Genomic DNA, 57,671 nt, shown 5'->3' on the forward strand with positions numbered 1-57,671 from the left:
ACATTACCGGCCCCTCCCCCGTTAATAGCAGGAGATCCACTTCATCAGCGGAGGCAACCGTCGTGCCCACTGCCTTGGGCGTCGTGAGCATTCTGGCGATATTGTTCAATCTATAACCTGTCAGTTTCTTTAGGTACCTGACAGCTGGCCAGATGTTTAACAGATATGAATCATGCCAATCCAGCTTCAGCCCTGGTGGCCACCATCTGGTGACTGCCTGCGACGACAGAGCAGCGAAATTCATCGGTCAGGCGACCAGTGGCTCATGGTCAGAAAAAGCCAGCATTTCTCATAATGGCTGGATCTACTCAGCCACCTTCAGCGCCGATGGTCGCTATGTGGTAACCGCCTCCGGCGACCAGTCGGTGAAAATCACTGAACTGCGGAGCAATAATTCATTGCATGCTATCACTGAGTGACGCCATCTTGTGTGCGCTGAAAGACAGAAATTCTGCTTGTTGCCCCTAACAACATTTTATGAACTTTCATTCTAAAATTGACTCCAACTTTCCGGTATCAACATTGACTGCCCTTGCTGATCGGAGATAAATACCTACTTTTGGAGGAATCAGAAGTGCATGGAATAGAGAGCAATACCTGCATTGCTGAGTCAAACCCGCCGCGACCCATGAGAGCTCAATTGGAACGTTCGTCATCATGTGTCAGTGCAGGTAGATCGGTTGCTGTAGCTAACATGAAGGAAAAGGATAGACCTTTATTTCAGTATTTTTCTGTTCTATTAAGCCCCATGATTTGCAGCCGTTTGCAACTTCGGGATATTGTCAGTTTAGAAAGGGTGTGTACCCAACTTCGCGATGGTATCAAACAAGATAATACTCTGGCAAAAGCGTGGTATCGCCGGTTTCCTTCATCACACCAGCATCAACTAAGGACAGCTATCAACAGCAAAAATTATGATCAACTCAATGATTGGTTAGAGTCCTTCACAAATGATCAGGCGTTAGTGAAATCACTCACAGACCGCAATCCGGAGAGGGTTAATGTACCTGCCCTGTTTTTTTTCACTACGACAAAACTGATGTCTGAATGTAAAACATTCAAATTAGCTACAACAGCAACGATTCACGAAAAGGACTGCGTAAACTCAGCCAGCGTCAGTATTAATGGCCGCCACCTGGTCACCGCCTGTGACGATGGCACGGCGAAAATCTACGTTCATAAAGCGGATGGATCATGGAAAATAAAAGCTACCATTCCTCATGACTTCTGGGTCAAGTCAGCCACTTTCAGCCCCGATGGCCATCAGGTGGTGACCGCCAGTTTGGATGGGACGGCCAAGATCCTGCGCCAGAAGACCGATGGATCATGGGAATTAACAGCCACCCTTTTCCATAATAATATTGTCGAATCAGCCAATTTCAGTAGCGATGGCCGCCATGTAGTCACCGCCAGTTGCGATGAAACGGCGCAAATCCACAGCCAAAAGACCGATGGATCATGGGAATTAACAGCCACCCTTTTCCATAATCATCACATCCGATCAGCTACCTTCAGCACCGGTGGCCGTTATGTAGTAACCTCCAGTCGCGACAAAACGGCAAAAATCCATAGGCAGGAGGCCGATGGATCCTGGAAAGTAGAAGCTATCATTAACCACAAAAAATGGGTCAACTCAGCCACCTTTAGCCTCGATGGCCAGTATGTGGTGACCGCCAGTGATGATAAAACGGCGAAAATCTATGGCTATAACGATGGTTCATGGGAACCAGAAGACACCATTCACCATAATGACTGTGTCAACTCAGCCACCTTCAGTCCCGATGGCTGCTATCTGATGACTGCCAGTGACGATGACACGGTAAAAATCTATGCTCATAAAGCCGATGGATCATGGCAACCAAAAGCCATCTTTTTCCATCAGTATGGGTTCGGGGTCTTATCAGCCACTTTCAGCCCTGATGGCCGCCATCTGGTGACTACCAGTAGAGACGGAACGGCGAAAATCATTGGCCAGGAGCCCGATGGGTCATGGTTAGAAAAAGCCAGCGTTTCCCATAATGGCAGGATCTACTCTGCCACCTTCAGTGCCGACGGTCGCCAGGTGGTGACCGCCTCCAGCGACCATTCGGTGAAAATCACTGAACTACGAAGCAATAATTCATTGCTTGCTGTCACTGAGTGACGCTATCGATTGCAGAATGCATCATCTTCTTCTCTGCAAAAGCCCTGATCGGTTTTTTTTCCGGTAACTATACCCACTAACTGTGTCAGCTTCTGACTGCAAGTGCATCTGTATTGGATGCCGTAATAAATTCTGTCAGTAAGAGTGTTACGAGCTTATCGATCTCAGAGTCCTCCCCTGATTAAAAGGCAGAGGTACACTGACTCATCTTCTACCCGCCGACTGATGAAACTCAATCACATTTCGATCAGGGTCACGGATAAACAACAATATTGAACCACCCTCTGTTGAAATGGGACCTTCTGTGATGGCAATCCCGAGTGCTTGTAACCGCCCCTGAACCTCGATGATATCATCCACTTCAAGAGCCATATGGGTATAGCCCGGGTGTTTCTGGTCAACGTCCATCAGGATATTCTCCCCAGGCTGAACCGTTGCGTTCAGAATAAAGTTAAGGTTGACGCCGCAAGGGTGCTCCATAATGGCAACCGGCTCTGGCCCCACCGGGCCAGCCAGAAACCGAAAACCGAGCTGTTCATAAAAATCCCTGGTCGTCTGAAGATTGCTTACCCGTATGCCCACATGGTTAATTCTTTTGACTGGTATCACCATCCGCCTCCATCAGACTGGTCATTGAGCCTGACTATTGTTGTTTAACCACTGAAAGTGTTCTATCCCAATTTATCAATACCACCCAGCTATGTAAAAACCAAACACTGCCAGTTTCATCTCATTTACTGTGGCAAAGAGAAAGTGACCCATATAGCAATTCAGAAATTCTTGGCTATCCTGTGTTTCTATTGCGAATAACAAGAATGCCCAATGATGTTCCTTTACTTTTCCAGGGCAGAAAGTCAGCACAGATTGTTCTGGCGCTTTTCTGTTGGACAAATAGCCCCTTGTTAATAATATTGGCAAGAGTGATTTAGCGAGATTTAAATGCATTTTTACCGCTTATTCACAGCATTTGTTGTTTCTCTGCTAGCAACGGCGATTGTGCCACTATGTTACCCCTCAACCTTCATTGAACGGCATAGTCCCGATGGCCAAATGGTTCAGGTTGAAATCAATGATGGCACAGATCCCCGGGGTGTGAGTCAGTGGCAAGTGAGCTTGCTGCTTCCGGAAGGTTTCAATGACCAAAACAACATCCTCTGCTTTAAGGCGCCTTTGGTGTCAGCAGACTCGAACAGTATCGCAATATTAGTCACGAATAACCTGAGCGACTACTGCTATCAACTAGTGATAGTGAACAGAACACAACCCCCCGCTTTCCAAAAAAGCTCTAAAAATGGCACACTTGCTCGCTTGAAATCCATGACGGCGGACAGACCGGAACTGGCTTCCCTAACCACCCATCAACTCCTGAACAGCAAAATTCATACTACTCCACTCACTCTTCTGGCCTACTCCGACAAAATGACGGGCAATCGGCTGGAAACCCGGCAAACCCGGAATAATACACTGACATTGACAGGAGACAAGCTCGCTACCAACGCCGATTTTCCCGGAAGCGGCAACGGCGGCTTCTTCTACTCATCTCACCCTCCCCCCCGGGGAGGAAGAGGTGGCGGGCTATCGGGATTATTCGAAATCGACCTGATTGTTCTGAAACCCGTCGTCTCATGGCTGATGTCCATAGGAAAGGACTCTACCTCGTTTGAGGAACAGCTGTCCCCGGCGCGTTTAAAAATGACACGCGTTAACGCCGATGGCTCATCCGGTGAAGCCGTTATACCCGTTGGTTGGCTTGATTTCCTGAATATTGAGCAACTGACCGATGCTGATTTCTGGAACTCCCTCTTCCAGCGTGCCGCCACTTCTTGCCCAGCCAGCGAAAACCTTCAATGGCAGCTTGGCTGTTTAAAACTGTTTCTTGAACGTACAGCTTTGAAGACACATCATGGGGGTCGATTAAAGACAGGTATCGGGGATGGAGAACCTTCTGGCAGGGTACCAGACAAAGAACCAAAGGACGAAAATAACGATCATCAAAAAGAGCAAAGAGATAAACCTGAAGATCAGGAGAGCAGATCACCGGGAGAACACAACGATGGCACTGGAGATGGGAATAACAGAAAAGACGACAATGGAGATAATGGAGAGGAGAGTGAAAAAAATGCGTCGACTCAAGACCTTCTGGAACTTGCGAACCAGCTTATTGCCACCATTGAAAGCGGTTCATCCAGAGCCGTTTTTAAGCTGAGGCAAATACTGGATGAGCTAGACATGCCTCAGCGTTTGCAGGTTCTGGAAACAGTGGGCACGAACAGCAGGGGTAATCCTGTCACTCCTATTGAGGCGGTGTTGCAACTGCAGCGTTCTTTCAAAGAGAATTCATCACGTAACCGGTTTATCGAGCAGCTGATAGAAGCCACAAGCGATAAAACACGGACTTTGAATGACCTTGACATGCTGTCACTCCAACCGATGCCACCCGATCGGGTACTGCCCCAAGCTGACAACAACCTGAGGATTTTGTATAAAATTCTTCTGGACATAATCCATGGGGCCAATCAATATGACCAACAGCCACCCATAGGACAATTTGAAAAATGTTGCTTTACTGAGTTCTTCGCTCATTTGTTCCTGATCTATTCAAACCCACTTGAACTTATTCGTAATCTTTTGGGGGAAATATCAGATTTAGCGACAAGGCATGATGTTATGATTAATGAACAATCATTGACATTTCCTACCTGTTTCCTGGATACCTTTATACAATTTCACCAACACCCATCTTTTCATGAATTAAAACATTTCGTAAATAAACTGTTAACTCAGGTGCCTGCTCCAGATCATTCACTTCTCGTTGACCAACCTTATTCCCAACCATCTTTGTCTGTTCAAACAAGACAGATCCACGGACTGCCTTCAGATGCCTCAGTGATAACTCCGGGAAGTTCATGTAATGCTGGCAGCAGCCCCGACAACCATGAACCTCAACATTTGAATCACGATTTGGGGAAGTTAGAACGTGCTGTAAATGGGCATCTCAGCCATGAAACAGTAAATGCACTGAAAAGAATCGCTCAGCAAAAAGAAGAGAAAAAAAGACAACAGTTACAAAAAATTGAAAGACAAATGATAGAAAGGCGGCGGACAGGACGTGCTGTAAATGAGCACCTCAGTCTTGAAAAAGTCTATGCGCTAAAAAAAATCTCTGAGAAAAAAAGAGAGAAAAGAAGACAACTGATACAACAAATTGAAAGACAGCAGATTGAAAGACAGCAGACAGAAAAGCAACAGATTGAAGAGTTAACTACAAAGTTTCAAGGGTTAAGATCAGAGAATCATGATTTACGGAGTCGCGTGAACTGTTTGCAAGCTGACAACGAACGCTTGGAAGAACGACTTCAAATAGCGAAGGATGAGCATAGTCAACAATCGGTAATCGATATGCCCCATCCGGCACCTCGACAAATGGCAGCGGCCAGCCTGGCGATGCGGAGCAATCACGCAGAGGATTCTGCTCCTTGCCAGCAATCGAGCACCTGCGATGAGCAGGCAAGCGGGTCGAATGAGCATTTACAAGGACCATCGCGGCAGGAAAGCAAAGCGCCATTCTGCAACCATTACCAACGGTTTTGCTCTGTCGGTTTTGCTTGCTGCGAAGGGTATTTCCCTTGCCATAAATGTCATAACGAAAACAAACAATCTCTATGTAAAGCTGAACTGAAGGCGTGGAATGCAATACGGCTTAAGTGTTCTTTATGTGGATATGAGGGAGATATTACGGAAAACTCTCAGACATGCCCAGCATGCCAGAAGCAAATGTCGCAATATTACTGCGCAAAATGCAAACACTTCGCCTCAACAGCCAACAACCCCTTTCACTGCGACAAATGCGGCATTTGTCGAATATACGCAGATAAAGCCTTTCACTGTGATGGTTGCGGTGCCTGTCTGACTATAAACCTGAAGGGTAATCACAAATGCCTTGAAAACGCTGGCTCCGATGAGTGCTTTATCTGCCTGGAAGACACTTTCTGCGGTTGCAGGATATTGCTCTGCTGCTCCCACGTGATTCATGAGGAATGCGCCGTTGTAATGCTTCAACATGAGATTAGAACCTGCCTTGTTTGCAAGCGCCCTTTATATAGCCAGATAGTTGAAAACCATGAATAACCGTCTGACCTGGTTTAATAGTCGCCGCTGATGAGCCCTTTGGGTATGCTGCGCCGGAGGCATCATTCAAACTTACCTTCTTGAGTGCTGATGAGGTGATTAGCTGAGGGCATGGATCGCAAGTAATCTTCCTGTTCTTTGGTCTCTATGGCTCCGGTTCGGGCTTCTCGCACTTTTGAAATAGCCTCATCAGATGAGGCACCATAGGCCATTAGCAGTCTGGCAACCAGCAGTCCCGTTCGTCCCAACCCTCCACGACAATGAACTAATACTTTCTCGCCCTGATCCAGGTAACGATAGATCGTGTTAACTGACTGTTTCCAATGCTCTTCAAACCGGACATCGGGAATGGAGAAATCTTTTATCGGCAAATGCAGCCACTTTATCCCTGCATTGTTGACTTCATTTTCAAGCTCATTGATACCCAGGATTTGAAATTCATGTTCTTCAATCAGAGAAATCACCAGCACTGCACCCCATTTTTTTATAGCTGCAATGTCTGTGGCCAGATCCCGGCTCTGGTCCTCTCCAAACACTGACTGCCTCTTTATACCGGGTGCAGCGGTCATGCCCAGAATTCCCCCTCCGGGAATAGAGACGGTATCAATGAGTAAAGGATGTGACTGTGATGTTGGCATTCAAGTGATTTCCGGTCTGTCTTCTGAGTTGATGATTGATTTTCCCACATATTCGGGAAGCATACATTGATGACTCAATACCTGATACCGCTTAATCCTGTTCTTTGAGCCAATTAAATTTATAATCGGCTCATGCATATTCTGACAGCGCTTGAACACTCATTCTGTTAACTCTTGAACACTTTTTACTGCTCTCGTCCGCAAACCCTTTGTTGGTATAAATATCGGAACCTGACAAGGTTGAGATGACTCCTGTTGTTCATCTCAACCAAAAAATCATTCAAAAAAGTAATTAGCTGGCAGGCATTGGAATGATCTCAAACATTCCGTCAAAGTCATCCAGAGTTGCTGACAGCTTTTCTATTAGCTCCACGTTGCCTTTGATCTCAGCATCACCGGACTTCAGTAGAGCTTTCAGGGAAGTTTGACCCAGCGCCATTTTTGTCAGGTCAGTTTTTTGAATGACCAGTTCAACATCCGTTTCCGGCAGTGTTTCAACTTCTATATTACTCATATTGGCGTTTGAAACCTCACCAAAGAAACGCTGCTCCAAGTCTGGGTGATAAAGGCCAAAACTAAAGTCTAAACCCGCCTGCTCCGCTTTTTCGGCATTCAGACGAACCGCCAGAAAGTCGAGAAACATGCCTGTTGGCGTATTAGCAATAACGTCTGCAGAGGCTAGCTTAATGGATGGTTTGATCTCTCCGGTTCTTAACTCCACTGCACCTTGCAAGTAGGAATTGCGCCACGCCATGGTTTCTGACTGATAACCCTGTTGCTCAAAGCTGTCAGCCAGTGCATAGCGATAATCCAGGTTATCAGGGTGACACTGCACCAGATCATTGAACAGCTGGGATGCTGCTTGATATTGCCCGTTATTGAAGTGTGAAACTCCCGCACCATAGAGTGTCTCTGAACCCGCAGCCTTGACATAAACACATGACTTGTCTCTGGTTTCCAGCGGGTTGGTGTTTACCGGGTTCATATCGTGATAACCAAGATATAAATTGACTACCGCACGGGCGTTATGACTGTACGAACCGTGGTAGCCATTGGTGTGCCAGGTCTGTTTTTGATCCTCTGGCACCAGCTTCTCAATTTCACGACCTACGTCGTTAATAGTGGTGCCATGGTTAGCCAGACGCATGGCCTGATTGTGAATAAAGCCATAGTTATCCCGTTGCAGAGTCATATACTCGGCAATTTCGTTATTTTCAGTGGCCGGATCATTCCAGACCGGTGCTGAGTGTGCAGCGTGAATACTGTCAACCATTCCGGAATCCACAAAACGCATTTTCAGTTCAGTCAGATACTTGGTCCAGACCAGTGCATCACGAACTTTTGCTCCCCGGAAGGTGTAGATGTTATGCATACCGTCATAAGTAAGCTCAGCGGTATTGAGTGAGCGGTATTGCGGAACATAGAGCACCATTTCCGCAGGTGCTTCAGCGCCCGGCATATTTATGGCGTGAAACTCCAGGCCATCAATATTGATCACTTTTTCACGTGACGTAATTTCTGTCGTAGGCGCCACAAGAGTGACCTCGCCCCTTGACGTACCCAACCCCAGAGCATTGTCAACGATGCCTTTGGTACTATTGGTTAACGTTGTTCCGTACTGATAGTTTGCCCGGCGGCCCATAGCAGTGCCAGCGATGACGTTTTCGTCAGCCAGCTCTTTGATGAAATCTTTTGGCGCGTAGATTTGCGCAGCTTCGTCGAAGTTGCCGGACTCATAAACCCCCCTGGAACCACCAAAGTGATCAGCATGCATATGGGAGTAGATCATCCCGGTAATTTTATGCTCTCCATTGATTTCAGGCAGGTGTTTTTTGGCAAAATCCCAGGCAGCTGCGGCTGTCTCCCGGGACAACAGCGGATCATGAATGACATAGCCGTTTTCAGAACGATAAATGGTCATATTGGATAGATCAGCCCCACGAATCTGATAGATACCATCCGTCACCTGATACAAGCCACCCGCCGTATAATTCAGCATACCCTGACGCCATATAGACGGATTGACCGTGGCAGGTATTTCGTCAATCGACATATCCGTCATGTACTGAAAACGATTTTTCAGCTCTCCCGCAGCATGATTGCCAAATTCTGCGATCAGCCCTTTGCGGGTACGATCAAAAGCGGAGACATCTTTCCATGGCAGGTTTTTTGCCAGGTTCTGGTTTGCTCGTTGAGTATGGGCAGTGGCAGGTTTGCCCTGATAGTCCTCGAGGCTGGTATATTCAGCACTTGCATTAAACGAAGCAAGAATAGCAAGGGTAATGGCTGAGAGAGTCTGTGTCGGTTTCATAGTGGTCCTTATTCACGGTTGAACTGAAGACCCGATCACTTTAATGGCTTAATTCATAATGATATATTTAGTATTTTTTAGTTTAATCATCACTACTGGTTATATGTTGATGAAAGCATCAAAGTTCGATCTTAATCTCCTGCGAGTTTTTCTGGCGGTCTATCGCTATCAATCAATCACAGTGGCGGCTGAGGTTATGGAGTTAACCCAACCCGGCGTGAGTGGCGCAATAAAGAGAATGCAAAACCAATTGGGAGATACTCTGTTTGTCCGTGATGGCCGAGGCATTGCGCCAACGGATTTTGCCCACGAAATAGCCCGCCAGATTGAGCCCGCCCTGGAAACTATAAACAATACTCTCAGTGATATGCAGGGACTCAGCCATCACGGAAAGCGCCGGTTCGTCGTGTATACCCCTGAGCCCGTGATGCTGGTAATGCTCCCCAGGATTGAAGCAGACTTAACATTGGAAAACCGGGAAATAGTGCTTTACCCAACACCGACCAATGAGGAAGAGTTACTTGATAAGCTCAATCTGCGGCAAGCGGATTTAGCAATAGATTTTGCTCATGTCTCTACCTTATCTTATTTTACCCAGCCTTTGTTTACTGACCAGATCTGCCTGATTGCCAGCCGATCCCATCCCAGAATCCAGGGAAGCATTACGGCTGAGCAGTTTTATCAGGAAAAACATATAACTTTGAAACTGAGGCGTGAAAATAAATTTGTCGCAGACTCTTTTACGGAAGAGCCCCTGCAACCAAGAAAGGTTATGGCTGAATGCGACTCCCTGCTTGCGTTAATGGCTCTGGTAGCCAGTAGTGAAAGTATTGGCACTATGAGCAGCAGTCTGGCGAAGATATTTTCTCAACAATTTGGTTTACAGGTCATGAAAATACCGTTTCGCTCTTTGCCCATTAACTACAAATTGCTAGCCCATAGCCGGGTGCGCAATAGCAAAACCAACTGCTGGTTGCGTAGCAAAATTCTGTCTTATGTCACAGAGTGAAGGGGTTAATAGACCTGGGCGGGCAAATCATTTTTTCTCATTATCAACATTATCATCCACCTTTCACCACCCCTGTCAGTAATACACAGACTCGTAAAAAATGCCCATCTCGCTGTTGGGTTCTGGCAGGGCTTTAATAGAAAGGTTGCAAATGGGTGAAAATATCATAAGTCTCCCCCTGTTTGGTTTGGTCGCCTGTGGCTTATCGGCACTTCGATTAGCTGGAAAGAAAGCTCAAAACGTACCCAACCACCTGATTCAGTTTCGTTTCATTGTATGGCTTTCAGAACTGGTGCCATCACATAATTCATGACGGTTCTCCTCCCGGTAAGCACATCGACTACGGCTGTCATACCTGGCAGAACAGGCCACTGATCTTCAGTGGTGGGTAACTTTACCCTGATCCGGTAATAAGGCTGCCCCCGATCATCTTCCAGTGTGTCCGCACTGATCGATTCCAATGTTCCCTTAAGACTTCCGTAGGAAGCATTTTCATAAGCCGTCAGTTTCACCTGGGCATTCTGACCTGATCTCAGAAAAGCAATATCGGATGGTTTCACCTGAGCTTCAACCACCAGACTGTCCCCTTCAGGAACAATTTCAATCAACGTGGCACCGGGTTGAATAACACTGCCCGGCGTATTCACATGAACCACTTTTATCAGCCCACTGACTGGGGCTGAAAGCGATGTTCTGTGGACTTTGTCCTTGAGCCCCACCTGCCCTTCAGTCAATCTTCCCAAACGCTCGCGAGCCGACTGCAGTTCCTTTTGGACATCTGCCCGGTAGCGCACAGCTGTGCTTCTGTAGCGACTGCGAGCTTCACTCAAAGCGGATGCCAGTCTGGGCTCCATCAATTTTGCACTCTCCAGCTCACCTTTCAATTCATTGGCTCGACGCTGCAGCCCCAGAATATCAACCTGAGTGACCAGTCCCTCGCGAGCGAGAGGCTCTTTCAGCTTCAGTTCTTCTTCGATAAGGCTGTCACTACGGCTCAGGGTTTTTATTTTCTGTCGATGCTCTTTCAGCTCCTGACTCTTCTGACTTTCCTGGATAGACAATATATCGAGCTGACTTATAAACGACTCTAATCTCTTATCAAGAATGGCGTTCTGCTGTTCAAGTCTCATCAAGTCAACAGGTTCTGCATCGGATTTATCCGGTAATTCGGATCGAGTAATCTGCCATTGACCTTCCTTCTCGTGGAGTGAATTCAATTCCACTTCAAGTCTCAGAACTTCCCATGCTGTGTCTTCCAGTTCGGTTTCATTCACCATCAGGCTGGACCGGTAACGGGTTTCATCTACCTGCACCAGTGTATCGCCCCTGTTGACATGATCCCCCTCCCTGACCCCTACCCACTTCAATATGCCTCCGTCCAGACTCTGTACCAGCTGCACCCGGCTGTCAGGTACTACCCGACCATAACCGGTGACAACCTCGTCAAGTTCCGCCCAGCATGACCAGAGAATCAGCACAACGAGAAAAGCCAGAAGCATCCAGACAAACCATCGGCTGTAAACAGAAAGATCAAGCAGTCTTGCCTGATCACGGCTTCCGGCTGTTTCTAGCAACCATCTCTGCCAGCGACTTTCTTCCTTCATGACGGCTCAGCCCTGATGTCTTCTCTGGCCTTATCTGAAACCAACCGCCCTCCATCTAGCAGAATAACTCTACTGACCACATCCAAAAGACTGCTTCTATGCGTCATCAATATCAATGTAGTGGTGGCTGGAAGATCAGCAAGAGTCTGACGTATCTGGTCCTCCAGCAGGCTATCCATATGAGCAGTGGGCTCGTCCAGCACCAGCACATCGGGCTTATTCAAAAGAACTCTGGCCAATGCGACAGCTTTACGCTGACCACCAGAGAGCCTCTGTCCACCCTCTCCAACATGGTATTCCAATCCAGCCAGTGACATCCCTGTAAAGGCACCGACTCCAGATGCCTGTGCTGCAAATAATAGAGCTGCTTCTTCAACGTCGTTATGACCCAGAATAATGTTGTCTTTTATCGTGCCATGGAAAAGCCAGGGCTCCTGGGCCAGAAAACCAACTTTCTTCCTCAAGTGGCGAGGATGAATATCATTGATATCAATATCATCTAAGGTGATTCGTCCCTGTTCGGGCGTATAGAGCGCAGCCAGAGTTCTGGCCAGCGTTGACTTGCCGGAACCAGACCGTCCCACAATAGCTACTTTTTCACCTGGTGGAATTTTCAGAGTCAAGTCCACCAGCGCAGGCACTGCAGCTCCCGGATATTTGAAGGACACCTGCTCAAAGCCAATCCTGCCTTCGAGCCGACCCAGATTGCGAAAATGATGGCCGGTCTGTTGTTCATCCGGTTGAGCCATTAATTGCCCGGTGACCCTGTAGGCAGTCTTTGCCTGATGGTAGCGGGTTGCCAATAGAGCCAGTTGCATGAAAGGAGCCATAGCTCTGCCGGTTAACATCATAACCGCTATGAGCGCCCCCAGATTGATCACGCCAATGCCAATGGCATTCACCCCGTAATAGATAACGGCCACTGTCGTCAGCTGCTGTGCACAAAGTGCAACCACCGTTACTGTTCCGGTGATCGTCCGAGTCTTTAACCCCCAGGTGGCCATTTGACCTACAGCCTGCTCCCAACGTTTTTGGAAACGCCACTGTGCGCCCGCCAGCCTCAGAGTTTCCATACCGGTCAGGCTTTCAACCAGATCTCCTTGCTTTCTTGCTGACAAGCGCTCACTCTCTTCTATAGTGCGGCGCAATGCGGGTTGTATCACCAAACTCACCAGAACCATCAACGCAATGGCAACAATGTGTATCCAGACCAGTCCGCCGGCAAGAAGACCAATCACCAGAAGAAAAACCAAAACAAAAGGAATATCCACCACAGCGATAAGGCAGGTGGACGTAAGAAATTCCCTGATGGCGTCAAAGTCCTGAAGCTGTCGGGCGAACGCTCCTGTGGAAGCAGGTTTGGCTGATAACTGCATAGCCATAACCTTGGCATAAATCCGGCTGGCTGTGAGCAGGTCAGACTTTTTGGCAGCCAGATCAATAAACCGGTTTCTCAGGTATCTGCAAGAAAACTCAAAGACAATGACCAACAATATTCCTAATGTCAGAGCATTGAGTGTTCCCATGGCCATACCCGGGATAACCCGGTCATAGACCAGACGAACAAACAGGGGAACGGACAGCGCAAAGAGATTAACCAGCAGTGAAACCAGCAATATCTCCCGATAGATGGCCCTTCCAGCCAGGAGAGCCCCCCAGAGCCAGTGCTCATGCAAAGCGGGTTCCAGGTCCGGTTCCCGATCGTCTCTGATACTGGCAGGACTAAACAAAATAAGAACATCACGGGTGCTTTTCTGAAACTCTTCAACTAAAAAATAGTAAGGTTTTGATGGCTCCGAAGGATTCAGCAGCCTGATCTGGCCATCCTCAACAGCAAGAATAATGATCGGCAAATCCTGCCACCACGCCAGGCAAGGAAGGCTGCCCTTTGGCAGACCCGCTTCGGAAAGGTTTAGTGTTTTTTCATACGTCAGTAGCCCTGCATTTTCAGCCGCTCTTTTAAGCAGATGCTCAGGAATAAATCCATCTTCAAGAGGAAGACCCGATAAAACAACTTCAGGAGAGACCGACCGTTCATAATAGTTTGCCAGCCAGACCAGGCAATTCAGTATGGGATCCCGGCTCATTTCGCTCGCCTTAGTCATGTTCTCAACGACAGTGGAACGCTAAGTTAGAGTAGAGCATGAATATCAGGACCGCCATAATCCATCGAAAGGCCCCACCATTCATGAAGCATTTAAGAAAAAGCAGAGCGGAGGAAAATCACCTACCCTTAAGTAGTTCTAGCAGCCTGTCGGACTTAAGCGTCCGTAGCGAGGATTGCAAGAAATTGAGGATAAAATTTTCTGATTCCGAGGAGAATAGCGAGCTATTTGACGAGGGAGCAGGAATTCTTAGACCAATTTATTGCAACCGCAGTAGGACAGCCTTAAGTCCGACAGGCTGCTAGCTCCATCTGATTTTTTCGCCACCATTCTTTACTGAATTAGCTCACATGAAACTGCCATTTCAACGACGACAGCCGTCAGTGGGTCTGGCTCTTGTCGTGTTTCTCACTCTCAGCCACCAGACCCACGGGCAGAACCTTGAAGAAGTGGTCAGTGTGGCCCTCATCACTAACCCGAAAATGCTACAGGCTTTTCATAAGGTTCAGGAACGCAAACACGATGAAACCGTTGCAAAATCAAGCTATTTCCCCACTCTGGATCTTCATGCCGGTGTCGGTCATGAGCGCACTGACAGCCCGGCAACCCGCAGCGGCGGACCATCCACTGACGAATACCTCAGACGACGGGAAGCCAGTGTTGTACTGCGCCAGATGATTTTCGAAGGTTTCTCAACCCTGAACAATGACCGCAGAACGAAGGCAGCCACTCACTCAGAGCAATACCGCCTCCTGAGTATCGCCTCCGAAATGGCTCTTGATGTGACCCGCTCTTTTCTGACGATCCTCATGCAGCAAAAAGCCCTGAAAATGGCTCATCAGAATCTGGATGCCCATGAAGAGATCTATTACTCGATCTTTAAACGCTCGGAGCATGGCGTTCAGAGCGTAGCCGATTTGAGCCAGATCAGAGGGCGTCTTGCAGTAGCGCATTCCAATGTCATTGCTGCACAGAATAACCTGAACGACGCCCGGATACAGTTTCTGAAACTGGTGGGTATTCAACCAGATAATTTGATCGCACCAGATCCCGATATCAGCCTGATTCCAGAAACACTGGACGACACTTTGAGATTGGCTACAAGGGACTATCCACTCCTGCAGTCAGCCACACTTGACCAAAAGGCTGCCGATCATGAGTACGAGGCCAGCAAAGGACGCTTTTATCCCGAGTTGTCTATCGAAGCGGCTCGTTCCTGGAATTACAACCTTAACGGGATCAAGGGCAGAGACGATGATTACGCCATTATGCTTCACGCCCGATACAACCTGTTCAGTGGTGGCAGAGATACCGGTCAGATGAAGGCAGCCCTGACCCGGCGAGAGGAGGCTGGGGACATTTACTCACAGGCAAGGCTTCAGGTTGAGGAAGAAGTCAGGCTTTCCTGGGAAGCTCGCCAGCAACTCAAAAGACAGCTTCCCAAATTGGAAGAGCACTTTGAGGCCATCAATATGACCGTCAAAGCCTATCGCAGACAGTTTATTCTGGGAGAGCGGACCTTAGTGGATGTCCTGAACGCTGAAAACGAAAAGCTGGAAGCCAACATGGCCTGGAACCGGGCTTTAACCCATGAGCTGGAAGCCAAGTACCGACTACTGCATATCACCGGAAGACTGCTCGACTCACTGAAATTCACTCTGCCCGCAGACTGGGTACCACCCCGGAAGTAACGTCATGAGAAAGCTGGTCGTTCCATCTGAAGGCGCCAGAATCGGGAAAGTTTCAGGCGTTGTCTGGAAGCTATCACCGGATGGTTCCCGTCAGAGAATTTTTCCTGAAGACACCGGCACCAGGCTGTCCTCCAGCATTACTGTTGAAGTAGAAGATGACTCCGATCTTGAACTGATTCCAGAACCCCTGGCCTTGGATGAGCCTTTTGCAAAGACAAGCGAACCTTCTGATACTCTCAGACAAGAGCTTTCCACCACATCCGGGCATGGCCAAAGTGTTACCGCGCCTTTTGTCTTACCCTTGAGTCTGGTCCGGATTGTACCAGCAGCGGGCTTTCAAACAGGGTCAAGATCTCAAGGTGCAGAGTCTGAACGGCTGCGCTCTGGCCAGTTCAGCAATGATCGGGCACAAGTAAACGACACCAATGCTCTTCTGAAAATTGCTGTACCGATCACAGTCGATAATGTCGTCAATCTTAAGGAGTCAGGGCACCTGCTCATCACCGGTACCGTCACGGATATTGAAGACGGCCAGAGTGTTCTGATCATCCTGACGGATCAAAACGGTAAAAGCCTGCAAGCCTCAAGTACTGTTTCCGGTGGTCACTGGCAATGCGTCTTTAATGAAATGGGAGGCAACAGTGCTGGTCTTGTTGATGGCTCTGTCCTGATCGATGCTTCAGCTTCCGATCTTTTTGGGAATAGAGCCAGTGACAGCCATTCATTTATTCTGGATACCTTTGCATGGACCCGAATCAACGACGTTGACAGTATCGGTCAGACGCTACCCACAATGCTCAGTGGTCGCATAGACGGAGTCGAAAAAAGCAGGGAAATTGAACTGAGAGACACTAACCCTGTTGTGTTCCCCTATGCCAGGTTGATTCCCAATGGCGGCACAAGCTGGCAGACCCCGATTCCCGTCTCTCAGAACCTTATTGGTATCAGTCCCACTGCATACATCAGTGACCAGGCTGGCAACATTGCGACAGATTACCTCCCTCCTATTGGTAACCCAATTCGAATGACCACTGATGAGCATACGGTCATTAATGTCAAACAACAAAACCCTCCCATTACCAATGAAAAGACGGATCTTACTTTTGACCTGCCATCACTGCAGAAGTACGCTCCAAAGAATCTTGAAGTGATCGATAATGGACAGGCTTACCCTCTGCGTTGGCAAATATCAGACAATTCACGTGTTCTTAATGGAATATACTCCGTTAACGGCAAGGAAAAGATAGCCATTCACTTCCAGATGCCTGCGCGCGGCTCCGGTCTGGCTGAATTTACCCTTGATGCACCACTAAAGCATCCTGACGGTCAGGGGCAGAACAGTATCCGTTTTACCCTTCCTTATCTGAAAAGTGATCTCATTACTCAACACCGCTCTCTGGCCGGTCAAGAAATTGAAGTGACCGACGATGTGCCTGTCGCAAAAGTCCACGCGGCGGTGGATTTGATAGAAGGCTCCTTAGCCAGCTGGCACCAGAGAGGCAAATTATTCACTAAAAATGATGCCGGGAATGATGATGCAAGATTGACCGCTGTCAACCAGAAGGCCATAGAAGACTACCCTGCTGAAGCCTCTGGAAACAGGGCTGGCTGGAATAAGCTGACAGGACAATACGGAAACTTCTTTTTCCGGGCGGACGGTCGCTGGTTTTACAAGGCTACGCCAGGTCAGTTGCACCCAGGGGGCAAATCCCTGAGTGAAACGTTTGAGTTTACCGTGACCGATTACGATGGGGATGATTCATCGGCCAGTATTACTTTCGATGTTCTGGACGGCACTGCCATTTCTACTGCCGATATTTTTTTCATAGCTGACCAGGAATGCCAGTCACCACCCGCTGCTGACAGTGGGATAGTCACCTATTTCAAAGGTTCAGACACTATTGCCGAGAACAGCCTGACTTTTGATGCAGATGCGACACTCTCTCAATTCAAACAAGTCCTGTCAGGCAGAACGGTTACCAGCAGTGGCATAGCTCTCGATCTCAGCAGTCTTTATCCTGACCGTCAAGAACGTAATCTTAAGCTGAAAACAGTCGATGGAAAAACAGTCGTACAATTCTGGCTGGATTCGGTGACAACGAACAGCAAGGGGGATGTCAGCGCCCGTATCTCGGTTCTACAGAATCTCAATCTTTCAGTAACGGATGCAAAGGACACATCCGATCTGATTCTCCCGGTCATCACCCATGCCCTTGAGATCAAGGATGATATGGCAGAAGGTATCGCTTATATCACCATGAAAGATGGCAGACTCGAAGCCCGGGACGACACAGGGTCCGTTATTGAAAGTCAGAAGCTCAGTGGCAATGTTATTTCAAACGACACGCTCTGCTCGCACGTTGCTCAGGTATCAGAACTCTTTATTAACGGCCGTTTTCTTCCTTCAGGAACGGACAGCCACTTCCTTCCGGAAAAAACGATTCAAACACTTAAGGGTGAGCTTCGTGTTGAAAAGGACGGGTTCTGGAGTTTCAGCAGCAGGGATTCGCTGAATCAGTCACAACCTCAGCAACTTCCGTTCAAATACACCCTTATTGCTATTGATGGCCATAAAACCGCAGCCACTTGCACTATTGATGTAACGGATGGCGCCCCTCCTGCCGGCGGATTTTCATCCAGTCTCACTTTCAAAGAAGCCGGGCTACAAAACCCTCCCCTTTATCCCGTTGTCACTAACAGTAACAAGGTCATCATCTCTGGAGACGGTTCAGACCCCATAGCTTCTTCAAGCCTGGTATTCAGTGACAGCAATGCCAAAGATTTATCGGGGAAATACTTCTCTGGTCATGTTCCGGTTATCTTCACGGTTTCTGGAAAGACTCTCACGGGTCTGGCGGCAAGTACAAAAGTACTGGACGTCGAGCTGATCCCGGAAACCCAAACTGGAAAGGATCTCGAATTCAGCTACAAGGCAACACTCTATCAGCCTCTGGAGCACCCGAAAAACAACGCATTAGATATGTCTTTAACGGTCAATGCTGCTGATATTGACGGCAGTCCATTAGTAAACCACGGAAGTCTTTCTCTCACTATTCAGGATGGCGCAGACTTACAGTTTTCAGACCAGGAAATGGCTACTCTGGATGAATCCGCCCTGATCAGCCAAGCTATGATACAAGGAACTGCAAAGCTGCTGATGACCCCGGGCTCCGACAAAATTGACACGTCCAGCTGGAAGTTTTCGTCAAATCAGCCTGGCTTGCTCAATCTTAGCTCCCTGGGACATTCTTTGCTCTTCGAAACCGGGACCACCAATAGAGCCATTCAACTCAAAGATTCATACACTAACAAGCAGGTTCTGAGCCTGACGCTGGATAACCTGCCTTCAGAACAAGACAAGTCAATGCTTCAGTGGACGGCTAAATTGCACCAGCCAATGGATCAGAATCGGGGGTCATGGCCAATACAGCTGGCGGTTGAGGCCGCTGATATGGACAACGACAAGATTCAGGGATGGTTTTTTCTGGACATCAGCAATGATCAACCCAAGGCTGTGGACCACAGCTTCAGGCTTATCGAAGGCGAGGATATTTCCAGCAGTCAGGAAGGGACTCTATTCACACTTGAACAGGCAGGAGCAGACCTGGGTAAGATCACCGCCATCAATGGCACTGAGCTGACTTCCAGTAGCGACTTTCAGGTCTTCCCCGGAAAGCTTGGAAGCCTGTCAGTAAAACCTGACGGCACCTGGCAATATCAGGCTCTGCCAAACCTGATTCATCCACCAGAAAATATTCTATCAGAGACGTTGACCTACACACTGACCGATTCGGATAGTGATCAGTCCAGCGCACAAATTACTTTTACCGTCGAAGATGGGACACTGCCTCACTTTGATCCAACCAGTGCTCCGATTCCCCCCTCAACCGGGAGTCCTTCAAACGTCTCCGGTGAATTAATGACTCTGGATGTCAATCAGGAGTGCAAGCCCCTGTCTCAACCTGACAAGGGCAGAATCACTGTCATTAAAGGCTCAGACAGTCTGCCAGTCGATCAATCTCTGCAATTCGATCCGTATAAAACCCTTGAGTTGTTCAGGACGGCTTTAACCAGCAGAAGCCCTCAGAGTAATGGTCACCCGATAGACCTGTCAGGTCTGAATCAGGACGCTGACAACCACCGCCTTGAGCTCAAAACCGACGAAGGTAAAACCGTTCTGCTGATCACTCTGGAGAAATTTTTTCCAGATCCCGGCACCGGAAATCTGAAGTCTGAAATTCACGTTCTGCAGGAAAACGCTTTTCAGGTAAGCGGTACTGAACCTGTCATTATGCCTGTTTCGTTAAAGGCTATTGATCATGATGACGACACCGTTCGTGCAACTGTCGATCTGAACATGATTGATGGCACTGCAACCGCCGTTGATGACTATGAGGATGTTACTGAGGGAGAGACCGTCACTGGTGACCTGGTGGACAATGATGAAACCTGTATGGACACGACAACCGTCATTGCTGTCAATCTTGGCTCCCGCGACAACACCCCAGGGAACGACCCCGAAAAAATCTTCACTTTCCCACCCGGAACACCGCTTACCACAAAGTATGGATTGCTGATGGTCAATAAAGACGGCAGTTACCGTTTCGATGCCAGCGACTCCCTGAAAAATAATCCTGATTCGGTCCAACAAATTTTCTCTTACACCTTGCAGGATGTTGAGGGCCACAAGGATCATGCCAGTGTCTATATCTCTATTGTTGACGGAACGCCACCGGAAGGCCAAAACCTGGGAAAAATAAGAATGACTGAGGGGGAAGTTAGCGGGCAGAGATCCTATCCCGTCCATGGCTCACTGCACAGTCTTTTATCCGGAGGTTCAGACCCGGCTGATCCAAACAGTGTCCGCTTTGCTGGTCAGTTTGGCGACCTGAATAACAAACTGACATCGCTGGGCGAACCTTTGTCCTTTACCCAGGAAAAACAGTCTCTGCAAGGCAAAACGGGTGCTGGAATAACAGTCCTGTCTATTTTCACTCACCTTTCGATGGCTTCTTACAGCAAGGATACACCCGTCACTCATGAAGTGCAGCTGTTCAGACCGCTGGATCACCAGGGCACTGGACAAATCAATGAGCTTGTCAGTGTTGATGGGACTGACATTGATCTGAAGTTACCCATGACCTTTTCCGACTTTGATGGCTCACTCACAAAGAAAACAGGGCTTTTGGAGATCAAAATCAAGGATGGAATAATGCCGAAAGTAACGAATATCACCAAGATAGGCATCGACGAGAAAAACATTCCTGTCAAAGATTCTGAGTCCGTGACTCTGGAACCGGGGTCTGACCCGATAGCACCTTCCAGCCTGCGATTTGCAAACAATCAACCGGGCCTGTCGGGTCTTTTCAGCAATGACCAGCCACTGACTCTGATTCGGGATAATGACCAGTCTCTCAGGTTGGTCATCAACGAAAACCCTGTTATTCAGGTGCTAACCATTAAACTCGAGGGTGCTCCGGCGCCAAATGCACCATCAAAGGTCCGGTGGTCCGTTCAAATGGACAGTCCAATGGATCAGGATCAAGGCCAATGGCCCCTGGAGATTGCGGCAGAAATCTCGGACTCCGATGGTGACATCACAAAGTTTACTCTGGCTGCAGATATCAGAGACAACATCAGTGGTCTCGATATTCTGGTGATTACACCTGAATTAACATTGATTGAGCCCCTGCTGGATGCACCTTCGCCGACAACCGATATGTCATCAGCCATTGTACACGCTGGCACTGATAACATAGAACAGGTTCATTTCCTGACACCTGCTACTGATAGCCAGAACCGGGCCATTGATGACTCAGGCCATCCCCTCCTGCATGATGGATTACCTATTCACTATAAGACAGAAGCCGACCAATCGATTCAAGCCTGGGCATATAAAAATGGAGCTCCGGACCAGAAGGTTTTCACCCTTACCTGTCAGGACTGCCCCAGTTCGGGCAGCCCTATCCTTGCTAATACTTTTGCCACTGTTCATCTGAAGATTGAATGGTTCACCTTCCTTGATCATCAAGATGACAAGGGACAAAAAGATAATTTAAAACTGCCAACGACCGTGACTGCGATAGATACTGACGGTTCCGGGGTTCAGGATCAGATCATCCTGACTCTGACTGATGGTACTTTACCGGTGCCCGGGGATCCCCGGTCACCCGATCCTGCAGTGGACATTAACCGAGGTCAGGTAAACACCCTTGAAGCAACGCTTGATTTTGCCCCCGGTTCTGACCGGGTCATCCCCGATATTGAGCTCAGCGATCTGCAAAGCAGACTTGAGGGGTTCAGCTCTGATGGGCATCTACTGAATAAAATAGAAAAAGCCCCTGACGGTTCTATTAATGTTTATCGTTCAGACAATCAGCTTGTGTTTACCCTGAAAGGCAAAGCACTACCCGGCAATCAGGCAACACTGGAAGTCAGACAGCTCGACAATATTGACCACTTGCCAACAGCTTTATTTCCAGAGTTTGCGGAAACCAGGACAGTCTTTATAAAGGTCTGGCTGCATGACTCTGATGGTGACGAGAGTAAAGAATACAAAATCATCCATATTGATATTAAAGATACCACCCCTTCTGCTTCACCAGACCATTTCAACAATGGCAACCCTCTGGCTCGTGAAGGTCAAACCGTCCCTCTGGATAAGAATCGTGGACTGATGACCAATGATCAACTGAACGCCGATGCAGACAATGCAAGAGTAACAGGGCTGCATTATCCACCTTATGATCATCAGATTCCTGCTGGTTCATCAATAGCAGTGGACACCCCCCTGGGCAATCTGACCGTTTTCTCTGACAGCCAATGGTCTCTGAATACACGAACATGCATTGATCATAGCGGCGGCAGAGACAGAACGGAAACCTTCCAGTACACGATTATGGATGGCGATCAGGACACTTCCGCTTCGGAAGCCTCGATCACAATCAGAGACCTTGATGCGCGCTTTCGAAGAATACAGAATGCATCAGGCATTGAAGACCAGGTTTCCCCGGTGCCTGTGAATTTTGAAATATTGCTGGGTGATACAGACCGTGGCGAAACAATCAGCCAATTATGGGTTGTTGAGCGTTCACTGCAAAAGGGTCAATTGACTTACAAGGGCCATCCGCTCCCGACAAGTGACGGAAAGATTACTATACCTTCTGAAGCCTTAGCGCCTTCCCGGGAGGACTGTTATCGTTTCTTTACCTCAGTTGAACTGGGTTATCTGCCACCCGCGAATGGCTCTGATTACAGCTTCGCCCAAAATAAAATCCGATTGAGACTAAAAGCTGATATCAGCAAAAATCCCGGACCCGATCAGAGCATCAGCAGTCTGCTGAAAATCAACATCAGCGGGGTTGCAGACAAGCCATTGTGGAACAAAGGTAAGGACATCGACTATTTTACGACAGAAGAAGATCATCCTCTGACGTTAACGGGTGCTGGCGCCCGGTTGCAGGATACTGACGGGTCCGAAACCCTTTCATACGAAATACTGGGCATACCAGAACACTCCACTCTGAAACTAAACAGCACAACCCTCCTGGCTGGACACATCTTAACGACATCAGAGATTAAGCAAATAGAAGTGGTTCCGGACTCTGACTGGAGTGGGAAACTGTTAATACCGCTCAAAGCCAAGGTCACTGAGGCTCCTCCCTTCTCGGTCCAGACAGCTGAGGTTGAACATACTCTGACTGTGGATGTACAACCCGTAGCCGATCAACCATCACTTTCCGTTTCTCCGGCAATGGCGGGGGGCACTTCAGCCAGAGTTTCAACTCTGGAAGATGGCAAGACTCTGGTGGCCAATTATCTCCATGCAAAGCTTTCGGATATGGATGGTTCAGAGCAACTGTTTATTCACATTAAACCCATGGTGAACCCGGGAGAAGATCCCGGGAGCTTTTGCCTCGAACAAACAGATGGAAGCTGTGATCCTCTAACCACTGGCAAAAACCCGAATGCCATAATGCTGCCGGATGGCAGCGCCGAAATCGCTTACGATCACTTGTCCGATCTTGCTTATCAACCCGCAAAGGATCGCAGTTCTGCAAACTTTGCTGACCTTCGTTTGAAAATCAATGCGGTCAGTAAAGAAGACTCTCAGCAGGGGGTTGTCCCCTCTGCTGAAAAAGCCGTTTCTGTAGATAGGTATCTTGTGCTCAACATAAAAGGGGTTCCCGATGCTCCCTCGGTCACAGGCAACGCTGTCTGGATATCAGACCCCCAAAATGGATTTTCACTGACAGGCACGGGTCAGGAGGATCATGCATTGCCTATACAGTTCGATATCAGGTCTTCTGATATCGATGGGTCGGAATCCCTGAATGTCCTTCTGGATACCGCTCTTCTTTCCAATCGGTTTATGATCAGGGACTCTCTGGATCAACAGCCTCCTATTGCAGGTATTTCCTCTAACAAGCCTGTCTATCAGGTCAGTCAGAATGATCTGAAAACCGGAAAATACAGCATCATCCCTCCTCTGGATTACGCCGGTGAACAGCGGCTGACCCTGAAAACCCTGATCATCGAAAGAGACGGTGCCCATTCCGTGTTTCCCATTGAGTTGACCGCAAAGTTCCTCCCAATTGTCGATACTATTGGCGAACCCGTGTCTTACAGTGGTCGGGAAGTGGATCTGCTGCCTGACCATAAGGGGTTCTCAGGCGGTGCTGCCTTAACATTGGAAAACATCAAACTGAAAGATACTGATGGCAGTGAAAGCGCCCGGGATATCAACAGAGTTCAACTGCCTGCCGGATTCCTGCTTTACCAGAAAAGCATTGCTAACTATTCCCGTCTGGACCCAGACCAACCTCTGGCCAGTCAGCTCGGTGGCAGGGATTCATTAATCGAGGCTTTGCGCCAGAAAACGCTGGTCATTGTTCCCGAAACAGGAGGCAATATCGACACCGACTTTCCGACAGCCAGTCAAACCGCTACAGACTTCACTTTCTACCCGTTGATTCGTGACCAGCAAAACAATCTGGAGACCACCAGCGAAATCACCATGAAGGCAACCATTCGCTGGACCGGTGAAGTCGACGGTCCTACTTCTTCGCCGGTCAACAATGATGAGAATACACGCATAGAATATCCCACCGGCAATTCCTTTACAGGGCCGGATATACCTCTGACGGATTATCAGTTTAATTCAACCGACACGGATCAGAGCGAGCATGTTAATCAAAACAATCCTGTTTTCAGGATTGCTTTGCTGGACGCCGGGGGCCGGCCTCTGAGTAGCGGCTGGCATCTGTCCGACAGTAATCCCAACATCTTGACGTATAATGGCAATGAATGGTTGGTAAGCAAAAACAGCCTGACAGGAACGACTCTTCATATCTCAATGAAGGGTCATTATGAAATGAAGGTGGAATCACTCATCACTGATATTGGCGACCTTGAAGCTCGCTCGGCCCGTTTTAATGTGATCAACAACCAATCGTCGGTGGATAACCCTCCCCATGATCCCGGCGAAGTCTTTACCTGCGCTGATGGCATCAAGACAGATGAAGATAACATACTCCCTCTTATCGGTTGCGTTGATCCTGCAAAAGCTGTTTTCAGTCATGAGACCACAGCATTTCGGATCAATGCTTCCGATCTGCCTCCGAACTGGAGCCTGAACGGTGACTACACAAGGTCATGGGGTGAGAGTGGCGAGACAATCAGTTACCTGATTATTCCCGGCAGCCTTCCCAATATTGTCGTTAAACCGGCCAGAGACTTTTCCGGACAGCAGGTCATTCCTTTACAAATTCTTCAGCGCAACAATATCAGTGATCAGACAAAAATCAGTTCACAGGATCTGCTTTTCAAGGTCAGTCCAATAGTTGACGACAACCCGGAACTCAGGACAGACCCGCAAGCCAAAGGCTCTGAATGGATCGGAAAAGAGCAACCCTGGCCCATGAATCTGAAAATAAATCCGGCGGATATTGATGGATCTGAAAGAGTTATAAGTGTTGAACTGGTTCCCCCAACAGGCATTCAATTACAAGGCACCGGCCTTTCATTTGATGGCGCTCGATATACACTCACCCGGGAGCCCGGTGAGTCTGTCGATGCATTTAACCAGAGACTGGCAAGTATTCATTTTATTCCTGCCAAGAGTATTTCAGGGAAGGTATCTGTCACTGTTGATTTCAGGATTCAGGACTATGCACCCGATATTAGCGAGTCCCGGGAAAAAGATTTCAGCCGACAGCTTGAGCTGGAGATTATACCTGCAAATAACTGTGCATCCCTGACCTCTCCGGCAGCAGAAGGTGATGAAGACTCTGATATTCTGCTTTCTGGTCTGCAGGCAACTCTCAATGACAATGACGGCTCAGAGGCCCTGTCAGCCCTCATCGAAAACATGCCCAACGGCGCAACCCTGTCAGATCAATCGAATAACCTTTTGCCTGCTAACGGTAATGGCAGCTGGCAAATTCCTGCCAGTCTGATCGACAGCGCCGGTCAAATTGCTCCATTAAATCTAAGGCCGCCCCTTGATTTCAGCGGTGAGCTGAACCTGCAACTAACCACCTACAGTCATGAGCAGTCTCTGACCACATTCTGTACCAATATGAGCCCGCTCCCGGTGAAAGTCCGTCCGGTAGGGGATGACCTGACTCTAAAAGAGCTGACAGAGAGCAACGGCCATGAAAATGTTGCCATAAACTTGCCATTGGATATCAGGATCACAGACACTGCCTCAGACCCCACTGATCATCCTGAAGTGATCGCTGTATCGGTCAAAATACTCAGCAGCAGTGACCCGACCATTTTCCCAACGGAAAGCAAAGCTGAAAAGCCCTATATAAAAACGCCTGATGGCCTTCAGGCTCTATTTATCCAATCAGGAACAGAGATCGAAGCCAGACTTGAAACAACCACCACTACTTTGCCTCATTTGATCTATCAGCCCGGAGATGGACATGGCAAAGCAGATCTTCAGATTACGGCTCACTCCGTTGATAACACTGACGGTCTCGTTCCCGGAGAGGGTTCAGATGTCAGCCTCCAGATCAAAGTTATAATAACACCCGCATCAGACAAGCCTGACTGCCAGATAGAATACGACAACATCACTGTATCAAAAAATGTTCCGGTACCTCTTGGTATCAAAGCGGCTGTGGTGAACCCGGCTCTTCAGGTCAACAACCTGGTCAAAACTGAATTGTACGTGCTTCTGGAAAACCTGCCACCGGCTGCATCGCTGATCAACAGTGTTACGGGCCAGCCATCAGGAGTACCATCGACCTCACCTTCTGGCTGGGCACTGACAACCAGCGAGCTCAGTGAGCTTGCCATCATAAATCTGCCCACAGGTCAGTATGACCTGCAATTGAAAGCCGTTTCTGATGTTGCCGATGGTGCACCACAGCAAAGTACAATCCAGAATATTTCAGTCACAGTGACTCCGGAAACAGCCAATATTCAAACGTCCGATAAAGATGATTTTGTATTGGGTGGTGACAAAGCTCGAACCATAAACGCTCAGGGGGGAAATGACACTATTGGAGCAGGCTTGGCCGGGAACACTGTCATTGAAGGGTCAGGCAACGGGCAGATTTGGGGGGGTGAGATTAACAAAAATGGTGATGGAAAAACCGACCACTTCGTCTGGCAGAAGGGTGATGAAGGTGTCGGCGGAGCCTGGGACAATATCATGGATTTTGAGCCCGGTCTGGACAAAATTGACCTCTCGGCCATGCTCAATATCCAGTCTGTCTGGGATACATCGAAACTATCCAGCCAGTTGGTGATCACTGAATCCGCCAATTATAATGCAGTGATTTACTGGACCGACGATGGCACTAGCGGGACATCGTCTTTTAACATCAATAATGGCGACAGTGTGCAGGTTTCCGGTTCCGTCAAACAGCTGATCTATCTCAACAGCCTGGCTCTTAATACCCTCATTCCCGGTGGCGATAGCATGACCCCAGCACAGAGACTCAGCGCCCTTGTAGAGTCCGGCACCCTGAAGGTATCTAACCAATATGGCCATGAAGGTTCTGATGTACTGCGCGATAATGTCGGAGGCCTGACTCTTGACGCCGGTGGGGATGACGATGTGCTTTACGCCCACTTATCAGGCAGTAACCTGATAGGAAACAGCGGTAATGATCAGTACATTCTGGGGAGCAGTACAGATACATCTATCTGGAAGAAAGGGCATGAAGGCACAACCATTAATCCAGCTTCCGATATTTTGAAAAACTTTGCATCTGTGGACGGCAATAAGGATGTTGTGGATATCGCCGAGCTTCTGCCCCGAGAAGCCAGCAAAAATCCGGAGCGTTATCTGAAACTGGAGCAAGACAGTAGTAATAGTTTGCTTAAAGTAGCCACTGAAAACCCTGACGAATGGACACAATTCATTGTGTTTGAGGACACACTGCTTATTCCTGATGGACGATCAGCTGATGAAGCACTGAGGCTAATGATTGAACAGGGACAACTGCAAACCCATGTCGTTATATAAAGCTTTTCAAAGTAAGGGTGGTGAAGGACAGTTATACAAAATCCGCCTTCTAAATATGATATCGAGCAAGTCATTTTGAACAGCTGAGCAAGACATAATGACGAGTGCGTTTTTTCATTTGCCCTTACCTAGCAGCCTGTCGGACTTAAGGCCGTCCTACTGCGGTTGCAATAAATTGGTCTAAAAATTCCTGCTTCTTCGTCAAATAGCTCGCTATTCTCCTCAGAAGCAGAAATTTTTATCCTCAATTTCTTGCAATCCTCGCTACGGACGCTTAAGTCCGACAGGCTGCTAGCATCAAGGTGGATACTCACCACCTAATTGCCGGATCACCTGGTTAAACTTCGCTATCCCGACATCAGGAATTTTATCAGCACCATGACTTTCCAGGTCTTGCCGGGCCTCACCATAATCCTGCCAGTTGATCATTGACGCTGTATAGAGATGCATTTGATGAAAGACTTTGGTGAGCGCCCGGAACTTCCCCTGTCGACTGGCCTGTCTAAATCCATTCAAATAACTGTCACGGTGAACCGTTGGCATAATCAGCTTGTGTAATCCCGCTGAGTGCATCTCGGCATTCATCATTATACGGGATAGTCGGCCATTACCATCATCAAATGGATGACATTCACTCACCAGAAACTGCATAAAAATTGCTTTTTTCAGACCTGCCGATAGCCGCTGCCCTATCTCTAGCCCTTGGGCTAATGTGCCCTGCAGTTCTTCCGGCGTGACGAACAGGGTATCTCCCGCTTTATTTGGTTTCTCTTTAAACACCCCCGGACGCTTTTCCATACGGTGATCCATCATTAGCGCATGGCGTGTTTTTAGCAGCTGAATGAACGTCTCAACCGTATCCGGTGTTGCCAGCATCTCCTGATAATCACTGACAAGATCATAGACAGCCATAATATCGTGACTATCTTCATGGCGGTTATTGATGGATTCACGGGAGAACACAATCGTTTCTGCTTCATCAATTTCAAACTCTGTGCCTTCTATATAATTTGAAAAATAACTTTCAAAAAAAGCCAGATTCTTCCAGCTGCGTCCTTGGTAGTCATAAGGCATTTCGTCAAGTTCGCAGCGATTAAGATAGTTTGCCAGTCCGGCAAACAAATCTACTCGTTCAGAATCAAACGGTTCTCTCTGTGCAGTCGCGATGGCCAGTCGGGTTTGCAATGCTTCCGCCGGATTATGAGTTGCCAAAAGAGCACTGACCATTTTATTGAACTTTTCAAACTCCTGCTCCAGCGCAAGGTCGGTAGCCAGATCCCGGGCTTCATCTCTTAACTGGTTTAACCGAAATTCACCTCCTCGCCTCAGTTCTTTGCATAGTTGCTGTTCAACATACTCAGCCCCCAAAGATTTTACGACGTTGGCAGTTGAACGGGAGGGAGCAAGATTTTCCAGGCACTGCCGGGCCAGATTACTTCGGAATAATTCTGGCAGAAACTGTTCGCGACCCAGTGCAGGCTCCCCCGGCATCACTTCAATCACCATCCCGGCACCCACTATAACCCGTCGACGTTTACTGACCCTGGCAATGATAAACACAGACCCATCGGCAGGCTTAAGTTCACATGCAGTGCGAAAGGCGATCAGCACATTCTTCCCGAAAAGATAAGAGACCACTTCATACCAACGGTTTGCCAGAAGTTGCGGGATAGCCTCATAATCTGCATCTGTGTAAATTCCCCGGCGTATCCTGGTTAGTTCACCCTTTTGCACCGCCAGTGCATATTTTTTGGCTTCACTGGCCGTATTTGAGAAAAAAAGCTTTGGCATTTAGTCCACACTTATTTCATTTTATGGAGATAAGTATAGATTAAATACTGGATAGAGCCAGAATAACTATAGACTAAAGGTAATAAATCTGGACTAGTTTGACAGGATCAGTCATTTAAATCTTGGCTGCTGTAATAGCTTGTACCGCTTCCAGTTGTTTTCCCTCTCGGCGGCTCTATTATCATGGTCGTTCAGTAGCTCTCGTGGTCTACTGCCCGATTGATAGGTTCAAGTATATGGAAGATTGGTGGGTTATTGATATTGGTGGAAACAAATATCGAACTGTACTCGGAATTAATTTCAGATCGGGTAGAGTTTTTGTGAAGTTTTTTGGGACTCATAAAGAGTATGACAAATTTACGAACGAGTATAGATGATATAGCTAATATGGAGCCTTGAGTTCCCGCCAAAACATGCAAAAAGTGAATTGACAATGTTAAGTACTCAGCCATACGGAATCGAATATTTCTGGCTTATTGGGCAGGTGCTCTGCAAGGCGCAACGACGGGAACATAGCAAGCTATGTGACCAGAGTTGCAACGCAGTCAGAGTGCCTGAACAATGAGTCAGAAAATATGATTTCGTATGGTTGAGTACTTAGTAGCACTTGAAAATAGCGAGAATATGATGACTATATATGAACAAATGAGAGAGTTTGTAGCGTCAGTATCTCATGAAGCTAAAATGAGCTTCGGATTTTCTTTGCCTCTATCATCAGAAGCATATTACAACAAAGCTTGTGATTTAATAGAAGAACTTGACTCAAAAAAGGGTACTGATAAAGAAGTTGATTTTATTTATCACTTCATGAAAATGTGGGAAGATGAAAATCTTGAAGCATTGCCTGAAGCCAGAGGAATAGATTTTCTATTACACTTGATGGAGGTAAACAATTTATCACAATATGATTTACCTGAAATTGGTAAGCAACCCTATGTATCAAGAATAATTTCAGGAAAAGCAACGCTTAAATTACATCACATAGATAAATTAAGTGATAGATTTAATGTTCCCAGATCTATGTTTCTGGATGATTGAGAGCACTCCCAATATAATTAACTCCAGCACCTGCCAAATAAGGATAAGATTGCACTCAGCCGCAATCTTATCCTGTTGTTGCGTACAGATTCTGCTGCCTGTTTTGTGCAACAGTGGATCACCGCATCATTGGTGTAACATCGCCTCTTGATGTTATATCCGGGTGAAGATGTCACTCACCAATAAGCCACTGAACCACTTTCAGGTGTCTTCCACATGAGGCAAAATGCAGTGCTGTCAAGCCGCTGCTTCGGGTGTTCAGTTTTGCCCCACATTTCATCACCAGTGCCTGGACCGCTTCAAGGTTTCCCTTTAAAGCTGCAAAGTGCAATGGGGTTAGCAAAAGAGGTTCATCAATACTGCTAAAAGATGCGACACCAAAACGCTTTGGCAACAACCCAATGATTTTTGTAAGATATTCGGGTTTGCCTTCTTGCCCAAGTAGTTCTATTAATTCGGGGGAGTTAATGGCAGCGGCCATAAACAACGGGGTAACACCATTCTTATTAGCAGGTGCCAAGTTAACGCCTGTTATTTTTAGCCACTTTACCGTTTCAACTTGACCGGTATGAGTTGCAGAATGCAGAGGTGTTTCCCCACTCGCAGTCTCTATTTCTAAACTGATCCCTGCGACCTGATTGAGCAATCTTATCGCCTCAATATTTCCATACTTGGCAGCGATATGCATTGCAGTTACTCCATTGACGGTTGGGTTGCAATCACATTTGCACTGTTTCAGGGATTCAAAAATGCGTTCAAGCGTATTACGTGATCCCATAGCTGAGACAACATGCAGTACCGCAATACCGGAGTGATTAGTTGTATCTGGTCTGCAGGAGTGATCCAGAAGGAACGCTATCATTGTTTCTCTGTTGAAAAGTGCAGCGAGGTGCAGAGGCGTGTTCCCCGATACATCTTTGTCTTCCCTGTTGGCGGGGGATAGCAATAGAGCAGCTATTTCTTTGTGTCCGTAGAGGGCAGCAACATGCAAGGGAGTGTAGCCCGACATAGCGGATCGAGTACCCGTATATTTATTGTTATTCAGAATGTCTCTGACTCTGTTTACATCCCCCTCTCTGGCAGCTCGATGAAGTGTCGAATAGCCATATTGATCAATGTGCATGGATTCCAGATCAATTGCTATGGGTATTGCCAGATGAGTACGGTCAGGAGCCTTGGGATTTTGCTGGTCAACGTCCTTTTCAGATACAGAAAGCCCGAGGTACTTGTGCCCTCTGAATTTGGCCAGATCTCCAGCCATATAACCGTCTTTTGTCAACTGTTTTTGATCAGCGCCTGCGGCAATGAGTTTGGCAACAGTCTTTCTATGACCGTACCAGGCAGCAATATGCAATGCACTGTGTCCACTGCTAATAAGGACATTCAGATCAATCGGTCTATACGCCAGACTGTTGAAGCTTCCAGTGATACTAAAGACATCCAGATCATTCAGTCTATGGGCCAGCAGTGCCTCAAGACTGTTGAGGCTTCCAGTGGCTGCTGCATAGTGGACCGGGTAGATTCCGTAGGCGGATGAATCGATACTGGCTCCCCACTCCAGCAGTTTGTTTACCATAGCGCCCTGATTGCTCCAGGCTGCCACATGAAGAGGGGTTATTCTTAAGCGGTGTTGCCCTGTCAGGCTGGCATTGTGCTGAAGCAGTTGTTCGGCAATGGTTTCCCGGCCAAAAAACGCAGCCCAATGCAAGGGGGTATAATCGACACTGTCTTTGGCATCGACATTCGAACCATGTTCCAGTATGTATCTGACAGTATCTTCATTGCCAGAGTAGACCGCCAGATGTAACGGGGTTCGTTCGTTGATATCTCGCGCATTTAATAGCGTTCCGGCCTTCTCGCTGTGCAATTGCAGCCATAACCAAACCCAGCCGGAGTTCCCGTTTCGAGCCCAGCGATGCAAAGCAGTCTGCCCCAGTTCATCGATTTCTTTTTCCTGTCGCCTCTCCCCGATAAATTTATACCAGATGCTTCCCAGAATATGCCCGGTATAAAAGGCGATAAACTGCTTTTGAAGTGTATGTAACCGAGAGTCATCCCCGTTTACAATTTCTTTGATTTTCTCGTTAAAAACCGTTTTATAGATTTTGCTGAACTCTCTCAACCAGTGGTTGCAACCTTGCTCGGGGTCTAAGCCAAAGTCATTATTTAGTTGTCTGAATAAGCTACCAAAAACGTCCTCTGCGGCAACTCCGCCTGCCTTGGCGTCTTCGATCACTGCCGAAAAACGATGGCTGATAAAATCCGAAAACTGTTTGACCTTTCCCGGACGGATATCAAGAAACTGTTCTTTAAATGTCTTCTTTTCCTGCCCAGACAGTGCGTTAGAAATGGCTTTTATCAATTCTTCGTCCTGCTCCGGGCTATAGGTACTGACGTCGCTGGCAGAGGTAAACAACAGGAAGGGTTTACCTTGTTCTTTTTGTGCCTTGAGACGGTTGGCCAATGTTTGAAGCGACTGAGTCAAGTGGGCAGATGATTCATCTGTGACCAGTTCCCGCTGCCATTCTTCCAAAATTTTAAGCTGCCTGTTCATAAGCTCTTTTTTTATAGAATTCTCCAGGGCATAACGACTTGAATCAGTCTCTATTTGCTGCCTCCCCACTACCCCATCCAGAATCGCATCAAATTTGTTGTATACCAGTAAAACACGCTCTGGCGGGTGTCCATGGTTCAGCAGGTTCTGTAGTTCGATTTGATCTTCCAAACTCATTTCATTGGCCATAACCATTATGACGACTTCGTTATCTTTGATGGGGTGATTGTCCAACTCAAGAAAACTGTCCGTGCTTAGGGAAGGCCTCCCATAACCGGGTAATGCCCGAATCTTGATATACGGCGGCAGGTCAAAATCATCTTCGTGATGTGATACATGCGTCAGTTGGGCAGCAAAGTGGTTAATTTGCAGAAATCGATTGGCCAGAGAAGATTTCCCGACATTGGTTTGACCAATAAAAGTAATGGTGACAGGCTCAGAACTTCCTGCTGCATCGGTTGTTCCCGATGCTGGAGGTGGGGCGTTATTGATCGGGTCAGGCTCGGCACCGTCCTGGTCTGATCGGTTGTTCTGCTGGGCACCCGATGAATCCTGACTCTGTTCGCCATGGTCTTCGTGGTTGCCAGATTGTTCTGCCGCCCCAACTCTTCCTTGATGTTCATTCTTGCCGTTGTCATCAGAAAACCGAATCAACCCTTGTTCCGGATCATGTCTGATCGGCACTGATTGGCTTGACGGTGCGCCGTACTGATTTTGATCATTGCTACCGGGCACTTTTCCTGAACTGGCTTCCTTTTTTTTTCCTTTACCATTATGTGCAGTGATAATGGAGTGATCGGGAGTCATGGCTGCCTGTAAGCTGAACCATTCCAGCTCCAGTGAAAATGAATGGTCAGGCTGCTCCAACACATCGGCCAGTTGTTTCTCAATTCGCACCCTACTCTCTTCATCCATAGGATTTTGTTCAGCTGTAGCCAGAATATCCAGCAATTGCTGAATAAACGTTTCCCGGCCATTAAGCCTGTACGCCAGCTTCTGCAACAGTTGTCGGCTATTGGTCAGGTCTTCAGCCAGCTCTTGCAGTTCCCATGAATGAATGGGCAGGCGGGCTATGGATTCGCCATTCAGCTGAATATTTAATATTGTGCCAGAGTCATAATCCGGCTCACCCATCAGCCAGTGGTGCCATTGGCTGCCTGGAATCTGGTATTGCCAATCGGGTGGCAGTTTAATAAAGGGAAGCAAGACCATGGTGATGCCGCTCTGATCAACAAAAGGTGGCCGGAAGGGATATTTGAAGAAGCTGTCTTCATCTGAATCCGGTCCAATGCCTCCGGTTTGCAGGTTGTGTGGTGAAAGCTTACTGGGTAGACCTATAGGTGGGATAAGGGTGTTTTTATTTTGCTCTTTTTTCTTTGGGTCATTCTGGCGGGTGACCAGAAAGGGTTCCTGAGAATACAGGACACGCTGGTAGTTATACGGCTGTTGGTTGATAACCTCAGTGGGGCAGATGTAGGTTTTTTCCAAATGCAGTGTCGTTTGCCCGTGAGTCAGTAGCAATTGGTGTGGTCTTTTTTTCGTCTGATCGTAGGCAGTCAGCAATACACTGTAAGCGTCTGCTTTGAGCTGTTGGCTGCACACCGTGAATACCTGACCAGGGCGGGCTGTGATGGTTATTTGTGATTCAGGGGCTGTCCCGGATCTTATTTGACTGTTTTGTGGCTCTACCGGTTGAGCCCTTAAAAGGAGTTTCAATCCTTGCCCATGACTCTGTAGCTTTGGTGGTTGCCAATGGAGCCAGGCTGATGCGTGGGGTGGTAAAGAAAGACAAAATACAAAAGACAGTGCACTTATGATCAGGTTGCGCATGGCGGCTTTTTACTTCGTACCGGCAAAACTCTCTCAAGCATAGCCTCGTTTTGTCTCGTGTATAGCACTAGTCTCTTCCAAAATTGATGCAGCTATTTTTCGGCGTGCTACCTGAAGTCTAAAGTCGAGAAACGTTGGTGAAAAGGCGTTTATTCAGGATGGGAAGATCAAAGGTACTGCGCCGGGTTTGGCGCAGTACGAGGTGGAGGTTTGAAATAATCAAGAATCGGTTCTCCGCGCAATTTTATTGCTCACTGTTGAAGGCTGCCCGATGGTTGGGCTTCATAGTCTTCAAGAAGTTTCTGGCACTTTCTGTGGCCAAGCTTGATAGCCAAGTCAAGAGCCGTCTCGCCATCGTTATCCTTCTCTTTGGCCAGTAAGCGGTCAAAGTTCAGCAATGTCTGGATGGCCTCTGTTTGACCATTACGAGCAGCCTCGTGGAGAGCCGTATTGCCATTGTTAGCCTTCTCATTGGCCAGTGAGCGGTCAAAGTTCAGCAATGTCTTGATGGCCTCTGTTTGGCCATTACGAGCAGCCTCGTGGAGAGCCGTCCAACCATCGTTATCCTTTTCTTTGGCCAGTGAACGGTCAAAGTCCAGCAATATCTGGATGGCCTCTGTTTGGCCATTAAGAGCAGCTTTGTGGAGAGCCGTCCAACCATCGTTATCCTTCTCTTTGGCCAGTGCGAGGTCAAAGTCCAGCAATTCCCTGATCAACCTTGTTTTGCCAGTTTGGACAGCATAGTAAAAATCCCGAAGGCGCTGGGATCGGTCACTGTCAGACAATACCCTGGCATTGACGGTCTCTGTGTGGCCTTGACTGGTAGCAAAGCGGGGTGATTTTGCTCTATCAGGCGACGAGCTTTTTCCTTCTGGCTTCACTTTAGGCCGACTATCAAACACTTCCGTCACAACAATATTAGGCAGTCGAATGGTTGTTAATTGATTCGCTGAAATACTCTTGCGGCAGTGAGAACACTGTTTTTTGCCTGCTACCCAACGGGCAATACAATCTTTATGGAAGAGTTGACCGCAACAGAGAGTGGCCGCAACATTTTCAGCCATTGCCTCCATACAAATTGGACACTCCATATGAGCCACTGCGTCATGAGCCACTGCGTCTGAAAACTCCTGAGTTGGTGGCAATGAAGCAATTTCTGATGATGTGGTTTTTTGACTGAATATCGGCTTAAGCAGCCCCAGAACCTGTCTGAGTTTGAGGTCTTTTTCAAGATAAGAAGAAACACGAGCATAATCGTATAAGTGCCTCCAGCCAAGTTCGCCAAAGAGATGTTTATCAAGCAGCTCATTGGCCACAGCATCTGATAAACCATGTAAAAGCCAGGAAAAAATAGTACCGACGCTGATACCTCGATCAACCAATATATGAAAAGGCGTAAAACCAGCAATATTGGCTTTTGACAGCATGGCTGGCGTAATGGTTTCAGCATTGCGTTCGAAGATTGCTGCAATATCTTCAGGTGAGCTGTTTCTTGCGATTTCGTGTAACTGGTTTTCACCACTGGCGACAGTGACTATGGATTTTTCTGTGATGCTCATAGCCTCTGAAGATTTTTCAGCCTTTGCAATGGCGACTTCCGAAGTCGTTGCTTTCGATATAACAGTTTTGGGTGCTGCCAGACTTTTTGTATCTTTACTTGATTCAAATACCCCAGGTTCATCTTCTTCCGGTACAAACAGTGGCAAAGCTGATGGCTTTGATGAACCCAAAGGCTCTGCAAGCGGTGCCGAAGATCCAACAAATGATGGATCAAGTTTCTCTCGCTCTTCCTTCAACCAGCCAAGTCGCAGTGACCTGACTTGAAGCAGCTCAGCCTGTTGAAACAGCTCGTCCCAACTGAGTTCAGGGTTGATCTCCAGAAGTGTTTTCAGAAGCTGCTGATGCTCAGGGTCACCCAGACGGTACCAAGACAATGCAGCTGCAGGAGAAGCATGCTGTAACAACATCTGAAGTACAGAGACACCGGCATGGTTGGTTGTTAATCCTGTGAGATAATCAAAGTAACCGCTGTCCAGAAATGCTTTGGTCAGTGCGATATCACCTCTGGCAAAAAGAAGATGCAGCGGGGTATAGCCATCAATGGTTCGTTTTCTGCCTAAAGCCCTAGAGTAAAGGTAAATGGCACCACAGCCGTCATTAAACCGTTGAATGGTAGATGAAGAACCCTGCTCAAACAGTATGTGCAGTGGCGTTTCGCCATTATGGGCTACAGCCCCCAGCATAGCATCGCTCATCAGGGAATAATTCTTGTCAATAAAATGATAAATCAGCGGGGTACTGCCACTGGCAAAAAGAATATGCATCAGATTCACGCCACTGAAATCCTGCATTGCCAGATCCTGGCTAACAGGTCTGCCTGTCTGATTTTGTAATCTTTGAAACACTTCCGCCACTGCCCGGAAGAAATTCCGGTGATAAAGAATATGAAGCAGGGTTGAACCTCGGTGGTTCTGCCGGGACTGCAATTCCCAGGTAATCATCTTGCCAATAAATTGAATGGTTTCAATGATGGCCTGTTCTGACTGATATTGAAACAGGTAATGTGCTGAGGTACAGCCGCAATTGTCTGGAAGCTCTATTAGTGCAGCTGTTACCCAATGTTTGAAACGCCGAAGAAACCACCGAATGACTGCCGGTGAAGTATATTGAGCCAGATCATGAAGCACGGTTCTGTGGTTACGATCTGACTGATTTAAATCCTCAGCGACTATCGGTAAATCGAATTGTTGTAAAAGGTCGAGCAGGGTTTCTTCCGTTCCGAAACGAATCATAAAACGGAACAGAGTCAGAGTATTGTCCATTAAAGGTGTTCCCGGTACCTGCCCTCTGTATTTAGCGCAATGACTTTGGGTATGGCTTTGTAGCATTTCCTGGCGCGCGTCAAGGGTACCTGCAATGGGTCTGAATTGTTGACACCGATCGCATCTTATCCAGTGCCTTTCTGCGTGAGGCAGTACTTCCTGAAGTAGAAACCCGCTTTGTTCGCAATCCGTACAAGATAGCCTTAAACCGGCTTCTGACGCACACCTGTGCAGATTCGCTAACACCTGTCGTTTGCTGACATGATATTCGGTTTGAAGCAGCCTGATGGTGTAATACTCAAGATCCCCGGACAATGTATTATGACTGTCATCGGTAGGTTTGTTATCAGGTTCTGGATAATTCTGCCCTGGCTGGTCTTGTTTTTTTTCATTGTTCTGGCGCCGTGTCTGGCGGCCTGAATCACTCTGTTTGTTGTCTTTATCCGCTGCAGGATTTGGTGAAGTTGGGCTTTCGGAGTTTCCCAGCTGTATGGTTCCGGGCGGTGTATTAGTCTGGGCCTGTCTTTTAAAGGTGCGTTCCAGTTCCGAGTATTCAAACTCAAGACTGAACTCAGTGTCAGGTAGTTCCAACACGATAGCCAGTTGCTTTCGGAGGGATTTAAGGGTTTCTTCAGATAATGGGCTGGGTAGTTCATCTGAGTCTGCCGTCAGCTCCAGAAGCTGTTGTATCAGATGCTCCCTGCCACTGAGCCTGGGTGCGAGCCAATGTAAAAGCTCCCGTGGATTAAGCAACTTATCCGCCAGTTCCCGGGATTCAGCCAGGCCGATTTGGAACGTAAGAGGCGGCGAATCACCGAACCGTACAACAATCGTTACCCCTTCGGGCTGTGTATTGGTAAGCCAGTGGTACACCCCGACAAAAGGCAGATAATCACGCCAGTTAGCAGGCAGGCTCAGAGTGGGCAGAAGCATCAGGTCGACCATCATTTTGTCAGTTACTGGCATAAAGGGCGGTCGTCTGAAATCGTGGTAATCGTCAGTGTCGTAGCCACCGCCTGAAGGGCTTTGAAACAACACAGGCTTGATTGGCATGCCGACAGTGGGAATGGCCCCGGCATTTTGAGTATCGAGCATTTTTTCTACTCGCCCATTTACCACTAAAAAAGGCTTTTTTGAACGCATATATTGCCCTGATGTGAATGGATACGGGTGATTAAAAGACTCCGGGCAAGGCTGGCTTTCTTTAATCGTCATTCTGCCCGTTCGCTCACTCAACCTAAGCACATAAAAATGAGTTGATTTATCACCATCAGAAAAAGCGAAAGGTACAACAGCACTGGCTTCATTAATAAAGCCTTGAGCGCTTAAGCCTTGTGCACAGATGATAAATGGCTGGTCAACCTGCCCGAAAATAGTGACTTCGCCAGTAAAAGACTGTGCTCGTGTACCCTGAGTTTTTGTAGCAACACTGACCGGCCTGGCTCGAATGGTTATAGAGGAATCACTTTGTTGGTTTACAGGCAACTGCCATTCCAAATATTCACCAGCGGCCACTTCAGGATTTGTGAAAGAGGAAAGGACTGTTGCTACAAATGCTACAGCAAACAACTGTAGAAAGGTGTAAAAGCTGTACATTGCCAGACCGGTTAGGTTGCTGAGTTTATTCAGAGTAGTCTGTTTTATTGACACGGAGAATTGAAATAAGCCTTATGCTCGTTTCCAATGAAACAGTAAGGCCTGAATCTGACTGAATGGCTGAAATACTAATCTGCAGTGGAGAGTTACGGGTCAGGCTACCTCCGCACAACCCCTCACAGGATTGCCTAGCAGCCTGTCGGACTTAAGGCTGTCCTACTGCGGTTGCAATAAATTGGTCTAAAAATTCCTGCTTCTTCGTCAAATAGCTCGCTATTCTCCTCAGAAGCAGAAATTTTTATCCTCAATTTCTTGCAATCCTCGCTACGGACGCTTAAGTCCGACAGGCTGCTAGTGGTTATCAACGATCGGCCTATTATGTCTGTTCGACCCTGACGCTCCGGAAACAGGATTCATACTCTGCCTGACCCTTTTTTCGAGCCGGTTAAGCTCATTCATAATCTCAGGTTCCCCTCTGTACTGAGCCCTGAGTTCGGCAATATTACGCAGGGGATTGACGCCTGCGAACTCTGGGTCAATGTCATTCTGACTGACCTGATTACCGGGCTGATGACCATAGGCAAGCTTCAGTTTATCTACCAGCTCCCTGACGACCTCCGAAATGGGATAATCCTCCGGTTCCAGACCAGCAATGGCAGCAGAAAATCCTTCCGCTTCCCGATAGATAACCGACACCGGCAAATGATCAGACAACCCGCTTTCCAGATCATTATCGACATCAAGCAACAGTTGACGTATTTCCGTATGGGATGCCCACTTTTTTTCAGTGTCCCCGTAGACCAGCTGGTAGTTATAAATACAGCGCCTTGTCACCTCGGGGTGTTCTTGCCAGCGATACCTTGTCCCATCTGGCTCCCGACGATCTTCCGGATTGATGGTTGCCTGGTCACTATTGACAAAAAATGACTCGCTGCTCTCAACCAGCCGGGTATCATTTTCTTCATCATGGGTATCGTAGTAAGTGTTAGAGAAATCCTTCCCCAGTGCCTGCATGTTGTGATTATACTCAGGGTCATTACATAATCTTTGCTCATCTGACCGGGCAAAGTTCAGGTCTCCCATCAGGAAGGTGCCATGATGGTGTCTCTTATTCCGCCTGTCGTTACTGCTATCCTCCTCAAACCACTTTCTGATTTGATACGACTGGTCAAAGCGAATCGCCTCATAGGGTTGACCCTCACTGGCCTGAAGGTGCGTATTATAAACCACGGCAGTCTTATCGTTACCGAGATCCAGCACGATCCGCAGTAGCCCTTTATTGATCCGCCGATCTTCTTCGACCAGATCAGTGAAAGGCCGGAAAGTTGCCACCTTTACAGGATATTTGCTGGCAATGACCAGACCACTGTTCAATCCGGTTTTTCGGGGGGCAACACTGTGAACGATATGATGGTAGTGACCTTTGAGATCCTGACAGAGTTGCTCCGTCGCCTGTTGGACAAAAGCCTCCTGGAAGCAGACAACATCAGGAGTTATGTCAGGATTGCGGGTTAATGCCCCGGCAATCTTCCGATAGCGCTGCTGTGTTGAGCGCAGGTCGTTCTTATTATGGGACGGCATCAGGCCAGTATTACAGGTCATCAAATGCAGGCCCCGCTCAGGTTGATAAATGGCGGGGGGTACATCAGACTGAATCAGGGAAATTTCTTTCATGTACCGAATTTCATCGTATGGTACAAGAAAAGTAACACTTGTTTTTGCGAAAAAAGCTTCGTCATAAAGTCTTTGATAATGTTGGAATATTTTCTCAAACAGTTCTCTAAACAAACTTGTTGCGCTTCGCATGTGTTCCGGAAGTTTATCAGCCCATGTGTAAAATTTATCAACCTTCTCTTCGTATTTTTTTTCAATTTTCTTTGTCTCAGGGTCGTCGGCATAGGTATTACCATCTTCAGAAAAGACTTTCTTTCGGTATAGACTTAATTCATCATCCCTTTTCTCATATAAGATGCTTTGGATTTCTTTCTTACATTCTTCATAATATCTTGGACGAAGATTGAAGTGTGGGTGATACAAAAGGTTAGTTATCCTGGCTACACAAACTCCAACCAGTGATCCAATGATTACACCTGCAACAGTTCCCAGTGGTCCAAATAATGTACCGATTGTACCGAGTGTGGCACCTGCAGCACCCGCTGCTACTTCTGGGAGGCCGACTTTGACAATATTATTACATGCTCTAAGGAATAACTTATGGTCATCATCACGCGTTATACTCTCAATATGCCCTGAAATTTTTTGAAAATAATCATTAAATCTATTTAACTCATCAACATTATCTGGACCCATGATGTCTGGATGTATGCCTTCCTTAATAGCATCAACTGTAATATTTTTGATCTCTTCTATGCCAGATGATTGACCATTATATTCCTTAACCCCCTTTTCAATTCTTTCTTCCGAAATTTTGATGGTTTTTTCATCAGGCCTCATCCTTGTTTTTAAGTATTTTTCAAAAACCGCTTTTTCATCTGTTTTCAGAACAGACAGAATTTCTTTTTCCAATTCTTTAGTTTTTGTTATTTCTTCTCCATTTTTGCTGTTGGATTGGGAACATGTAAAAATAAGTTTTGGAGTATCCTGAATACCATTTTCTTCTAAATTAGCCTTAAACTCTGATTTTATTTCTTTTTTGTCTCCTATCTTATCAGTACATGTATCGACCTTATTACAAACAAAAATAATTCTATTGCCATTTTTTACTAATGCTTCGATAGCTCTAAGATCATAACCAGTCAGATCCTTGTCAAATAAAAAGATAATGACATCGTTTTGCTCGATATTTTCAGCTCCAAGGTAGTCATTTTTTATGTATTCTTCGCCACCAGAGCGGCCATAACCTTTTGTAGTCCTGATTTCCACATCCTGAAAGCGGTAGATAGGGTCAGGCTTTTTATTGTAAATAACGGTTCTTTTAAATGGCTCCCAGCCAATTAGCCGGTTGCCCAGCGATGACTTGCCAACATTTTGCGCTCCAGTAAAGACAATCCTTAGTGTAGGAGGACTGCCATTCGAGCTCCTTTGTTGCATTAGATTCAATATAAATCTCTCGCTCCCTTCGTCATCTTTTGCATTGCCACCTATACCAGAGCGTCCGGCTCCCTCTTGACCAGAACCCTCCCTGTTACCACTTCCACTACCTGTTGCTCCGGTTTTTTTACTACCTCTAAGCCAGCTAAACATAGTCTGATAAATGAGTTTATTAATATCTTCTCCTTCATAGACCGTCTCCGTATCGGGTTCATGAGTTATAGTCATGTCTTTAAAGTTATCCGAACCAGCCAAAGTTTGTTCCAGCTGCTCCCACTCAAACTCCAGGTTAAACTCATGATCCGGCCACTCTGCCAGCGTATCGATTTGCTTTTCAATTTGCTGAAGGGAGTTTTCATCCTGTACAGACAGTCCTGCAGCCATATCCATAAGAAAGTGAATAAATTCTTCTCTGCCTCTAAGTTTGGGAGCAAGCCATTTCAGAAGCTGTTGCGAACTCCCCAGATATGCCGTTAACTGGCGAAACTCCGCTTGGCTGAGGTGTAACACAGTGGGTGATGAATCATTAAAACGGATGTGTAACGTCACTCCTGAATCATGATCGGGTTCGCCCATAACCCAATGGTACCAATGACTGCCCTTTAAGTAGTTGCGCCAGTCGGTGGGAATACGCAAAACCGGGAGTAGTGTCAGGGTAAAATCCCCTTTGTTCTGAATTGGAAAGTAAGGGGGGCGTTTAAAGCTATCGTCGTCATCCTGACCAAGATAACCACCTCTGTATAGATCAGACTCTCGTTTTTCTTCTGGTAAAGGCAGTCCTGCAAACCCTGGCAGACTCACAACCTGGCCTGATTTTTTTTTCTTTTTCCGAACAGATGAATCGTTAAGCCTCTCATTAACTTCCACGGTTTCCGGGGTTGAAGCGATTTCTATAAACTTATCGGACTCCGGACCTATTGCTGACAGGCGGGTCGTTAGCCAGTAGTTTGCCTTTTCAGCTCCCCCCGCAGTAATTGAAGTAGCGGTAAAATCCGACGAAGCAGGTGTTGCCCGAGCCAGAGAAGCCCAGACAAGAAAAGTTAGCAGATAAATTTTCCATATATTAACCAGCAGCCGTTGGTTCAGAAAGTGATTTTTCATTTAAGGAAACCAACAATAACAGAGGTAGTTAGGGAGGAGGAAAGTGCGAGAGTATTTCTCAACAACTGGCTGAAAGTAGACAATAGTCAGATTAACGTCAAAGGTGGTTTTGGAGTAGAGACTGAGTAGCTGCTCATTTATTCATTGTGACTGCTCTCCTGCGAAGAACGCAGGAGCTTCTTGCTTCATAGGCTACTGCTGGTTCAAAACAACCAGACTTACAAAGAAGCCTCCACAGGCAGAACCAAACAGCCCTTAAGGTAGAGCCGTCCTGCGATCGTTACCCTCCTCTTTGGCCAGGGAGCGGTCAAAGTTCAACTCTGAAGATGTTTGCCAATGACCTGCAACCGAAATGGAATGTGAACCTGATTTTCAGGCAGCAGCTTCAGGGCGATGGGTGCAGGGTTAATGCTTTTTGTTTCGAACAGTAAGCCAGATGGCAACTGCAAACAGAGGCAACCCAAAGACCAGAGTCAGAATTAAATATTGTTGTCCTGTATCCATTACTCATCCTCCAGTCGGTAGGAGCCTGACCGAGAATAGCGCCCGTAGCGAGGATGGCAGAAAATTGAGGATGAAAATTCGGTTTTGTGAGGAGAATAGCGAGCTATTTGACGAACAAAAGCGGATTTTCAGACCAATTTGCTGCCGCCGCAGTAGGGCAGCTATTCTCGGTCAGGCTCCTAGGCAATGTACCCAAACAACAACACCAGCGATGAACCAAACACCTCCAGTTCGAATAAAAAGGGTGATTCTGGAACGAGAGGGCCGAGCATACAGAGTGCCAGAGGTACTTTCACCAGATCATAGAATAGTTTGGACAAACTATCACACTGATTTTTATTCATTGATTTTACCTTGTCATTTCCTGAAAGGACATCATAGACCATGGAACTGGAGGCCTACCTGTTAGCATCTGCTTTTAGCTGTTGGCTGCACGCCGTGAATACCTGACCGGGGCGGGCTGTGATAGTAATTTGTGATTCAGGGGCTGTCCCGGATCTTATTTGACTGCTTTGTGGCTCTGCCGGTTGAGCCTTTAAAAGGTGTTTCAATCCTTGCTCATGACTCTGTACATCTGGTGCTTGCTAATAGAGCCAGGCTGGCGCGCGGGGTGGGAAAGAAAGACAAAATACAAACTACAGTGCACTTATGATCAGGTTGCGCATGGCGGCTTTTTACTTCGTACCGGCAAAACTCTCTCAAGCATAGCCTCGTTTTATCCCATGTATATCTCTAGTCTCCTCCAAAATTGATGCAGCTATTTTTCGGAGTGCTACCTGAAGACTAAAGTCGAAAAACGTTGGTGAAAAGGCGTTTATTCAGGATGGTGAGATCAAAGACACCGAGCCGAGTTTGGCGCGTGTGAGATGGAGATTTAAAATAATCAAGAATTGGTTCTCCTCGCAATTTCATTGCTCACTGTTGAAGGCTGCCCGATGGTTGGGCTTCATAGTCTTCAAGAAGTTTCTTGCACTTTCTTTGGCCAAGCTCGATAGCCAAGTCAAGAGCCGTCCAGCCAGCGTTATCCTTCTCTTTGGCCAGTGCGCGGTCAAAGTCCAGCAATGTCTGGATGGCCTCTGTTTGACCATTAAGAGCGGCTAAGTGGAGAGCCGTATTGCCATCGTCATCCTTCTCTTTGGCCAGTGAGCGGTCAAAGTTCAGCAATGTCTGGATGGCCTCTGTTTGGCCATCACGAGCAGCTAAGTGGAGAGCCGTTTCGCCATATTCATCCTTCTCTTTGGCCAATGAGCGGTCAAAGTTCAGCAATGTCTGGATGGCCTCTGTGTGGCCTTTAACAGCAGCGTATTGGAGAGCCGTCCAGCCAAAAAGGTTATCCTTCTCTTTGGCCAGTGAGCGGTCAAAGTTTAGCAATATCTGGATGGCCTCTGTTTGGCCATTACGAGCAGCTATGTGGAGAGCCGTATTGCCATCGTCATCCTTCTCTTTGGCCAGTGAGCGGTCAAAGTTCAGCAATATCTGGATGGCCTCTGTTTGGCCATTATGAGCAGCTACGTGGAGAGCCGTCCAGCCACGGTTATGCTTCTCTTTGGCCAGTGAGCGGTCAAAGTTCAGCAATGTCTGGATGGCCTCTGTTTGGCCATTACGAGCAGCTTTGTGGAGAGCCGTTTCGCCATTGTTAGCCTTCTCTTTGGCCAGGGAGGGGTCAAAGTTCAGCAATTCCCTGATCAACCTTGTGTTGCCAGTGCGGGCAGCAGAGTGAAAATCCCGAAGGCGCTGGGATCGGTCACTGTCCAACAATACCTGGGCCTTGACGGTCTCTGTGTGGCCTTGACGAGCAGCTAAGGCTGCGTGTGTAGCTGTCTCACCATCTTTAACCTTGTCTTTGGCCACGGAGTGTTCAATGACAACTTCCGGTACAAACAGTGGCGGAGCTGATGGCTCAGGATCAAGACTTGATGAAGCCAAAGGCTCTGAAAGCGGTGCCGACAATCCAACAAATGATGCTTCAAGTTTTTCTCGCTCTTTCTTCAACCAGCCAAGTCGCAGTGACCTGACTTGAAGCAGCTCGGCCTGTTGAAACAGCTCGTCCCAGCTGAGTTCAGGGTTGGTCTCCAACAGTGTTTTCAGAAGCTGCTGATGCTCAGGGTTACCCAGACTAAACCAAGACAATGCAGCTGCAGGTGAAGCATGCTGTAACAACATCTGAAGTACAGAGACACCGGCATGGTTGAAACGCTTAAGAAACGACCGGATGACTGCCGGTGAAGTATATTGAGCCAGATCGTGAAGCACGGTTCTGTTGTTACGATCTGTCTGATTCAAATCCTCAGCGACTATCGGTAAATCGAATTGTTGTAACAGGTCGAGCAGGCTTTCTTCCGTTCCTAAACGAATCATGAAACGGAACAGAGTCAGAGTATTGTCCATTAAAGGTGTTCCCAGTACCTGCCCTCTATAGTGAGTGCACTGACTTTGGGTATGATTTTGTAGCATTATTTGGCGAGCTTGAACGGTACCGGCAGTGGGTCTGAATTGTTGACACTGGTCGCATGTTAGATAGTGCCTTTCTGCGTGAGGCAGTAGTTCCTGAAGCAGAAAACCGCTCTGTTGGCAATCCAGACAAGCTAGCCTTAATCCGGCTTCTGACGCATACCTGTCCAGATTCGCTAACACCTGTCGTTTGCTGACGTGATATTTGGTTTGAAGCAACCTGATGGTGTAATAATCAACATCCGCGGACAATGCATTATGAGTGTAATCAGTACCTTTATTATCAGGTTCTGGATAATTCTGCCCTGGCTGGCCTTGTTTTTTTTCATTGTTGTGTGCCTGACTGCCTGAATCACTCTGTTTGCTGCCTTTATCCACTGCGGGATTTGGTGAAGTTGTGCTTTCGGAGTTTCCCAACTGTAGGGTTCCGGGGGGTGTCTGAGTCTTGGTCTGTCTTTTAAAGGTGCGTTCCAGTTCCGAGTATTCAAACTCAAGACTGAACTCAGTATCTGGTAGTTCCAACACGATAGCCAGTTGCTTTCGGAGGGATTTAAGGATTTCTTCAGATAATGGGCTGGGCAGTTCATCTGAGTCTGCCGTCAGCTCCAGAAGTTGTTGTATCAGATGCTCCCTGCCACTGAGCCTGGGTGCGAGCCAATGTAAAAGCTCCCGTGTATTAAGCAGCTTATCCGCCAGCTCCCGGGATTCAGCCAGACTGATTCGAAAGGTAAAAGGCGGCGAATCACCGAACCGTACAACAATCGTTAATCCTTCGGGTTGTGTATTGGTAAGCCAGTGGTACATCCCGACAAAAGGCAGATGATCACGCCAGTTAGCCGGCAGGCTCAGAGTGGGCAGGAGAATCAGGTCGACCATCATTTTGTCAGGTACTGGCATAAAGGGCGGTCGTCTGAAATCGTTGAAATCGTCAGTGTCGTAGCCACCACCTGAAGGGCTTTGAAACAACACAGGCTTGATTGGCAGGCCAACAGTGGGAACTGCCCCGGCATTTTGAGTATCGCGCGTTTTTTCTACTCGCCCATCTACCACTAAAAAAGGCTTTTTTGAACGCAGATATTGTCCTGATGTGAATGGATACGGGTGATTAAAAGACTCCGGGCAAGGCTGGCTTTCTTTAATCGCCATTCTGCCCGTTTGCTCACTCAACCTAAGCATATAAAGATGGGTTGATTGATCACTATCAGAAAAGGGGATAGGTGCAACAGCACTGGCTTCATAAGTAAAGCCCTGAGAATCTACGCTTTGTGCACAGGCGATAAATGGCTGGTTGACCTGCCCGAAAATAGTGACTTCGCCAGTAAAAGACTGTGCTCGTTTGCCCTGAGTTTTTGTAGCAACACTTGCCGACCTGGCTCGAACGGTTATAGAGGAATCACTTTGTTGGTTTACAGGCAACTGCCATTCCAAATATTCACCAGTGGCCACTTCAGGATTTGTGAAAAAGGAAAGGACTGTTGCTACAAATGCTACAGCGAACAACTGTAGAAAGGTGTAAAAGCTGTACATTGCCAGACCGGTTAGGTTGCTGAGTTTATACAGGGTAGTCTGTTTTTTTGACACTGCGAATTGGAATAAGTCTTATGCTAGTACGTCACTTCAATGAGTTTGATGTGAACAATCTACGTTCATCCTGAGCGGAGTCGAAGGGCGCTAAGGGTAATTGGCAGGGTCTTGATTGTTGGTTCGGAGTCCACATCCTTCGACTCCGCTCAGGATGAACGGGGAGCTGTATGGATATCAAGGCTTAGCTGCACTAGTCTCTCCCAAAATTGATGCAGCTATTTCTCGGCGTGCTAGCTGAAAACTAAAGTCGAGAAACGTTGGTGAAAAGAAGTTTATTCAGGATGGGGAGATCAAAGGTACTGCGCCGGGTTTGGCGCAGTATGAGGTGGAGGTTTGAAATAATCAAGAATCGGTTCTCCGCACAATTTTATTGCTCACTGTTGAAGGCTGCCCGATGGTTGGGCTCCATAGTCTTCAAGAAGTTTCTTGCACTTTCTGTGGCCAAGCTCGATAGCCAAGTCGAGAGCCGTATCGCCATATTTATCCGTCTCTTTGGCTAGTGAACGATCAAAGTTCAGCAATGTCTGGATGGCCTCTGTTTGGCCCTGTTCAGCCGCGAAGTGGAGAGCCATTTCGCCATCGTTATCCTTCTCTTTAGCCAGTGAGCGGTCAAAGTTCAGCAATGTCTGGATGGCCTCTGTTTGGTCTCTAAGAGCAGCTATGTGGAGAGCCGACCAGCCATCGTTATTCTTCACTTTGGCCAGTAAGCGGTCAAAGTCGAGCAATGTCCGGATGGCCTCTGTGTGACCATTACGAGCAGCTAAGTAGAGAGCCGTCCTGCCAGCATCATCCTTCTCTTTGGCCAGGGAGGGCTCAAAGTTCAGCAATGTTTGGATGGCCTCTGTTTGGCCATTATCAGCAGCAAAGTGAAGAGCCGACCAGCCATCGTCATCCTTCTCTTTGGCCAGTGAGGGGTCAATCTCCAGCAATTCCATGATCAACCTTGTGTTGCCACTGCTGGCAGCATCGTGAAAATCCCGAAGGCGCCTGGATCGGTCACTGTCCGACAATACCTCGGCCTTGACGGTGTCTGTTAGGACAAGAGACGCTTTGTTGCCGACGGCTGCCCGTAAGACCTTGGCGGTCTCTTCGTGACCCATGTGGCAAGCCAAGTCGAGAGCCGTATTGCCATTGTTATTCTTCTCTTTGGCCAGGGAAGGTTCAATTTTCAACAATATCCGGATGGCCTCTGTGCGGCCATTACGAGCTGCTTCGTGGAGAGCCGTGTTGCCATAGTTATCCGTCTCTTTAGCCAGTGAACGGTCAAAGTTCAGCAATGTCTGGATGGCCTCTGTGTGACCCCAAAAAGCAGCCATGTGGAGAGCCGTGTTGCCAAATCTATCCTTCTCTTTGGCCAGTGAGCGGTCAAAGTTCAGCAATGTCTGGATGGCCTCTGTTTGGCCATGACGAACAGCAAAGTGGAGAGCCGTTTCGCCATCCTTATCCTTCTCTTTGGCCAGTGAGCGGTCAAAGTCCAGCAATGTCTGGATGGCCTCTGTTTGGCCGTTATAAGCAGCTTTGTGGAGAGCAGTTTGGCCACGGTTATCCTTCTCTTTGGCCAGGGAGCGGTCAAAGTTCAGCAATGTCTGGATGGCCTCTGTTTGGCATTGATTAGCAGCTTTGTGGAGAGTAGTTCGGCCATGGTTATCCTTCTCTTTGGCCAGTGAGGGGTCAATTTCCAGCAATTCCCTGATCAACCTTGTGTTGCCAGTGCTGACAGCACGGTGAAAATCCTGAAGGCGCTCGGATCGGTCACTGTCCAACAATACCCTGGCTTTGACGGTCTCTGTGTGGCTTTGAGCAATAGCAAAGTGGGATGACTTTGCCCCATCAGGCAACGAGCTTTTTTCTTCTGGCTTCACTTTAGGTCGAACATCAAACACTTTCGTCACAACAATATTAGGCAGTCGGATGGTTGTTAATTGATTGGCTGAAATACTCTTGCGGCAGTGAGAACACTCTTTTTTGTCTTCTACCCAACGGATAATGCAATCTTTATGGAAGAGCTGACCGCAACAGGAAGTGGCCACAACATTTTCGACCATTGCCTCCATGCAAATTAGACACTCCATATGAGCTACTGCGTCAAACAGCGGCGGAGCTGATGGCTCAGGAACAAGCTCTGACGAAGCCAAAGGCTCTAAAGGCGGTGCCGAAAATCCAACAAATAAACGCTGAAGAAATGACTGGATGACTGCCGGTGAAGTATATTGAGCCAGATCCTGAAGCACGGTTCTGTGGTTACGATCGGTCTCATTTAAATCCTCAGCGACTATCGGTAAATCGAATTGTTGTAGCAGGTCGAGCAGAGTTTCTTCCGTTCCGAAACGAATCATGAAACGGAACAGAGTCAGAGTATTGTCCATTAAAGGGGCTCCCAGTACCTGCCCTCTATAGTGAGTGCACTGACTTCGGGTATGGCTTTGTAGCATTATCTGGCGAGCCTGAACGGTACCGGCAGTGGGACTGAATTGTTGACACTGGTCGCATGTTAGCCAGTGCCTTTCTGCGTGAGGCAGTAGTTCCTGAAGCACAAGCCCGCTTTGTTGGCAATCCAGACAAGATAGCCTTAATCCGGCTTCTGACGCAGGCCTGTCCAGATTCGCTAACACCTGTCGTTTGCTGACGTGATACTCGGTTTGAAGCAGCCTGATGGTGTAATACTCAACATCCCCGGACAATGCATTATGAGTGTCATCGGTAGGTTTGTTATCAGGTTCTGGATAATTCTGCCCTGGCTGGTCTTGTTTTTTTTCATTGTTGTGTGTCTGGCGGACTGAATCACTCTGTTTGTTGTCTTTATCCGCTGCGGGATTTGGTGACGTTGTGTTTTGGGAGTTTCCCAGCTGTATGGTTTCGGGGGGTGTCTGAGCCTTGGTCTGTCTTTTAAAGGTGCGTTCCAGTTCCGAGTATTCAAACTCAAGACTGAACTCAGTGTCTGGTAGTTCCAACACGATAGCCAGTTGCTTTCGGAGGGATTTAAGGATTTCTTCAGGTAATAGTTCATCTGAGTCTGCTGTCAGCTCCAGAAGCTGTTGTATCAGATGCTCCCTGCCACTGAGCCTGGGTGCGAGCCAGTGTAAAAGCGCCCGTGTATTAAGCAGCTTATCCGCCAGTTCCCGGGTTTCAGCCAGGCTGATTCGGAAGGTAAAAGGTGGCGAATCACCGAACCGTACAACAATCGTTACTCCTTCGGGCTGTGTATTGGTAAGCCAGTGGTATACCCCGACAAAAGGCAGATAGTCACGCCAGTTAGCAGGCAGGCTCAGAGTGGGTAAGAGAATCAGGTCGACCATCATTTTATCAGGTACTGGCATAAAGGGCGGTCGTCTGAAATCGTTGAAATCGTCAGTGTCGTAGCCACCCCCTGAAGGGCTTTGAAACAACACAGGCTTGATTGACATTCCGACAGGGGGAATGGCCCCGTAATTTTGAGTATCGCGCGTTTTTTCTACTCGTCCATCTACCACTAAAAAAGGCTTTTTTGAACGCAGATATTGCCCTGATGTGAATGGATACGGGTGATTAAAAGACTCCGGGCAAGGCTGGCTTTCTTTAATCGCTATTCTGCCCATTCGCTCACTTAACGTAAGCATATAAAGATGGGTTGATTTATCACTATCAGAAAAGGGGAAAGGTACAACAGCACTGGCCTCATAAGTAAAGCCCTGAGCGTCTAAGCTCTGTGCACAGACGATAAATGGCTGGTCGATCTGCCCGAAAATAGTGACTTCGCCAGTAAAAGACTGCGTTCGTGTGCCCTGAGTTTTTGTAGCAACACTTGCCGACCTGGCTCGAATGGTTATAGAGGAATCACTTTGTTTTTTTATAGGCAGCTGCCATTCCAAATATTCACCAGTGGCCACTTCAGGGTTTGTGAAAAAGGTAAGTGCTGTTGCTACAAATGCTACAGTGAACAACTGTAGAAAGGTGTAAAAGCTGTGCATTGCCAGACCGGTTAGGTTGCTGAGTTTATTCAGGGTAGTCTGTTTTTTTGACACTGCGAATTGGAATAAGTCTTATGCTCGTTTCCCTTGAAATGGTAAGGTCTAAATCTGACTTAATGTCTGAAATACTAATCTGCATCAGAGTGTTCCGAGTCAGCCTGGAGTGCTGCTATATCCCAAATTTCAGCGGCTTCGATGTTGACAGTTAACAGCCAGACCACTGCGTGGTCGAGTTCAATTTTGTAGTAACCTCCACCGGTATGAAAGGTATTAAGCAACTTTGCTTTGCCATCGACTGGTATATGTTGAATATCCCAGAGCCTGATATCACAGTCGCTCCGGGTGAATACTCGAGTGTTGTTGCGGGTAAAAATCGCTTGTTTAACTGCGCAGCCATGGTTCATCGTTGCAAGAAGCTTAGGACTATTCTTTTTAATCTGGGTTCCATCCCAAAGTTTGGCGGTATGGTCACCGGAAGTGGTGACAATATAACGACCTGTTGGGTCAAAAGCGATAAAATATACATCCTCATCATGTCCCATAAATGCCAATGGATCAGTATCTCCGCTGATAATACTATCCATATGCCACAACGCGGCACAGTTGTCACCAACCATAGAGACGCCAATTTGCCTGCCCTCATGATCGAAGGTAACAATGTATGGGCTTCCTCCGTCTTCATTAAGCTTAATATGACTGGGAGTTTTGCTTTTAATTTTGCTTAAATCCCAAAGTTCAGCAAATGACCAATAATAATTTACATGTATTCCACTCAGAACATAACGACCTGTAGGATGAAATTGAATAGAAACTGCTGGGTAACTTTTTACTTTGGCTAACAGCTTCGGTTTATTATCCTCAAGTTGATAGGTATCCCACACACCAAGATAATTATCGCCATCGTCATTATACCCAGCCGCTAATTTGTCACTTTTACGACTGAAATCAAATGAATAAATACCATTAAAGTCGTTATCCAATGTTGCCAGATAGGGCAAAGTACCATTACTCACCCTGGCATACCATAACTTCAGGGAATTGCCTGCAATACCAACTAATCGACCAGTCGCATCAAGTTTTATTCTAAAATCCTGGGAATCCAATACCGGACCTTTTACTTTTACTAGCGCTGTTGCCAGAGTTCGATTAGTCCGTGTCATATCAAAAAGGCCAAGATGGGAGTAGGTATCACCGGCCTGATTTTTTCCTTTGGCAGCAACGTATAATCGTTCCCCCGTTAAATCAAAGGTCGCATCCACCAGTTTATCGCAGCAATCACAAACATCCCGAGGTTTAATTATGATGACGGGCTGGTTATCCTGCCCAAATACCACTGGACTGGCCACCCAGAAGGCGAACCCTACAACCCGGCAGATCATCCAGCCTAAAGCCTGCGCTTTCATTGTCATTCTCCAACAGAACTTTTTTTACCTGAGGGTCTCACCTGCCTGATACTTAATTGCCAGAGTTTTGCCGTGAAGTCATCGGAAGCGGTAAGAACCTGCAGGAACGAATTATGTAGCAGCCCACGAATGAACGGAGGCATAAAAATGTCTGGTTTTAAGGCAACTGGATTGAAGCAAGCTGAATTCACTGAATTTGGGTGATGCAGGGTGTTCACCAGCAACGGCTTTCCTTGGCTGATAGCCGTCATATCCCAGACACCAGCCGTATAATCTTCTGAAGCGGAAACTGCCCAGTGACCTTTAGTGTCAAAGCTGACATCCCGTACCGGTGCTGCATGTTCAATGGTGGCCAGTAATTGGGCGCTATGCTTTTTTTCTGCCCCGGAGGTGTCCCAGTATTTTGCAGTATGGTCATCCGAGTAAGTGAATAATTTTGAACCGGCCGGTTGCCAGGTCAGGCCAGTGACTGAACCATTATGCTTTATAGTAGTTAACAGTCTGGCTGCGCCGCTGGAGATTGCGCTGAAATCCCAGAGTCTTGCGGTATGATCGTCGGATGCCGTTGCAGCCAGAGTATCCGTAGCCGGATCGAAAGCCCCCTGATAGACAGGGCCATAGTGCTTCAGCGTCGCTAATAATACAGGGTTTTTGTCTTTTATCCGGGTTATATCCCAAAGCCTGGCCGTCCAGTCTGCTGATACAGTCAACACTTGTTCCGCTTTGCTGCTGAAGACAGCCTGAAATACGGTAGCATTGTGCTCCATTGCTGCCAGCTGCGTCACCTTGCCTGATTCGACCTGGCTAAGATCCCAGAGTAGAGCCGCCCCTTCGGTGCTGACTGTCAGCAGCAAGTTGCCTGATGGTGAAAAGCTGGCATAAAGGACGTTGCCATTGTGATTAAGGGTTGACATTAGTGTGGGGAAATTCGCTTAGGGATGGTTAGCCACCCAGATTTTTGCCGAATTGTCGTTGGAGACGGTCACCAGTAAGCTGTTGTCAGGACTGAAAAATGCACCATTCACCCCGTTATCATGAGGAAGGTTTGCCAGCTTTTGAGCTACTTTTTCTATGGGTTGGCCGGTAGTGTAAAACTTTGCGTAATGATCCGCCGACGCTGTGGCAAACCATCGCCCATCGGAGGAGAAAACGGCCTTTTTTACGCTTCCGGCATGGAAGGCATTGGCGACCATTTCCGGTGCATCGTTCGGGGCAGCTTTTGTCAGGCAGACAAAGGCTGAGAATAACACTAAGAAAAAGAACCTGACTTTCCGGGGGTGCTGCTTATGAAGAACGTGAATCGTGATTTTCATAAAAGGCATTAACTCAGTGGTTATGGAAACCCCTTCAGTTTTCTGGGGAAATCCTTTGGTAGGTAATGCGTTTTGAGTATCGGTAATAACAGGCCACCGGGGTCACTATTGCTACAGCCAGTAGAATGACACCACCGGAGATGCCCAGAGCCAGTGCAAGATCATTGGATTTTTTTTGGCTGCTGTTGTGATCAATGCAACCCTGAGGATAAGTATTGGTTTTACCATAAACTTGCCACTGGGCTGCACAGTCGCAAACATCCCCACAGTCTTCGGGGCACTGAACCTCTTCACAGCCCTGGTTATTGCTGCAAAGCACGGGATCATTGGGTGACTCCCTCCAACCACTTGGATAGACAGTAATATCGCAGGTTTCTACTGTTTTGAAATTGCTGCAGGTGCCTGTGCCATAGCCTCCCTTGCAGCTGTCAAACTGCACATCATCACAGGAAAAGTATTGCAGCTGGCAGGGTTTACCGGATGTTGGCAGGCAGTTGCCTGGTGTCGTTTCCTGCCAGCCTTCGTGGCCGTGGCCACGGCAGTCATTATCACATTTTAGCGATTCACAACCGGAAGCATGCTGGCAATGGGTGCGACCTCCCGAACCAGCAAAGCTGGATTGATGGGGTACAAAGTGAACTGTGCAGCCCGTTTTCTGAGCATCGTTGTAACACCGGCCCAAACCATAGCCATTCTGGCAAAAGTCCAGCTTGAGCTGGGAGCATTTAAAGAAGCGTAACTGACAACTTCCGTCGTTTAAGCCAGTGGCGCAGCCCTCGGGCAAAATCGATGTATGATTGTTGAGCATCCAATGAGCCTTACACGACGGGCATGATAATTTTTCACAGCCATCCGGGTTAGAACAGCTTTCGGTCTGGTGATTTGGCAAAACTTTTGTCGTACAGCTTTCTCCAGACACGGGGTTTTCGCAGTGTCCTTTTCCAAACCCCTCTCTACAAAATTTAAAAAAAGCGTTATCACAATGTAAAAACCTGAGCTCACAACTTCTCCCCCGGTTTGCTGCACAATTACCGGGAACGACTTCCGTTTTATGATTGAGCTGCCAGGAGCCTTGACAACCATCGGTGCAAGCGATGCTTTCACACCCACTCTGGTGATCACATTTAAGATGATGCCCATTGACCGTTTTATTAAAAGGATCAGGGTAATAATTCACAGTACAGTTTCGGTTGGAGTGCTCGATGTGCTGACATAACCCAGTGCCATAGCCCTGATAACAAAAATTGAAATCGACCTGGTTGCACTTAAAAAACTGTTGTTTGCAACTGTCGTCTGTTGAGCCGGGAATACAAAAAGCAGGTTCAAAATGAATGTCACCGTTAAGCCCCCACTTTGCAACACAGCTGCAAGGTATTGACGAGTCATTGACACAGTCCTGAGGGCAGCTAACCGCCTCACAACCATCAGCTTCGTTGCAAGTGACTGGCTGGCCTCTGTAGCTTCCGGAAAAACCTTTGGGAAAAGTGACCATTGAGCAGGTTTCGTTAGTGACACTATTTGTGCACCGACCAGCCCCGAAACCACTTTTGCAGCTATTAAGAGAAGGGTTTGCGCATTGAATATGTTTAAGTTGACAGTTGTCGTCCGCATGGGCCGGTAACTGACTCAGCAGGAATACAAGCAACACAATACTGGGCTTTGGCGTGAAGTATTCTGGAAATAGCATCTATGCCACCAGCGGGTTGCCAATAATCAAAAACCGATAGGAGTCTAGTAGAGAGTGTTCTTTTGTTCTATTCGAAAGCCACACTTTTTTCGTTTTATACATTGAGGCCTGACTTCAGAGTATCTGAATTCAGGTTGATCTGATTATTTCAGTCCAGACCCAGCGCTACAGGCTATACTCCATCGTCGTTTCTATCCTATCTCTCAGGCCTGCTAAAGCCTGCGCTACGGCACCGCTGCCCGCTGTAAATAAGCAGGCGGCGTAAGTGTTGATTCATCAGAGGTTATTTATTATGAAACTGCACAACTACCAAACATTTTTCTATTGTTTGTTATTGCTCATTTTATCTGCCCGAAGCTTTGCCGAACTGTCAGACAACAACATTCAGGATCATATCGTTACTTTTTCTCCCGGTATCTATATAGGCGACGACTTTCAGCTCTGCTTGGGTGTCCGTCTAAGCGCAGAAATTTTGTTAACCAGCCCCGAATGTGTTCGGTTGATTAGCAAGCAATATAATGCTGACATAACAGTCGATGTCTTGAACAGACAAAAGCGGCCTCAGGGCAAAGTCAGGTTACTTGGCAGAACTGAGAGCAAAAAAGGTCTTCTGGGAATAGATGCTCAAAACGAAGGTCAGAAAATACATCGGACATATCCCGCATTACGTCACAGACCCCTTGACATACTGACGGCTGTAGAGGGGGTTTATTTACGACCAGTGGATGCTGCGATACAGACCGTACCGTCGATAGTTAATCACCAAAGATCAGATACCCATCACTATTACACCTTGAATAGTCGTGATCCGTTACCAGCGGGTTCTCCAATGGTTCACGAAGGTAAAATTGTCTGTGTCGTCTCGGCTGACGGAACTTGCAGAGCA

Annotated in this window: 27 protein-coding genes (2 of these 27 only partly in view); 10 read left to right on the top strand and 17 right to left on the bottom strand. The window is 47.5% G+C overall.

The features are described from left to right. The 3 genes from KBW69_RS00830 to KBW69_RS00840 form a co-directional block, all read left to right on the top strand. Positions 1 to 116 carry the 3' end of a hypothetical protein gene (locus KBW69_RS00830; protein WP_257279561.1) on the top strand. The gene continues 1,420 nt to the left of window position 1, outside the view, so 116 of the gene's 1,536 nt are visible here — the last part of the coding sequence; the start codon falls outside the window, past its left edge; it ends in the stop codon at positions 114 to 116. 36 nt (positions 117 to 152) lie between these two features. Beyond that, on the top strand, positions 153 to 419 hold the full coding sequence (locus KBW69_RS00835; protein ID WP_257274181.1) for a WD40 repeat domain-containing protein: 267 nt from the start codon (positions 153 to 155) through the stop codon (positions 417 to 419). A gap of 155 nt (positions 420 to 574) precedes the next feature. Beyond that, on the top strand, positions 575 to 2,143 hold the full coding sequence (locus KBW69_RS00840) for a WD40 repeat domain-containing protein (protein ID WP_257279562.1): 1,569 nt from the start codon (positions 575 to 577) through the stop codon (positions 2,141 to 2,143). Positions 2,144 to 2,347: 204 nt separating this feature from the next. Here the strand turns inward: KBW69_RS00840 and KBW69_RS00845 are convergent, their stop codons facing one another. Then, on the bottom strand, positions 2,348 to 2,755 hold the full coding sequence (locus tag KBW69_RS00845; protein ID WP_257274179.1) for a VOC family protein: 408 nt from the start codon (positions 2,753 to 2,755) through the stop codon (positions 2,348 to 2,350). A 327-nt stretch (positions 2,756 to 3,082) separates the two neighbouring features. Between KBW69_RS00845 and KBW69_RS00850 the strand changes: the two genes are divergently transcribed. Continuing rightward, positions 3,083 to 6,271 carry a CHY zinc finger protein gene (locus KBW69_RS00850; RefSeq protein ID WP_257279563.1) on the top strand — a complete coding sequence of 1,063 codons (3,189 nt, stop codon included), beginning with the start codon at positions 3,083 to 3,085 and terminating at the stop codon, positions 6,269 to 6,271. A gap of 62 nt (positions 6,272 to 6,333) precedes the next feature. On the opposite strand, the gene KBW69_RS00855 is transcribed toward KBW69_RS00850, so the two are convergent. Together KBW69_RS00855 and KBW69_RS00860 are read right to left on the bottom strand one after the other, a co-directional pair. Next, entirely contained in the window at positions 6,334 to 6,909 is a 576-nt protein-coding gene (locus KBW69_RS00855; protein ID WP_257274176.1) for a cyclin-dependent kinase inhibitor 3 family protein, read from the bottom strand. Positions 6,910 to 7,201: 292 nt separating this feature from the next. Next, on the bottom strand, positions 7,202 to 9,220 hold the full coding sequence (locus KBW69_RS00860; RefSeq protein ID WP_257279564.1) for an alkyl/aryl-sulfatase: 2,019 nt from the start codon (positions 9,218 to 9,220) through the stop codon (positions 7,202 to 7,204). Positions 9,221 to 9,329: 109 nt separating this feature from the next. On the opposite strand from KBW69_RS00860, the gene KBW69_RS00865 reads away from it, so the two are divergent. After that, complete coding sequence (locus KBW69_RS00865) at positions 9,330 to 10,229, top strand: LysR family transcriptional regulator (protein WP_257279565.1); 900 nt, start codon at positions 9,330 to 9,332, stop codon at positions 10,227 to 10,229. A 269-nt stretch (positions 10,230 to 10,498) separates the two neighbouring features. On the opposite strand, the gene KBW69_RS00870 is transcribed toward KBW69_RS00865, so the two are convergent. Further along, positions 10,499 to 11,833: an HlyD family type I secretion periplasmic adaptor subunit gene (locus KBW69_RS00870; protein WP_257279566.1), complete on the bottom strand. Its 1,335-nt coding sequence runs from the start codon at positions 11,831 to 11,833 to the stop codon at positions 10,499 to 10,501. Next, positions 11,830 to 13,920: a type I secretion system permease/ATPase gene (locus KBW69_RS00875; protein ID WP_257279567.1), complete on the bottom strand. Its 2,091-nt coding sequence runs from the start codon at positions 13,918 to 13,920 to the stop codon at positions 11,830 to 11,832. Before KBW69_RS00875 ends, KBW69_RS00870 begins: the two co-directional genes overlap by 4 nt. A gap of 368 nt (positions 13,921 to 14,288) precedes the next feature. Between KBW69_RS00875 and KBW69_RS00880 the strand changes: the two genes are divergently transcribed. Both KBW69_RS00880 and KBW69_RS00885 read left to right on the top strand, forming a co-directional pair. Beyond that, positions 14,289 to 15,629 (top strand): TolC family outer membrane protein, encoded by a 1,341-nt coding sequence (locus KBW69_RS00880; protein ID WP_257274387.1) that lies wholly within the window; start codon positions 14,289 to 14,291, stop codon positions 15,627 to 15,629. A 4-nt stretch (positions 15,630 to 15,633) separates the two neighbouring features. Further along, positions 15,634 to 28,113, top strand: coding sequence for a VCBS domain-containing protein (locus KBW69_RS00885; RefSeq protein WP_257279568.1), 12,480 nt, complete (start codon positions 15,634 to 15,636; stop codon positions 28,111 to 28,113). A 297-nt stretch (positions 28,114 to 28,410) separates the two neighbouring features. On the opposite strand, the gene KBW69_RS00890 is transcribed toward KBW69_RS00885, so the two are convergent. Beyond that, positions 28,411 to 29,904 carry a Fic family protein gene (locus KBW69_RS00890; RefSeq protein ID WP_257279569.1) on the bottom strand — a complete coding sequence of 498 codons (1,494 nt, stop codon included), beginning with the start codon at positions 29,902 to 29,904 and terminating at the stop codon, positions 28,411 to 28,413. Positions 29,905 to 30,107: 203 nt separating this feature from the next. On the opposite strand from KBW69_RS00890, the gene KBW69_RS23570 reads away from it, so the two are divergent. Together KBW69_RS23570 and KBW69_RS00895 are read left to right on the top strand one after the other, a co-directional pair. Continuing rightward, positions 30,108 to 30,281, top strand: a complete 174-nt coding sequence (locus KBW69_RS23570) for a type II toxin-antitoxin system HigB family toxin (protein ID WP_373690655.1) — start codon at positions 30,108 to 30,110, stop codon at positions 30,279 to 30,281. Between the two features lie 208 nt (positions 30,282 to 30,489). After that, positions 30,490 to 30,942, top strand: coding sequence for a type II toxin-antitoxin system HigA family antitoxin (locus tag KBW69_RS00895; RefSeq protein ID WP_257274390.1), 453 nt, complete (start codon positions 30,490 to 30,492; stop codon positions 30,940 to 30,942). A gap of 172 nt (positions 30,943 to 31,114) precedes the next feature. Here KBW69_RS00895 and KBW69_RS00900 read toward each other — a convergent pair whose 3' ends face one another. From KBW69_RS00900 to KBW69_RS00950, 11 genes are all read right to left on the bottom strand, one after another. After that, complete coding sequence (locus KBW69_RS00900) at positions 31,115 to 35,326, bottom strand: ankyrin repeat domain-containing protein (RefSeq protein WP_257279570.1); 4,212 nt, start codon at positions 35,324 to 35,326, stop codon at positions 31,115 to 31,117. A 251-nt stretch (positions 35,327 to 35,577) separates the two neighbouring features. After that, on the bottom strand, positions 35,578 to 39,744 hold the full coding sequence (locus KBW69_RS00905; protein ID WP_257279571.1) for an ankyrin repeat domain-containing protein: 4,167 nt from the start codon (positions 39,742 to 39,744) through the stop codon (positions 35,578 to 35,580). A gap of 351 nt (positions 39,745 to 40,095) precedes the next feature. Next, positions 40,096 to 43,896, bottom strand: a complete 3,801-nt coding sequence (locus KBW69_RS00910; protein WP_257279572.1) for an endonuclease/exonuclease/phosphatase family protein — start codon at positions 43,894 to 43,896, stop codon at positions 40,096 to 40,098. A 683-nt stretch (positions 43,897 to 44,579) separates the two neighbouring features. Continuing rightward, a complete protein-coding gene (locus KBW69_RS00915) occupies positions 44,580 to 44,744 on the bottom strand; it encodes a hypothetical protein (RefSeq protein ID WP_257279573.1) in 165 nt (54 codons plus the stop codon). A 571-nt stretch (positions 44,745 to 45,315) separates the two neighbouring features. Further along, a complete protein-coding gene (locus tag KBW69_RS00920) occupies positions 45,316 to 48,378 on the bottom strand; it encodes an ankyrin repeat domain-containing protein (protein WP_257279574.1) in 3,063 nt (1,020 codons plus the stop codon). Between the two features lie 431 nt (positions 48,379 to 48,809). Continuing rightward, positions 48,810 to 52,382: an ankyrin repeat domain-containing protein gene (locus KBW69_RS00925; protein ID WP_257279575.1), complete on the bottom strand. Its 3,573-nt coding sequence runs from the start codon at positions 52,380 to 52,382 to the stop codon at positions 48,810 to 48,812. Between the two features lie 128 nt (positions 52,383 to 52,510). Continuing rightward, on the bottom strand, positions 52,511 to 53,785 hold the full coding sequence (locus tag KBW69_RS00930) for a WD40 repeat domain-containing protein (protein ID WP_257279576.1): 1,275 nt from the start codon (positions 53,783 to 53,785) through the stop codon (positions 52,511 to 52,513). 2 nt (positions 53,786 to 53,787) lie between these two features. Continuing rightward, entirely contained in the window at positions 53,788 to 54,699 is a 912-nt protein-coding gene (locus tag KBW69_RS00935) for a hypothetical protein (protein WP_257279577.1), read from the bottom strand. A gap of 18 nt (positions 54,700 to 54,717) precedes the next feature. After that, positions 54,718 to 55,098, bottom strand: coding sequence for a WD40 repeat domain-containing protein (locus KBW69_RS00940; protein WP_257279578.1), 381 nt, complete (start codon positions 55,096 to 55,098; stop codon positions 54,718 to 54,720). Between the two features lie 34 nt (positions 55,099 to 55,132). Beyond that, entirely contained in the window at positions 55,133 to 55,906 is a 774-nt protein-coding gene (locus KBW69_RS00945) for a hypothetical protein (RefSeq protein WP_257279579.1), read from the bottom strand. Positions 55,907 to 56,271: 365 nt separating this feature from the next. Next, complete coding sequence (locus KBW69_RS00950; protein WP_257279580.1) at positions 56,272 to 56,709, bottom strand: hypothetical protein; 438 nt, start codon at positions 56,707 to 56,709, stop codon at positions 56,272 to 56,274. A gap of 368 nt (positions 56,710 to 57,077) precedes the next feature. Between KBW69_RS00950 and KBW69_RS00955 the strand changes: the two genes are divergently transcribed. After that, positions 57,078 to 57,671, top strand: the 5' portion of a protein-coding gene (locus tag KBW69_RS00955; RefSeq protein WP_257279581.1) for a hypothetical protein. It continues 564 nt past the right edge of the window; 594 of the gene's 1,158 nt are visible here — the first part of the coding sequence; it begins with the start codon at positions 57,078 to 57,080; its stop codon lies off the right edge, out of view.

It is taken from the genome of Endozoicomonas sp. ISHI1, from assembly GCF_024606225.1.
Taxonomy (GTDB): Bacteria; Pseudomonadota; Gammaproteobacteria; order Pseudomonadales; family Endozoicomonadaceae; genus Endozoicomonas_A.

Coding starts and splice junctions, on each gene's coding strand:
- KBW69_RS00835 (WP_257274181.1), top strand. CDS start 153: ATGTTTAACAGATATGAATCATGCCAATCCAGCTTCAGCCCTGGTGGC.
- KBW69_RS00845 (WP_257274179.1), bottom strand. CDS start 2,755: ATGGTGATACCAGTCAAAAGAATTAACCATGTGGGCATACGGGTAAGC.
- KBW69_RS00850 (WP_257279563.1), top strand. CDS start 3,083: ATGCATTTTTACCGCTTATTCACAGCATTTGTTGTTTCTCTGCTAGCA.
- KBW69_RS00855 (WP_257274176.1), bottom strand. CDS start 6,909: ATGCCAACATCACAGTCACATCCTTTACTCATTGATACCGTCTCTATT.
- KBW69_RS00860 (WP_257279564.1), bottom strand. CDS start 9,220: ATGAAACCGACACAGACTCTCTCAGCCATTACCCTTGCTATTCTTGCT.
- KBW69_RS00865 (WP_257279565.1), top strand. CDS start 9,330: ATGAAAGCATCAAAGTTCGATCTTAATCTCCTGCGAGTTTTTCTGGCG.
- KBW69_RS00870 (WP_257279566.1), bottom strand. CDS start 11,833: ATGAAGGAAGAAAGTCGCTGGCAGAGATGGTTGCTAGAAACAGCCGGA.
- KBW69_RS00875 (WP_257279567.1), bottom strand. CDS start 13,920: ATGAGCCGGGATCCCATACTGAATTGCCTGGTCTGGCTGGCAAACTAT.
- KBW69_RS00880 (WP_257274387.1), top strand. CDS start 14,289: ATGAAACTGCCATTTCAACGACGACAGCCGTCAGTGGGTCTGGCTCTT.
- KBW69_RS00885 (WP_257279568.1), top strand. CDS start 15,634: ATGAGAAAGCTGGTCGTTCCATCTGAAGGCGCCAGAATCGGGAAAGTT.
- KBW69_RS00890 (WP_257279569.1), bottom strand. CDS start 29,904: ATGCCAAAGCTTTTTTTCTCAAATACGGCCAGTGAAGCCAAAAAATAT.
- KBW69_RS00895 (WP_257274390.1), top strand. CDS start 30,490: ATGGTTGAGTACTTAGTAGCACTTGAAAATAGCGAGAATATGATGACT.
- KBW69_RS00900 (WP_257279570.1), bottom strand. CDS start 35,326: ATGCGCAACCTGATCATAAGTGCACTGTCTTTTGTATTTTGTCTTTCT.
- KBW69_RS00905 (WP_257279571.1), bottom strand. CDS start 39,744: ATGTACAGCTTTTACACCTTTCTACAGTTGTTTGCTGTAGCATTTGTA.
- KBW69_RS00910 (WP_257279572.1), bottom strand. CDS start 43,896: ATGAAAAATCACTTTCTGAACCAACGGCTGCTGGTTAATATATGGAAA.
- KBW69_RS00915 (WP_257279573.1), bottom strand. CDS start 44,744: ATGAATAAAAATCAGTGTGATAGTTTGTCCAAACTATTCTATGATCTG.
- KBW69_RS00920 (WP_257279574.1), bottom strand. CDS start 48,378: ATGTACAGCTTTTACACCTTTCTACAGTTGTTCGCTGTAGCATTTGTA.
- KBW69_RS00925 (WP_257279575.1), bottom strand. CDS start 52,382: ATGCACAGCTTTTACACCTTTCTACAGTTGTTCACTGTAGCATTTGTA.
- KBW69_RS00930 (WP_257279576.1), bottom strand. CDS start 53,785: ATGAAAGCGCAGGCTTTAGGCTGGATGATCTGCCGGGTTGTAGGGTTC.
- KBW69_RS00935 (WP_257279577.1), bottom strand. CDS start 54,699: ATGTCAACCCTTAATCACAATGGCAACGTCCTTTATGCCAGCTTTTCA.
- KBW69_RS00940 (WP_257279578.1), bottom strand. CDS start 55,098: ATGAAAATCACGATTCACGTTCTTCATAAGCAGCACCCCCGGAAAGTC.
- KBW69_RS00945 (WP_257279579.1), bottom strand. CDS start 55,906: ATGCTCAACAATCATACATCGATTTTGCCCGAGGGCTGCGCCACTGGC.
- KBW69_RS00950 (WP_257279580.1), bottom strand. CDS start 56,709: ATGCGGACGACAACTGTCAACTTAAACATATTCAATGCGCAAACCCTT.